57 protein-coding genes, 1 pseudogene and 1 riboswitch (2 of these 59 running past the window's edge) are annotated in these 55666 nt (G+C 71.1%); of the genes and pseudogenes, 30 read left to right on the top strand and 28 right to left on the bottom strand.

Annotation, left to right across the window (positions count from 1 at the left end; all coding sequences use genetic code 11):
• Positions 1-683, top strand: partial view of an LURP-one-related family protein gene (locus AC0NZQ_RS19835; RefSeq protein WP_474531809.1) — the 3' portion only. Its footprint begins 148 nt before the window's first position; 683 of the gene's 831 nt are visible here — the last part of the coding sequence; the start codon falls outside the window, past its left edge; the stop codon is at positions 681-683.
• 119 nt (positions 684-802) lie between these two features.
• On the top strand, positions 803-2893 hold the full coding sequence (locus AC0NZQ_RS19830; protein WP_474531808.1) for an acyltransferase family protein: 2091 nt from the start codon (positions 803-805) through the stop codon (positions 2891-2893).
• 9 nt (positions 2894-2902) lie between these two features.
• On the opposite strand, the gene AC0NZQ_RS19825 is transcribed toward AC0NZQ_RS19830, so the two are convergent.
• Complete coding sequence (locus tag AC0NZQ_RS19825) at positions 2903-3460, bottom strand: nucleotidyltransferase family protein (protein ID WP_474531807.1); 558 nt, start codon at positions 3458-3460, stop codon at positions 2903-2905.
• Between the two features lie 60 nt (positions 3461-3520).
• On the opposite strand from AC0NZQ_RS19825, the gene AC0NZQ_RS19820 reads away from it, so the two are divergent.
• The 7 genes from AC0NZQ_RS19820 (at position 3521) to AC0NZQ_RS19790 (ending at position 11453) form a co-directional block, all read left to right on the top strand.
• Complete coding sequence (locus AC0NZQ_RS19820; protein ID WP_474531806.1) at positions 3521-4384, top strand: AAA family ATPase; 864 nt, start codon at positions 3521-3523, stop codon at positions 4382-4384.
• Positions 4385-4404: 20 nt separating this feature from the next.
• Positions 4405-5493: a vWA domain-containing protein gene (locus tag AC0NZQ_RS19815; protein WP_474532037.1), complete on the top strand. Its 1089-nt coding sequence runs from the start codon at positions 4405-4407 to the stop codon at positions 5491-5493.
• Entirely contained in the window at positions 5486-6619 is a 1134-nt protein-coding gene (locus tag AC0NZQ_RS19810) for an XdhC family protein (RefSeq protein ID WP_474531805.1), read from the top strand. Before AC0NZQ_RS19815 ends, AC0NZQ_RS19810 begins: the two co-directional genes overlap by 8 nt.
• An 83-nt stretch (positions 6620-6702) precedes the next feature.
• Positions 6703-7176 (top strand): (2Fe-2S)-binding protein, encoded by a 474-nt coding sequence (locus tag AC0NZQ_RS19805; RefSeq protein ID WP_474531804.1) that lies wholly within the window; start codon positions 6703-6705, stop codon positions 7174-7176.
• A complete protein-coding gene (locus AC0NZQ_RS19800; protein ID WP_474531803.1) occupies positions 7173-9623 on the top strand; it encodes a xanthine dehydrogenase family protein molybdopterin-binding subunit in 2451 nt (816 codons plus the stop codon). Before AC0NZQ_RS19805 ends, AC0NZQ_RS19800 begins: the two co-directional genes overlap by 4 nt.
• Positions 9624-9786: 163 nt before the next feature.
• The gene (locus AC0NZQ_RS19795; RefSeq protein ID WP_474531802.1) at positions 9787-10647 is read left to right on the top strand and encodes an FAD binding domain-containing protein; all 861 of its coding nucleotides are present in this window, start codon (positions 9787-9789) and stop codon (positions 10645-10647) included.
• Positions 10644-11453: an SRPBCC family protein gene (locus tag AC0NZQ_RS19790; RefSeq protein WP_474531801.1), complete on the top strand. Its 810-nt coding sequence runs from the start codon at positions 10644-10646 to the stop codon at positions 11451-11453. Before AC0NZQ_RS19795 ends, AC0NZQ_RS19790 begins: the two co-directional genes overlap by 4 nt.
• A 171-nt stretch (positions 11454-11624) precedes the next feature.
• Here AC0NZQ_RS19790 and AC0NZQ_RS19785 read toward each other — a convergent pair whose 3' ends face one another.
• From AC0NZQ_RS19785 to AC0NZQ_RS19775, 3 genes are read right to left on the bottom strand one after another with little or no spacing between them, the layout of a single operon-like run.
• Complete coding sequence (locus tag AC0NZQ_RS19785; protein ID WP_474531800.1) at positions 11625-12452, bottom strand: HAD family hydrolase; 828 nt, start codon at positions 12450-12452, stop codon at positions 11625-11627.
• Positions 12449-14812 carry a phosphoribosyltransferase gene (locus AC0NZQ_RS19780; protein WP_474531799.1) on the bottom strand — a complete coding sequence of 788 codons (2364 nt, stop codon included), beginning with the start codon at positions 14810-14812 and terminating at the stop codon, positions 12449-12451. Before AC0NZQ_RS19780 ends, AC0NZQ_RS19785 begins: the two co-directional genes overlap by 4 nt.
• Before the next feature lie 15 nt (positions 14813-14827).
• Positions 14828-15985 (bottom strand): HpcH/HpaI aldolase/citrate lyase family protein, encoded by a 1158-nt coding sequence (locus AC0NZQ_RS19775; protein ID WP_474531798.1) that lies wholly within the window; start codon positions 15983-15985, stop codon positions 14828-14830.
• Positions 15986-16074: 89 nt separating this feature from the next.
• Between AC0NZQ_RS19775 and AC0NZQ_RS19770 the strand changes: the two genes are divergently transcribed.
• On the top strand, positions 16075-16848 hold the full coding sequence (locus tag AC0NZQ_RS19770; protein ID WP_474531797.1) for a TerD family protein: 774 nt from the start codon (positions 16075-16077) through the stop codon (positions 16846-16848).
• A gap of 58 nt (positions 16849-16906) precedes the next feature.
• Positions 16907-18208, top strand: coding sequence for a TerD family protein (locus AC0NZQ_RS19765; RefSeq protein WP_474532036.1), 1302 nt, complete (start codon positions 16907-16909; stop codon positions 18206-18208).
• Between the two features lie 268 nt (positions 18209-18476).
• Here the strand turns inward: AC0NZQ_RS19765 and AC0NZQ_RS19760 are convergent, their stop codons facing one another.
• From AC0NZQ_RS19760 to AC0NZQ_RS19720, 9 genes are all read right to left on the bottom strand, one after another.
• Positions 18477-19478 carry a TerD family protein gene (locus AC0NZQ_RS19760; protein ID WP_474531796.1) on the bottom strand — a complete coding sequence of 334 codons (1002 nt, stop codon included), beginning with the start codon at positions 19476-19478 and terminating at the stop codon, positions 18477-18479.
• 97 nt (positions 19479-19575) lie between these two features.
• Complete coding sequence (locus AC0NZQ_RS19755; protein WP_474531795.1) at positions 19576-20151, bottom strand: TerD family protein; 576 nt, start codon at positions 20149-20151, stop codon at positions 19576-19578.
• 12 nt (positions 20152-20163) lie between these two features.
• Positions 20164-20667 (bottom strand): hypothetical protein, encoded by a 504-nt coding sequence (locus tag AC0NZQ_RS19750; RefSeq protein WP_474531794.1) that lies wholly within the window; start codon positions 20665-20667, stop codon positions 20164-20166.
• 13 nt (positions 20668-20680) lie between these two features.
• Positions 20681-21952: a toxic anion resistance protein gene (locus AC0NZQ_RS19745; RefSeq protein WP_474531793.1), complete on the bottom strand. Its 1272-nt coding sequence runs from the start codon at positions 21950-21952 to the stop codon at positions 20681-20683.
• Positions 21953-22056: 104 nt separating this feature from the next.
• On the bottom strand, positions 22057-22947 hold the full coding sequence (locus tag AC0NZQ_RS19740) for a TerD family protein (RefSeq protein ID WP_474531792.1): 891 nt from the start codon (positions 22945-22947) through the stop codon (positions 22057-22059).
• Positions 22948-22989: 42 nt separating this feature from the next.
• Positions 22990-24126 carry a DUF475 domain-containing protein gene (locus AC0NZQ_RS19735; RefSeq protein ID WP_474531791.1) on the bottom strand — a complete coding sequence of 379 codons (1137 nt, stop codon included), beginning with the start codon at positions 24124-24126 and terminating at the stop codon, positions 22990-22992.
• Positions 24127-24209: 83 nt separating this feature from the next.
• Entirely contained in the window at positions 24210-24785 is a 576-nt protein-coding gene (locus AC0NZQ_RS19730; protein ID WP_474531790.1) for a TerD family protein, read from the bottom strand.
• 85 nt (positions 24786-24870) lie between these two features.
• Positions 24871-25446 carry a TerD family protein gene (locus tag AC0NZQ_RS19725; RefSeq protein ID WP_474531789.1) on the bottom strand — a complete coding sequence of 192 codons (576 nt, stop codon included), beginning with the start codon at positions 25444-25446 and terminating at the stop codon, positions 24871-24873.
• Positions 25447-25589: 143 nt separating this feature from the next.
• The gene (locus tag AC0NZQ_RS19720; RefSeq protein WP_474531788.1) at positions 25590-26240 is read right to left on the bottom strand and encodes a hypothetical protein; all 651 of its coding nucleotides are present in this window, start codon (positions 26238-26240) and stop codon (positions 25590-25592) included.
• A 261-nt stretch (positions 26241-26501) separates the two neighbouring features.
• Between AC0NZQ_RS19720 and AC0NZQ_RS19715 the strand changes: the two genes are divergently transcribed.
• The 9 genes from AC0NZQ_RS19715 to AC0NZQ_RS19675 all read left to right on the top strand — a co-directional run bounded on the left by AC0NZQ_RS19715 (position 26502) and on the right by AC0NZQ_RS19675 (position 33110).
• Positions 26502-26711: a (2Fe-2S)-binding protein gene (locus AC0NZQ_RS19715; RefSeq protein ID WP_474531787.1), complete on the top strand. Its 210-nt coding sequence runs from the start codon at positions 26502-26504 to the stop codon at positions 26709-26711.
• 11 nt (positions 26712-26722) lie between these two features.
• Entirely contained in the window at positions 26723-27202 is a 480-nt protein-coding gene (gene bfr, locus AC0NZQ_RS19710; protein WP_474531786.1) for a bacterioferritin, read from the top strand.
• Positions 27203-27231: 29 nt separating this feature from the next.
• Positions 27232-27819, top strand: a complete 588-nt coding sequence (locus AC0NZQ_RS19705) for a hypothetical protein (RefSeq protein ID WP_474531785.1) — start codon at positions 27232-27234, stop codon at positions 27817-27819.
• Positions 27820-28127: 308 nt separating this feature from the next.
• Entirely contained in the window at positions 28128-29144 is a 1017-nt protein-coding gene (locus AC0NZQ_RS19700) for an ABC transporter ATP-binding protein (RefSeq protein WP_474531784.1), read from the top strand.
• The gene (locus AC0NZQ_RS19695; RefSeq protein ID WP_474531783.1) at positions 29141-29914 is read left to right on the top strand and encodes an ABC transporter permease; all 774 of its coding nucleotides are present in this window, start codon (positions 29141-29143) and stop codon (positions 29912-29914) included. The genes AC0NZQ_RS19700 and AC0NZQ_RS19695 overlap by 4 nt, the downstream gene beginning before the upstream one ends.
• Positions 29915-29918: 4 nt before the next feature.
• On the top strand, positions 29919-30710 hold the full coding sequence (locus AC0NZQ_RS19690; protein WP_474531782.1) for an ABC transporter permease: 792 nt from the start codon (positions 29919-29921) through the stop codon (positions 30708-30710).
• 52 nt (positions 30711-30762) lie between these two features.
• The gene (locus AC0NZQ_RS19685) at positions 30763-31725 is read left to right on the top strand and encodes an ABC transporter substrate-binding protein (protein WP_474531781.1); all 963 of its coding nucleotides are present in this window, start codon (positions 30763-30765) and stop codon (positions 31723-31725) included.
• Between the two features lie 111 nt (positions 31726-31836).
• Complete coding sequence (locus AC0NZQ_RS19680; RefSeq protein ID WP_474531780.1) at positions 31837-32313, top strand: SRPBCC family protein; 477 nt, start codon at positions 31837-31839, stop codon at positions 32311-32313.
• Between the two features lie 197 nt (positions 32314-32510).
• Positions 32511-33110, top strand: coding sequence for a TMEM165/GDT1 family protein (locus AC0NZQ_RS19675; RefSeq protein ID WP_474531779.1), 600 nt, complete (start codon positions 32511-32513; stop codon positions 33108-33110).
• A gap of 200 nt (positions 33111-33310) precedes the next feature.
• Here AC0NZQ_RS19675 and AC0NZQ_RS19670 read toward each other — a convergent pair whose 3' ends face one another.
• The 7 genes from AC0NZQ_RS19670 to AC0NZQ_RS19640 form a co-directional block, all read right to left on the bottom strand.
• Positions 33311-34339: a hypothetical protein gene (locus tag AC0NZQ_RS19670; RefSeq protein WP_474531778.1), complete on the bottom strand. Its 1029-nt coding sequence runs from the start codon at positions 34337-34339 to the stop codon at positions 33311-33313.
• Positions 34340-34404: 65 nt separating this feature from the next.
• Positions 34405-35346, bottom strand: a complete 942-nt coding sequence (locus AC0NZQ_RS19665) for an AraC family transcriptional regulator (protein WP_474531777.1) — start codon at positions 35344-35346, stop codon at positions 34405-34407.
• 78 nt (positions 35347-35424) lie between these two features.
• Complete coding sequence (locus AC0NZQ_RS19660; RefSeq protein WP_474531776.1) at positions 35425-36234, bottom strand: DUF1684 domain-containing protein; 810 nt, start codon at positions 36232-36234, stop codon at positions 35425-35427.
• 102 nt (positions 36235-36336) lie between these two features.
• Positions 36337-37464, bottom strand: coding sequence for an LLM class flavin-dependent oxidoreductase (locus tag AC0NZQ_RS19655; protein ID WP_474531775.1), 1128 nt, complete (start codon positions 37462-37464; stop codon positions 36337-36339).
• Positions 37461-38534 (bottom strand): LLM class flavin-dependent oxidoreductase, encoded by a 1074-nt coding sequence (locus AC0NZQ_RS19650; RefSeq protein WP_474531774.1) that lies wholly within the window; start codon positions 38532-38534, stop codon positions 37461-37463. The genes AC0NZQ_RS19655 and AC0NZQ_RS19650 overlap by 4 nt, the downstream gene beginning before the upstream one ends.
• Positions 38531-39907 (bottom strand): NtaA/DmoA family FMN-dependent monooxygenase, encoded by a 1377-nt coding sequence (locus AC0NZQ_RS19645; RefSeq protein ID WP_474531773.1) that lies wholly within the window; start codon positions 39905-39907, stop codon positions 38531-38533. The genes AC0NZQ_RS19650 and AC0NZQ_RS19645 overlap by 4 nt, the downstream gene beginning before the upstream one ends.
• Positions 39908-39917: 10 nt before the next feature.
• Positions 39918-41117 (bottom strand): LLM class flavin-dependent oxidoreductase, encoded by a 1200-nt coding sequence (locus AC0NZQ_RS19640; protein WP_474531772.1) that lies wholly within the window; start codon positions 41115-41117, stop codon positions 39918-39920.
• A 100-nt stretch (positions 41118-41217) separates the two neighbouring features.
• Between AC0NZQ_RS19640 and AC0NZQ_RS19635 the strand changes: the two genes are divergently transcribed.
• From AC0NZQ_RS19635 to AC0NZQ_RS19625, 3 genes are read left to right on the top strand one after another with little or no spacing between them, the layout of a single operon-like run.
• Positions 41218-42180, top strand: coding sequence for an amino acid ABC transporter permease (locus AC0NZQ_RS19635; protein ID WP_474531771.1), 963 nt, complete (start codon positions 41218-41220; stop codon positions 42178-42180).
• Positions 42177-42950: an amino acid ABC transporter ATP-binding protein gene (locus tag AC0NZQ_RS19630; RefSeq protein WP_474531770.1), complete on the top strand. Its 774-nt coding sequence runs from the start codon at positions 42177-42179 to the stop codon at positions 42948-42950. Before AC0NZQ_RS19635 ends, AC0NZQ_RS19630 begins: the two co-directional genes overlap by 4 nt.
• The gene (locus AC0NZQ_RS19625; protein ID WP_474531767.1) at positions 42947-43852 is read left to right on the top strand and encodes a transporter substrate-binding domain-containing protein; all 906 of its coding nucleotides are present in this window, start codon (positions 42947-42949) and stop codon (positions 43850-43852) included. The genes AC0NZQ_RS19630 and AC0NZQ_RS19625 overlap by 4 nt, the downstream gene beginning before the upstream one ends.
• Here the strand turns inward: AC0NZQ_RS19625 and AC0NZQ_RS19620 are convergent.
• Positions 43852-44043, bottom strand: a pseudogene (locus tag AC0NZQ_RS19620) (SDR family oxidoreductase); the annotation flags it as partial. The gene AC0NZQ_RS19625 and the pseudogene AC0NZQ_RS19620 sit on opposite strands and share 1 nt — an antisense overlap.
• Before the next feature lie 180 nt (positions 44044-44223).
• Between AC0NZQ_RS19620 and AC0NZQ_RS19615 the strand changes: the two are divergent.
• Positions 44224-44418: a DUF2795 domain-containing protein gene (locus AC0NZQ_RS19615; protein WP_474531766.1), complete on the top strand. Its 195-nt coding sequence runs from the start codon at positions 44224-44226 to the stop codon at positions 44416-44418.
• Positions 44419-44558: 140 nt separating this feature from the next.
• The gene (locus AC0NZQ_RS19610; protein WP_474531765.1) at positions 44559-45299 is read left to right on the top strand and encodes a GAF and ANTAR domain-containing protein; all 741 of its coding nucleotides are present in this window, start codon (positions 44559-44561) and stop codon (positions 45297-45299) included.
• A gap of 17 nt (positions 45300-45316) precedes the next feature.
• On the opposite strand, the gene AC0NZQ_RS19605 is transcribed toward AC0NZQ_RS19610, so the two are convergent.
• The 5 genes from AC0NZQ_RS19605 to AC0NZQ_RS19585 form a co-directional block, all read right to left on the bottom strand.
• Complete coding sequence (locus AC0NZQ_RS19605) at positions 45317-46207, bottom strand: Rieske (2Fe-2S) protein (protein ID WP_474531763.1); 891 nt, start codon at positions 46205-46207, stop codon at positions 45317-45319.
• Between the two features lie 98 nt (positions 46208-46305).
• Complete coding sequence (locus AC0NZQ_RS19600) at positions 46306-47637, bottom strand: aminotransferase class V-fold PLP-dependent enzyme (protein WP_474531762.1); 1332 nt, start codon at positions 47635-47637, stop codon at positions 46306-46308.
• A 70-nt stretch (positions 47638-47707) separates the two neighbouring features.
• Positions 47708-48727: an ABC transporter substrate-binding protein gene (locus AC0NZQ_RS19595; protein WP_474531761.1), complete on the bottom strand. Its 1020-nt coding sequence runs from the start codon at positions 48725-48727 to the stop codon at positions 47708-47710.
• A 46-nt stretch (positions 48728-48773) separates the two neighbouring features.
• Positions 48774-49547: an amino acid ABC transporter ATP-binding protein gene (locus AC0NZQ_RS19590; protein WP_474531760.1), complete on the bottom strand. Its 774-nt coding sequence runs from the start codon at positions 49545-49547 to the stop codon at positions 48774-48776.
• On the bottom strand, positions 49544-50500 hold the full coding sequence (locus AC0NZQ_RS19585; RefSeq protein WP_474531759.1) for an amino acid ABC transporter permease: 957 nt from the start codon (positions 50498-50500) through the stop codon (positions 49544-49546). The genes AC0NZQ_RS19590 and AC0NZQ_RS19585 overlap by 4 nt, the downstream gene beginning before the upstream one ends.
• A 251-nt stretch (positions 50501-50751) precedes the next feature.
• A riboswitch (SAM riboswitch) is annotated at positions 50752-50869 on the bottom strand.
• Positions 50870-50965: 96 nt separating this feature from the next.
• Here AC0NZQ_RS19585 and AC0NZQ_RS19580 point away from each other — a divergent pair.
• Positions 50966-51685 (top strand): GNAT family N-acetyltransferase, encoded by a 720-nt coding sequence (locus AC0NZQ_RS19580; RefSeq protein WP_474531758.1) that lies wholly within the window; start codon positions 50966-50968, stop codon positions 51683-51685.
• Positions 51686-51802: 117 nt separating this feature from the next.
• On the top strand, positions 51803-52393 hold the full coding sequence (locus tag AC0NZQ_RS19575) for a hemerythrin domain-containing protein (protein WP_474531757.1): 591 nt from the start codon (positions 51803-51805) through the stop codon (positions 52391-52393).
• A 70-nt stretch (positions 52394-52463) separates the two neighbouring features.
• Here AC0NZQ_RS19575 and AC0NZQ_RS19570 read toward each other — a convergent pair whose 3' ends face one another.
• Both AC0NZQ_RS19570 and AC0NZQ_RS19565 read right to left on the bottom strand, forming a co-directional pair.
• Positions 52464-52802, bottom strand: coding sequence for a DUF3618 domain-containing protein (locus AC0NZQ_RS19570; RefSeq protein ID WP_474531756.1), 339 nt, complete (start codon positions 52800-52802; stop codon positions 52464-52466).
• On the bottom strand, positions 52799-53218 hold the full coding sequence (locus AC0NZQ_RS19565) for a phage holin family protein (protein WP_474531755.1): 420 nt from the start codon (positions 53216-53218) through the stop codon (positions 52799-52801). Before AC0NZQ_RS19565 ends, AC0NZQ_RS19570 begins: the two co-directional genes overlap by 4 nt.
• Positions 53219-53459: 241 nt before the next feature.
• Between AC0NZQ_RS19565 and AC0NZQ_RS19560 the strand changes: the two genes are divergently transcribed.
• The 3 genes in view from AC0NZQ_RS19560 to AC0NZQ_RS19550 are tightly spaced (at most 1 nt apart) and all read left to right on the top strand, a layout consistent with a single transcriptional unit that may run on beyond the window.
• A complete protein-coding gene (locus tag AC0NZQ_RS19560; protein WP_474531754.1) occupies positions 53460-54377 on the top strand; it encodes an ABC transporter substrate-binding protein in 918 nt (305 codons plus the stop codon).
• A 1-nt stretch (position 54378) separates the two neighbouring features.
• Entirely contained in the window at positions 54379-55263 is an 885-nt protein-coding gene (locus tag AC0NZQ_RS19555) for an amino acid ABC transporter permease (protein ID WP_474531753.1), read from the top strand.
• Positions 55260-55666, top strand: partial view of an amino acid ABC transporter ATP-binding protein gene (locus tag AC0NZQ_RS19550; RefSeq protein ID WP_474531752.1) — the 5' portion only. Its footprint extends 376 nt past the window's final position; 407 of the gene's 783 nt are visible here — the first part of the coding sequence; the start codon lies at positions 55260-55262; its stop codon lies beyond the right edge, outside the window. Before AC0NZQ_RS19555 ends, AC0NZQ_RS19550 begins: the two co-directional genes overlap by 4 nt.

The raw sequence follows: 55666 nt of genomic DNA, 5'->3' as shown, positions 1-55666 counted from the left end.
CGACCGTGCAGCGCGACCCGGCAAAAGTCCAGCACGACGTGCAGCGCGCCGGTCAGGCCGGACAGGCAGGCTGGCAGGGCGGCGGGTCGCTGTTCACCGAGCCGGTCCTGGTCATCAACCAGAAGGCCAAGCTCATCGAGATCAACAACGAGTACGCCATCTACGACCAGCACGCCCGTCAGATCGGCGCCGTGCGCCAGGTCGGCCAGAGCACCCTGAAGAAGGCGGCGCGGCTGCTGACGTCCTACGACCAGTTCATGACGCACAAGCTGCAGATCGTCGACATGACCGGCACGCCGGTGCTCGCCATCACCCGACCGGCGAAGTTCGTGAAGTCCAAGGTGATCGTCGAGGACGCCGCCGGTCGCGAGATCGGTCAGATCGTCCAGCAGAACGCCTTCGGCAAGATCCGCTTCGGCCTCGAGTCCGGCGGCCACACCTACGGCCTCATCCAGGGCGAGAACTGGCGGGCCTGGAACTTCGCCATCAAGGACCACACCGACACCGAGGTCGCCCGCGTCACCAAGACCTGGGAGGGCTTCGCCAAGACCATGTTCACCACGGCCGACAACTACGTGGTGCAGATCCACCGGCCGCTGGAGGAGCCGCTGCGCTCCCTCGTCGTCGCCGCCGGCCTGGCCATCGACACCGCCCTGAAGCAGGACTCCCGCGGCTTCGGCTGAGCCGTCCGGCGACGGATCGGCGGCGATCGGGCAGCCGACGGGCGACCGTTCGGTGAACGGTCGCCGACGCTGCGGGTGTCGGTTTGCCCCGGACGAGGCGGGCTTGGCAGCGTCTCGGCGTGCCTGCCTCCGTCACCATCGACCGGGTCGACGACGGTTCCGCCGCCGCCACCCGGCACACCGCACGTCACCGCCGGCCAGAGACGCCCGCCTCCCCGCGGGACTACCGGGTCCGGCGTGATCTGGAGGGCATGCGCGCGATCGCCGTGCTCGGGGTGGTCGTCTACCACCTGCGGCCCGCCTGGCTGCCCGGTGGCTTCGCCGGCGTCGACGTCTTCTTCGTGCTGAGCGGCTTCTTCATCACCGGGCTGCTGCTGCGCGAAGGCCGGCGGACGGGACGGATCGACCTGCTCGCCTTCTGGGGCCGGCGGGCGCGGCGGCTGCTGCCGGCGGCAGGCCTGGTGCTGGTCCTCACCGTGGTGGCCTCCTGGCTGTTCACCATCGCGCTGGACTCCCGGCGGTTCGCCATCGACGCGGCCTACGCCACCGTCTTCAGCGTCAACTGGCGCTTCGCCGCGCAGGGCGACAGCTACCTCAGCGACCCCGACCCCAGTCCCATCACCCACTTCTGGTCCCTGGGGGTGGAGGAGCAGTTCTACGTCGTCTGGCCGCTGCTGCTGCTGGCACTCGCCCTCGTCTCGCGGCGCCGGTTGTCGCGCAGCGTGCTCGGGCTGGCCGTGGTCGCCGGGGTGGTGTCCTTTGCCCTGGCGCTGCACCTCACCACCGCCGACCAGCCTTATGCCTACTTCGCGACCTACTCCCGCGTCTGGCAGCTCGCGCTGGGCGCGGCGCTGGCCGCGGCCGCGGTACCGCTGGGACGGCTGCCCGGAGCGGCACGGGTCCTGCTGCGGTGGGCCGGCGTGGCGGCGATCGTCGGCTTCTACGCCTCGGCACCGCTGGACATTCTCTATCCGGGCTGGGCCGCGCTCGTCCCCACCCTCGGCGCCGCGGCCGTCATCGCGGCCGGCTTCGGCGGCGTCGGCGCACGGGAGCCGGTGGCGCGGCTGCTCTCCTGCCCGCCGGCGCAGCTGCTCGGCCGCTACTCCTACAGCTGGTACCTGTGGCACTGGCCGCCGCTGGTGCTGCTGCCGCTGGCACTCGACCACGCGTTGCGCCCGTTGCAGCTGATCGGGGTCGCCGGACTGACGCTGGTCGCCGCGATCGCCTGCTATCACCTCGTCGAGCATCCGCTGCGGTCCAGTCGGCTGCTGGCACGGCGGCACGGCCTGCCGTCGCTCGCCCTCGGCGTCGCGGTCGTCCTCATCGGCGGCGGGACCGCCGTGGCGGCGACGAGCGCGGCGAACGACAACCTGTCGCACACCTCGGTGGCCTCCGCCTCGGGAACCCTCCGGCCGCAGCCCGGCGCCGCAGCCACCGAGCAGCCGCAGCCGGTACGCGACGGCTGCCAGATCCCGCGCGAGAGCACCTCGATGGCCCTCGGCTGCCGCTACCTGCCGGATCGGGGCGAGGGCGACATCGTCACGCTCGGCGACTCGCACTCGGCGCAGTGGTTCCCGGTCATCCACGAGCTGGCCGCCGAACACCGGTGGGGGCTGCGGGTCTGGGCGCGGGAGTCCTGCCCGCTGGCCCGCGTCACCAAGATGGGAGACGGGCCGCAGCGCCGCTACGTCGTCTGCGACCGCTGGCGGGAGGCGGCGGTGCGCAAGCTGATCGCCGACCCACCCAGTCTGGTCGTCACCAGCGGCTTCGCCAGCCGTCCCACCAACATCTGGGATCCGGCGACCGGCGCCTTCACCGACGGTCCCACCTCGCTGCGGCTGGAGCAGGCGGGCCTGGCCTCCGAGCTGCGACGGCTGCGGGCCGCGGGGGTGCCCGTCCTGGTCATCGGCGACAACCCCAGCTTCGATCAGGCCGCGCCGAAGTGCGTGCTGGAGCACCCGAAGGACCTGGCCGCCTGCTCCTCGTCGCAGCAGGCGGGGCTGCACGGCTCGGTCGACCTGCGCGCGGCGCGATCGGTGCCGGGCGTCCACGTCCTCGATCTGACGAGCCGGTTCTGCCCGGACGGGCGCTGCCGGCAGGTGTTGGGCGACGTCCTCGTCTACCGGGACGATAACCATCTCACCGCCGACGGCACGCGGCTGTTCCGCCGCGAGCTGGAGCGGGCAATCACCACGGCCCTGCGCGCCTGAGGGACGCTCTCACCCCCGGCCACCCCAGCGCGCGACGTCCGCGGGGGTGTCGAGGTCGGCCGGGTCCCCGGCGACCGGGACCTCGTCGACGAGCTCGGGCCGGGAGACCAGCAGCGCCCGCGCCCCCTCGTCCGGACCGGCGAGAGCGACGGCCTCGCGCCAGCGATCGAGGTCCATGACGGTCGGGTGGCCACGCCGGCCGGCGTAGCTACCGAGGGTGATCCGGCCGGGGCGCCACGCGGCGACGACCTCGGCGACCGCGCGGGCACCGATGCCGGGGGTGTCGACGAGCATGACAGCGAGAGCCTCGGCCCCCTGCGCTGCGGCCAGCGCGAGCTCCAGCGACGACCGCATGCCACGCGACGGATCGGGGTTGACGACCCGACGCGCGCCGACGACCTCGACCCCGTCGCGGACCACCGCCACCACCGGGTCGCAGCCTGCGTCGGAGAGGGCCGCGACGGATCGGTCCAGCAGCCGAACGCCGTCGACGACGAGCTCGGCCTTGGGGGCTCCCATCCGGCTGCCCGACCCGGCGGCGAGGACGGCGCCCGCGACCCTCGGCATGGACGCAGACTATGACGCAGACCTATGCGGCACCCGGCCGGACGGTGTTTGCTCGTCTGCATGTCGACCGAGTTCAGCAGCCCGTCCGAGCTCGCGACCGCGCTGGACGGTGCCGGCTACCTGCCGGACCGGGGCCTGGCCACGGCCGCCTTCCTGGCGCTGCGGATGGGACGGCCGCTCTTCCTCGAGGGCGATCCCGGCGTCGGCAAGACCGCCCTGGCCCGCGCGCTGGCGACGGTGACCGCCTCCCCTCTGATCCGGCTGCAGTGCTACGAGGGCATCGACGCCGGGCAGGCGCTCTACGACTGGGACTTCCCCCGCCAGGTGCTGCACCTGCGCGCGGCCGGCGACGGTGCCGCGCAGGCCGAGGCGGATCTCTACGACCGCCGTTTCCTCGTGCCTCGGCCGGTGTTGCGGGCGCTGGAGACCTCGCCGTCGACCCTGCTCGTCGACGAGATCGACCGCGCCGACGACGAGTTCGAGGCATTCCTGCTCGAGGTGCTCGCCGAGAACTCGGTGACGATCCCGGAGCTGGGCACTATCACCGCCGAGACGCCTCCGCTGGTGGTGATCACCTCCAACCGGACCCGCGAGGTCCATGACGCGCTGAAGCGGCGCTGCCTGTACCACTGGGTCGCGCATCCGGACTTCACCCGCGAGGTCGCCATCGTCCGGCGGCGGGTGCCCGAGGTGGACGCCGAGCTCGCCCGGCAGGTCGCCACCGCCGTCGCGCGGCTGCGCGAGGCCACCCTGCTCAAGCCACCCGGCGTCGCCGAGACCATCGACTGGACCCTGGCCCTGCACACGCTCGGCGCCACCTCCCTCGACCGGGAGACCGCCGAGGAGACCCTGGGCGCGGTGCTGAAGTACCACGAGGACATGGCGCGGATCCGCGCAAACCTGGATGCGGTGCTCGGCGGGTGAATGTCGATCCGACCGTGGCGATGGCCGGCTTCGCGCGCGTGCTGCGGGCCAACGGGGTGGCGGCGGACGCCACCCGGCTCACCACCGCCCTGGCGGCCCTCACCTACGTCGACCCGCTCGACGCCGAGCAGGTGTACTGGACCGGCCGGGTCACGCTCTGCGCCGAGCCGGACGACCTGCCGGTGTACGACGCCGTCTTCGACGCCTGGTTCCGCGGTCGCCCTCCCCCGCTGCCCGGACCGCGACCCGCCGGCCCGCCCACCCGGACGCTGCAGCTGCGCCCGGTCAGCGGGGACGGCGCCGGCGAGGAGGACGCCGAGACCGACGACGACGAGCTGCGAGCGGCGGCCGCCGACACCGAGGTGCTCCGGCATCGGGACATCGCCACGCTGACCGACGCCGAGCGCGACGAGATCAACCGGCTGGTCGCCCTGCTCACCCCCCGAGTGGGCACCCGCCGCACCCGACGCACCCGGCCCCGCGGCCGCCACGCCGTGGACGTCCGCCGCACCGTGCGCAGCATGGTGCGCGACGGCGGGGAACTGCGCGCCCTGTCCCGGCTGCGTCCGCGCACCAAGCCCCGGCGGCTGGTGCTGCTGCTCGACGTCAGCGGTTCGATGTCGCCCTACGCCGACGTGCTGCTGCGCTTCGCCCATGCGGCGGTCCGCGTGGCGCCGGCACACACCGAGGTCTTCACCGTCGGCACCCGGCTCACCCGCATCACCCGCCAGCTGCGGCTGCGCGACCCGGACCAGGCGCTCGGCGCCGCGGGGCGGGCGGTACCGGACTGGAGCGGCGGCACCCGGCTGGGCGAGTCGCTCCGCGCCTTCCTCGACCTCTGGGGCCAGCGCGGCACCGCCCGGGGCGCGGTCGTGGTCCTCGCCTCCGACGGCTGGGAGCGCGGCGACGCCTCCCTGCTCGGCGAGCAGACGGCACGGCTGCAGCGCCTCGCCCACCGCGTCGTCTGGGTCAATCCGCATCGCGGCAAGGAGGGCTTCGCCCCCGTCACCGCCGGCATGAGCGCCGCCCTGCCGCATCTGGACGAGCTCGTCGCCGGCCACACCCTGGACGCGCTGCATACCCTGGCCGACGTGATCGCCGATGCGTGACGTCCTGCCCGAGCTGGTCGCGTGGTGGCGCTCCGGCGAGACGGTCGGCCTCGGCACCGTCGTCGGCACTTGGCGCTCGGCCCCGCGACAGCCGGGGGCCGCGATGCTCGTCGGGCCGGACGGGACGGCGGTGGGCAGTGTCAGCGGCGGCTGCGTGGAGGGCGCCGTCTACGAGCTCGCCGGCGAGGTCCGCGCCGAGCGGCAGCCCGTGCTGCAGCGCTACGGCGTCAGCGACGACGACGCCTTCACCGTCGGTCTCACCTGCGGCGGCATCATCGACATCTTCGTCGAGGCGATCGATCAGCGCAGCTTCCCCGAGCTCGGCGATATCGCCGCTGACATCGCTGCCGGCCGGCCCGTCGCCGTCGCCACCGTCATCGGCGGTCCGGTTCCCGAGCGCGTGGGCCGGCGGCTGATCGTCCGTCCCGATGCGACCACCGGCAGCCTCGGCAGCGTCCGGCTCGACGCCGCCGTCGGCGACGACGTCCTCGGCCTGCTGGAACAGGGCAGCACCGGCATCGTCCGGTACGGACCGGACGGCGAGCGCCGCGGCGACGAGACGGCAGTCTTCGTGGCCTCCTACGCGCCGAAGCCGCGGATGATCGTCTTCGGCGCCATCGACTTCGCCGCCGCGGTCGCGAGGCAGGGCGCCTTCCTGGGCTACCGGGTCACCGTCTGCGATGCCCGCCCCACCTTCGCCACCGCCAAGCGCTTCCCGGACGCCGACGAAGTGGTGGTGGCCTGGCCGCACCGCTACCTGGCCGAGACCGAGACGGACAACCGGACGGTCGTCTGCGTCCTGACCCACGATCCCAAGTTCGATGTGCCGCTGCTGGAGGTCGCGCTGCGCATGCCGCTGGCCTATTTGGGAGCGATGGGTTCGCGTCGCACCAACGACGACCGCAACACCCGGCTCCGAGAGCTCGGCTTCACCGACGACGACCTCGCCCGGCTGCACGCCCCGATCGGGCTCGACGTGGGTGGACGCACCCCGGAGGAGACCGCCGTGTCGGTCGCCGCCGAGATCGTCGCCGCCCGCTGGGGTGGGACGGGGGCGCAGCTGCGGACGGTATCCGGACCTATCCACCGCAGCTTCGGGGCGGAGCTGGAATCCTCAGCAACTTAGTCAGTGACGCCTGTGTCCCAGCTCTCGTAATCCAGGTCACACGACGCTAGCGTTCGCAGCACGCACTGTTCTGTGGAGGCTCGATGACCAAGATCAACGTGACCGTCGACGGCGTGAGGTTCGCCGACGAGGTCGAACCCCGGACGCTGCTGGTCCACTACCTGCGCGAGACGCTCGGCAAGGTCGGGACGGTGGTCGGTTGTGACACCAGCAACTGCGGGGCCTGCACCGTCGACCTGGACGGTCAGAGCGTGAAGAGCTGCACCGTGCTGGCGGTCCAGGCCGACGGCAGCGAGGTCACCACCATCGAGGGACTGCAGGCCGAGGACGGCACGCTGCACCCGATGCAGCAGGCCTTCCACGACAACCACGGCCTGCAGTGCGGGTACTGCACGCCGGGGATGATCATGGCCTGTCGCGACCTGCTCAAGAACAATCCGAACCCGTCCGAGACCGAGATCCGTGAGGGCATCGAGGGCAACCTCTGCCGCTGCACCGGCTACCAGAACATCGTCAAGGCCGTGCAGGCCGCGGCGGCGCAGGGGGCCTCGGCATGACCGCCGTCGAGGAGCGCACCGAGCAGATCGGCGCCGCCCGCAAGCGCAAGGAGGACCGGCACCTCATCACCGGCCGGACCACCTGGGTCGACAACATGACGGTGCCGGGCATGGTGCACCTGGCCATCCTGCGCAGCCCGATGGCGCACGCCACCATCAGCTCCATCGACGTCAGCGAGGCCAAGGGCCGCCCCGGCGTACTGGCCGTCTTCACCGGTCAGGACTTCGCCCAGACGCAGGGCAACCTGCCCTGCGCCTGGCCGGTCACCCCGGACATGGTGAACCCCGGCGCGCCGTCGCTGGCCGTCACACAGGTCAACCACGTCGGCGAGGCCGTCGCCGTCGTCGCCGCCCGCAGCAAGGCCGCCGCGCAGGACGCACTCGAAGGCATCGACGTCGAGTACGAGCCGCTGCCGGCGATCGTGGACATGGAGGAGGCGATCAAGGACGGATCGCCGCTCGTCCACCCGAACACGACGTCGAACAAGTCCTACACCTGGGCCTTCGAGTCCGGCGAGGCCGGCACCGGGCAGCCCATCCAGGCCGCGCTGGACAACGCCGAGGTCACCGTGAGCCGCCGCTTCGTTCAGCAGCGCCTCATCCCGGCGTTCATGGAGCCGCGCTCGACGCTGGTGCAGCCGGTCGGCGACGGCGTCCTCATCCACTCCTCCACGCAGATCCCGCACATCCTGCGGACGATGATCGCGCTGACCCTCGGCATCGAGGAGCAGAAGGTCCGTGTCGTGGCCCCGGACGTCGGTGGCGGCTTCGGCGGCAAGATCCCGGTGACGCCCGAGGAGGTCATCACGACCCTGGTGGCGCGCAGGCTCGGCAAGCCGGCGAAGTACACCGAGTCCCGGTCGGAATCGCTGATGAGCGCGCACCACGGCCGCGACCAGATCCAGGACATCACGATCACGGCCAAGCGCGACGGCACCGTCACCGGCCTGGACGTCCACCTGCTCGCCGACATGGGGGCCTACCTGCGCCTCGTCGGGCCGGGCGTGCCCGTGCTCGGCGCCTTCATGTTCAACTCGATCTACAAGTTCAACGCCTACCGCTTCGTCTGCGAGGGCATCTTCACCACCAAGACGGCCACCGACGCCTATCGCGGTGCCGGCCGACCCGAGGCGACCTACGCCATCGAACGGATCATGGACGAGCTCGCCGCCGAGCTCGGCATGGACCCGATGGAGCTGCGGCGCAAGAACTGGATCACCCACGACGAGTTCCCGTTCGACACCGTCTGCGGCCTCACCTACGACACCGGCAACTACGAGGCCGCCACCGACAAGGCGCTGGAGCTGATCGGCTGGGACGAACTGCGCCGCGAGCAGCAGGAACGCCGTGACCGCAAGGACCCGGTGCAGCTGGGGCTGGGCATCTCGACCTTCACCGAGATGTGCGGCCTCGCGCCGTCGCGCGTGCTCGGATCGCTGTCCTACGGGGCCGGCGGCTGGGAGTCGGCCTCCATCCGGATGCTCGCCACCGGCAAGGTCGAGGTCGTCACCGGCGCCAGCGCCCACGGCCAGGGCCACGAGACGGCCTTCAGCCAGATCGTCGCCGACAAGCTCGGTGTCGCCTTCGAGGACGTCGAGGTCATCCACGGCGACACCCAGTCCTCCCCCAAGGGCCTGGACACCTACGGCTCGCGCTCGCTGGCCGTCGGCGGCATCGCCATCGTCAAGGCCGGCGACAAGGTGATCGCGAAGGCCAAGCGCATCGCGGCCCACCTGCTGGAGGCGGACGAGAACGACCTGGAGTTCGAGAAGGGCTCCTTCACGGTGAAGGGCTCGCCGGGCTCGTCAGTCTCGATCCAGGAGATCGCCTTCGCGACCTTCACGGCCCACAACCTCCCCGACGGTGTCGAACCGTCACTGGACAGTGACGCCGTCTACGACCCGGAGAACTTCTCTTTCCCGCACGGCACGCACCTCTGCGCCATCGAGGTCGACACCGACACCGGTGAGAGCACGATCCGCAAGTACGTCTGCGTGGACGACATCGGCACCCCGATCAACCCGTTGATCATCGAGGGCCAGGTCCACGGCGGGTTGGCCCAAGGCATCGCCCAGGCACTCTTCGAGGAGGCCGTCTTCGATGCCGACGGCAACCTGACGACGGGCACCTTCGTCGACTACACGCTGCCGTCCGCGGCTGACCTGCCGCACTTCACCACCGACCGCACCGAGACCGCGGCGACCTCGAACCCGCTCGGCGTCAAGGGCGTCGGCGAGGCCGGCACCATCGCCTCCACGCCGGCGGTGATCAACGCGATCGTCGACGCGCTGCGACCGTTCGGCGTGAACGACATCCGCATGCCCGCCACTCCGGAGCGGGTGTGGCGCGCCATTCAGGACGGCGGTTCCGGTGGCGCCCACCGTGCCGCCGAGGGCACCAATGCCTACGGCGGGGCTTCGACGACGACGTCCGACGGAGGAAACTAGTGGCCGTCCCTCCGAGGTCCATGCTCTGCTGCGCGGCGCTTGAGCACGCGACCTGCGGCGTTGTCTTCGTCGTCCATGGCTTCGCCATGACCTCCTCATCCGCCTTGCATTTCACGCACTCAACCACCGCTCGCGACGAGCGGAACCTTGGAGGCACGACCAGATGATCCCGGTCGAGTTCGAGTACGTCCGTCCCACCTCGGTCGGTGAGGCGGTGTCTGCGCTCGGTGAGGCGGGCGAGGACGCCAAGATCATGGGCGGCGGCCAGTCGCTCATCCCGATCCTGCGACTGCGCCTGGCCTACCCGAGCCACGTCATCGACGTCAGCAGGGTCGACGAGATGCGCGGGGTCCGTGATGACGGCGACGCCATCGTCATCGGCGCCATGACCACGCACCACCAGGTCATGCACGACGCGCTGGTCGCCGAGCACGCCCCGCTGATCGCGCAGGCGACCGAGACCGTGGCCGACCCGCAGGTGCGCCACCGCGGCACCTTCGGCGGCGCCTTGGCGCACGCAGACCCTGCCGGCGACCTCGGCGCAGTGGCGCTGGCGCTCGGCTGCCAGTTCACCGCCCACGGCCCCGGCGGTGAGCGCTCCATCGACGCCTCGGACTTCTTCGTCGACTACCTCACCACCGCGCTGTCGCCGGACGAGGTGCTCACCTCCATCCGGGTGCCGAAGCTCGGCGCAGGGTGGTCGTCGCACTACGAGAAGTTCAACCGGGTCGCGCAGGCGTGGTCCATCGTGGCGGTGGCCGCGCTGGTGAAGCGGGAGAACGGCTCGATCAGCGAGGCCCGCATCGGGCTCACCAACATGGGGTCCACGCCGCTGCGCGCCGGCGCCGTCGAGCAGGCACTCGCCGGGGCGGACGCCTCAGCCGAGGCGATCGGATCGGCCGCCGAGCACGCGGCCGAGGGGACGAACGCCCCCGCGGACCTCAACGGCCAGTCGGACTACCGCGAGCACCTGGCGCGGGTGCTCACCAAGCGCGCCGTCCGCCACGCGGCAGGCGTCTCGTGAGGCTGGAGCACTCCTTCACCGTCCCGGTCGGGATCGACGAGGCCTGGCAGATCCTGCTGGACATCGAGCGCATCGGTCCCTGCATGCCCGGCGCGGCGATCGACAGCGTCGACGGCGACGACTTCACCGGCACGGTGAAGGTCAAGCTCGGTCCCATCGGACTCACCTACAAGGGCAAGGCCAGCTTCGTCGAGAAGGACGCCGCCGCGCACCGCGCCGTCATCGACGCCCGCGGCAAGGACGCCCGCGGCAACGGCACGGCGCGGGCCATGGTGACGGCGACGCTGTCGGAGGCGGGCGGTGAGACGACGGTCCGGGTCGACACCGACCTCGACATCACCGGCAAGCCCGCCCAGTTCGGACGCGGGGTGATGGTCGATGTCGGCAACAAGCTCATCGGCCAGTTCGCGGACAACCTGGCCACGACCATCGGGCCGGAGGCCGAACCCGAGCCGGCCCCGGCGGCCACCGGGTCGGCCGCGGCGGGCGCCGTCGCCGGGCCGGGTGGTGGGCCGGCTGCCGAACCGGCTAGCGAGTCTGGCGGCGAGTCGGGCAAGGCCCGGGGCGCCGAGCCCGGTGCGGACGCCGGTGCCGACGCCATGCCGCCCGCGGCGGAGCGGATCGCGGCGACCGGTGGTCCGGTGAACGGGACCCCGTCCCGCCCGCGTCCGTCGCCGGCACCGGCGGATGTCGAGCCGATCAACCTCATCGAATCGGCCGGTCCGGCCGTGGCGAAGCGACTCGCTCCGGTGGCGGTCGCCGTAGTGGTGGTGCTGCTCGCCGTCCGTCGGCGCCGCAAGCACTGACCCCGCGGGGGTCGCCGCGCCGGTCGCCACTCACCGCCCGCTCCCGCTCCCGATGAGTGTGCCGAAATCCGTCGAGTGGGCCGATATTTTCGGCCCACTCGATGTCTATTGGCCCACTGAACGGAAGCGGGGCATGCACTCAACGGACGGGGAACTCAACGAACGGGGCACTCAACGGACGGGGGTGGACGCGTTCCGCACGGGGTCGACGACCTGCGCGGCGAACCAGTCGACGATCTCCGCGCCGGCCCGGATGCCCAGCTGCTCGGTGACGGCGACGTGCGGGGCCGACCACCCCGACTCGACCAGCTCACCGTGCCGGGCGGCGATGCCGGCGTCGGCCGCGAGCAGCAGGTCAGCGTCGAGCAGTGAGTCACCGGCGGCCAGAACGCGCCCGGCCCCGCAGCGCCGCCGGACCTCGGCCACCGCCGCGCTCTTGGTGAGCAGGGCCGGCACCCAGTAGATCTTGCGACCCTGCAGCGACACCTGCCAACCGAGATCCCTGGCCCGGGCAGTCTCGTCGGCGACGAAGCCGGCCGGGACGAGGTCGCGCTCCAGCACGGCATAGCAGAAGAGGCCGCTCGCGATCCGGACGAGTTTCGTCCACTCGGGACGGCAGGCGGCGAGCGCGTGCTCGTACATGGACTCGACCGGACCGGCGGGGATCACCCGGCGCCGGACTTCGGCGTCCCAGTCGGTGTCGGGACTGCCGTCCACCAGCAGCACACCGCCGTTGGCGGCGATCGCAAAGGCCGGCGGCGGGCCCGGCACCTGCACCCGAGCAAGCTGCTCGATGGTGCGGGTCGTGGTGGGGACCACGACGGCCCGCTCGTGCAATCCCGCCATCGCGGCGGCGGCACCGGCGGTCATGAAGGAGGAGTCGACGCCCTGGTAGCGCTCCACGGCAGCCAGGGCTTCTGCCGCACCACCCCAGCGGGCGATCGCGCGCCGGGAGTAGATGAGCGTCTGGTCCAGGTCGGTGGCCAGCACCGTCGTCATCGGGCCGCCGTCCCGTCCGCCCCGGTCGCGCCCCGGGTGTAGCGCGGGTGGATGAGCCCGACGCAGCGGTAGGTGAGGTCCGGGACCTCGACGACGGGGACGCCGCGCTGCTCGGCCAGCAGCCGGACATGGTCCAGGCCGTCCGCCCCCGCCCGGACGAGCACCTGCCACGGCACCCGGCGCAGCAGCACTCGTGTCGTCTCCCCCACGCCCGGCTTCACCAGGGTGACGTCGTCGATGCCGTAGGTCGCGCTGATCTGCTCGATTTCCTGCCAGCCGGCCCAGGTCGGGGTCCGGTCCGCCTTCTGCAGCACCGGCCAGTCCTGCTCGACCTCGGCTGCCACCGCGTCGAAGTGGTCGGCGACGACGTCGAGGAAGCGCCGGGAGACGTCCGCGGCGGCCAGCTCCCGGTAGAACTTGGCGCCGTGGAACTGCCCCGGCGCGAGGATGCGCGGGTGGAGCACCGTCCGGGACACCAGTCCCGAGACGGTGGAGTTGAGGCAGGCCGACGGGATGAGGAAGTCCTCGCGCGTCCCGTAGGTCTCGACGCAGGCGCCGGGGTCGGCGAGGACGGTCAATGCGGGGTCGAAGGCCGTCCCGAGCTCGAGATTCGCCTGCTCGACGGCTGCGGTGAGCTCCCGGGTGATGGCGCCCTTGCCCGTCCACCCGTCCACGAAGACGACAGCGGCGGGATCGTGATGCGCGGCGAGGTAGCGCAGCGCCACCGTGTCGATGCCGCGGCCGCGGACGATGCTCACCGCGTAGTGCGGCAGCTCGACGCCGTGGCGCGCCGCCGCCCAGCGCCGGATGAGGATGCCGACCGGCGTCCCCGCCCGTGCCAGTGACGCCAGGACCGGACGCGGTCCGCGCTCGGCGAGCAGGATCTCGGTCACCACCCCGACCGCGTGGGCGAGCCGCCGCGCCCCGTCGGTCAGCGCGGCGTCGAAGAGGCGCAGGTAGGCGGCGTCAGGTTGGTACTCCACCGGCAGCGACTCGGCGTAGTGCGCGCCGCCGGACTGGATCGCCTCCTCCCGCTCCTCGGTCGGCGCCTCCAGCGTCACCTCCGACAGGTCGGTCAGCAGCCAGCCCACCTCGGCGGCGTCGTAGCTGCCGAACTCCGGACCCCGCAGCGGGGCCGGCAGCGGACGGCGGGTCGGAAGCGTCACGACGTGGACCCGGCTCGCACAGGACGACAGCAGCGGCAGCAGGCCGTCCCGCAGCGCGGTGGTGTCGGCGTCGGTGTCGACCGCCACGACGATGTCGCTCCACGGCTCGGCGCGGGCGACGTTGTAGGCGAAGCGAGGGCCGGGGCCGTCCTGCGGGGTGTCGTGGCTCGGGAAGCTGAGCACGCTGCGGATCGGGTAGCCGGCCTCGTCGCGCGCCACCACGGGCGAGCGCGTCGTGGACGACACCCGCACCGCGACGCCCCGCTCGGCGAGCTCGACGCCGAGCAGGACCGGGGCGTACATCAGCTCCTCGGTGCCGAGGACGAGGACGTCGCCGCCGAGGACCGGCGCGAGCTCGCCGGCGAGGTCTCGGGCGGCGTCCCGCATCGCCACCGTCTGCGCGGGGGTGACCCCGTGCCTACCGCCGTCCGGGGCGGGCCAGTTCGGCCGCCACCAGCGCGATTCGGGAGCGCTGGTCCCGCTGAGCGGCACCGGCGCTCCCGAATCGGTGGTGACCTCGGCGGCGCGGGCCGGGAAGTCGTCCGGCCAGGACACGTCACCCTGCGCCAACGACACCACCTCGACCGGCACGCCGAGCTCGCCCGCGAAGGTCTCGAAGGCGGCACGGTCCGCCTCGCCGCGCAGATCGAGCAGCGTGGCCACCACGTAGCGCCGGTGCGGGGACTGCGCCTGCAGCGCGGCGATGGTGTTGCGCGCCGTCCGCCCGGTGGAGAGCTCGTCGTCGACTAGGACGACGACGTCGGCATCGTCGAACAGGCCGGGGTCCTCGGGCAGCAGCCGGTGACTCGTCGCGTGGCTGTGCTCCTCCTCGAAGGCGGCCAGACCCTGCGCCGTGGCCACCACCCGACGGGTGGAGTGCAGATAGCCAGCCTCGAGCGCCTCGGCCACGCAGTGCCCCAGCCCGGTCGCGGTCTCGGCGAAGCCCAGCACCACCGCGTCGGCGTCGCCGATCACCTGCCGGACGGCGTGGCCCAGCTCGAGTCCGGTGCCGTGGACGAGCCGTGGGTCGGCGGGGACGTGCTTGCCCAGCACTGTCGAGACGAGCAGGTGCGCGCGCTTGGGGTTACGGCGCAGCGCCAGCCCCACGAGCGGCTCCACCGGGCGGGGTCCGCGGGCGTGCAGGCTGACCCCGAACTGCTCGGTCACCCACTCGCCGGTCCATCGGTCGTCCACGCCCGACAGCCTGGCCTACGGGTGCAGCCCGGCCGCGAGCAGGTCGACGAACGAGGTCTCCTCCCGGGCGACTCCGAAGGCGCGGGCCCGCAGCATGGTGCGCTGCGCCCAGGCGGTGTGGGGCTTGCTCTCGTTCATCTTGTTGCCGAAGGCCGACGCCGTCGCGCCGCCGCCGTACTCGGTGGCCAGCACCGCGCAGGCGTCGCTGTACTCCTCGTGCGCCACCACCGACAGGGCGTGGACGGCCGGGACGTGGCTGGGGTGGATGACGGTCTTGCCGAGCAGGCCGTTGGTGCGATCCAGCGACACCTCCCGGATGAGGCCGTCCAGGTCGGCGGCGATGATCTCTGCCCGCAGCGCACGGTCGTGCGCCTCGGCGAAGGGCGACTCGCGCAGCAGCGGCTTGAACATGCGCTCGGTAGCCGAGAAGTACTCCCACACCGGACCGGTGACGACGACACCACCGTCACGGCGGCCGAAGACGTTGATCACCGCGGCGATGACGTCGGCGACGACCCGGACGTCCCAGACGGTGAAGTCCCGGCCCCGGCGCAGGCCCCAGGCAGCGGAGAGATCGGTGGCGCCGATACGGACAGCGGGCACCAGGTCGCGGTACTTGTCGACGAGGCGGCGCGCGCCGAGCAGGCTGTCCACCCTCGTCTCCAGATGGGCCATCCCGGCGGCCTCGATCACCGGCATCGCGAGCAGCGGCCGTCCCAGCGAGGTCGACGCGGCGGTGACGGCCTCCAGGAAGGGTGCGCCGTGCTCCTCGTCGAACTTGGGCAGCACGAAGCCGGCGAGGACGTCGACGGCGTCGCCGAGGGCGCTGACGATCATGGGGATCTGCGCCTCGTCCCGCACCCGGACGAAGACCAGCGGGCGTGCCCGTCCCGACCGATGCAGCTCCCGCAGCTGGGCAACGGCGTTGCCCTCGGCGAAGGGCAGGTCGTCGTCGGCGACGGCGTCCTCGAGACAGACGACCATGCTGGTGACACCCTCGGCCGCGCGGCGCGTGATGTCGTCGGCGAGCCGGGGTCGGGTGCCGGGACAGTAGAGGGTGGCGCCGAGGCCGACCCCGATCATGTCGAGGCCGTCGGCGGGCGAGAACGACTCCGGCGGACGCAGGAAGAGCCGGTCCCGATCCTCGTCGGTGAGGTAGTCGAAGTGCCGCATCCGCGGATGATGCCACGCGGATGTGTCCGCCAGGTTTTCGTCGCGTTCGGCACGGACGTCGGCCGCGCTGTCTGGCACGATCGGGATTCATGACCCAGATGCAGATGGGCGGCAACATCCCGCTGCCCGGCACCCCGGTCCGCGCGTCACTGCGATGGGACGGCGGTGCGGGTGTCCCGGATGTCGACGTCTCGGCGCTGCTGGTGGCGGCCTCGGGCCGGGTCGCCGGGGACGAGGACTTCGTCTTCTACAACCAGCCGCGACACCCGTCCGGAGCGGTCTCGCTCGCCGGGAAGACCGCCGGGCCGCCGGCTGTCGACGTCATCGACATCGACCCTGCCCGGCTGCCGGCCGGAGTCGAGCGGGTGGTGCTCGCGGCGTCGGCCACCGGCGGCAGTTTCGGACAGGTGCCGGGCCTGCAGCTGGTGCTCACCGACCCTGCCGGGGCCGCACTGGCCGTCTTCGCCATGACCGCCACCGACGAGACCGCCTTCCTCTGCGGCGAGCTGTACCGGCGCAACGGGCAGTGGAAGTTCCGCGCCGTCGGGCAGGGCTATGCCTCCGGCCTCGCCGGGCTGGCGCAGGACTTCGGCATCCAGACCGGGGACGAGCCGGCGCCGGCAGCGGTCCCACCGTCTTCCACTCCCCCGCGGCCTTCCACTCTCCCGCCGCCGCCTGCACCGCATCCGTCGACCACGCCGCCACCCTCGCCTGCACCGACACCGCCCGCACCGCCACCCACTCCGGCGGCCGCGGTCTCCGCCCCGCCGGCGCCCGCCCCACCTCCCCCGCCGCCTCCCGCAGCGGCGCCCTCGGGGTCCGGGTCACCGCTGGACCTCGACGCACCATGGCCCCCGCGCTGAGGCTCGCCGGTCACGGCCTGCCCACAGCTCACTCACCGAGGATGCGCAGATGACCACGATCTCCAAGGGCGGCAACGTCCCGGTGCCCGCGGCGTCGGTGCGGGTGACGCTGTCGTGGCAGGGCGGGCCCGGCGTCCCCGATGTCGACGCCTCCGCGCTGCTGCTCCAGACCACCGGAAAGGTTGCGAGCGACGACGACTTCGTCTTCTTCAACCAGCCGCGGCATCCGGGCGGTGGCGTCCGGCACGCCGGCAAGCAGGGCAGCAACGACACCGTCGAGGTCGATCTGGCCGCGTTGCCGAACGACGTCGACCGGGTGGTCCTCGCCGCCTCCGCCGACGGCGGCACCTTCGGCCAGGTGCCGGGCCTGCAGCTGGTCGTCACCGACGCGGGATCGGGCAGCCGGGTCGTCGACTTCGCCCTGGACGCCACCACCGAGACGGCGATGGTGAGCGGCGAGTTCTACCGCCGCAACGGAGAGTGGAAGTTCCGCGCCGTCGGGCAGGGCTACGACAGCGGGCTCGCCGGCATCGCCACCGACTTCGGCATCAGTGTCGACGACGCGCCCGAGCCGGCGACGCCGCCGTCCGTGACACCGCCACCGCCACAGGGCTTCCCGCCACCGCCACCGCCACAGGGCTTCCCGCCACCGCCACCGCCACAGGGCTTCCCGCCACCGCCACCGCCACAGGGCTTCCCGCCACCCCCACCGCCGCAGGGCTTCCCGCCACCGCCGCAGCAGGCCTGGTCGCCGCCGGCGGGTCCGCCGCCCGCGCCGGTCAACCTGGACAAGGGGCGGGTCAACCTGGTGAAGGGACAGCGGGTCAGCCTCACCAAGACCGGCGCTCCGCCGCTGAGCCGCGTGACCATGGGCCTCGGTTGGGATCCGGCCGCCCGCGGCAAGAAGATCGATCTCGACGCCTCCGTCGTCGCCTACGACCACACCGGCAAGAAGCTCGAGATCGTCTGGTTCATGAACCTGAAGGAGTTCAACCGGGCGATCGTGCACACCGGGGACAACCTCACCGGCAAGGGCGACGGTGACGACGAGCAGATCAAGGTCGACCTGCAGGCACTGCCGCCGCAGGTCACCGCCCTCGTCTTCACCATCAACTCGTTCACCGGACAGAAGTTCACCGACGTCGCCAACGCGTTCTGCCGGCTCGTCGACGACGCCTCCGGCGCCGAGCTCGTCCGCTTCGACCTCAGCGAGGCGGAGCCGTCGAGCGCGGTGATCATGGCCGCGCTGCGGCGGCAGCCCGACAGTTCCTGGGAGATGCGGGCCATCGGTGAGTTCCACAAGGCGCGGACGGTGAAGAAGCTGGTCGAGCCGGGTTCGGTCCACGCCACGGCGCCCTGACGTTCCACCCGAACCCAGCCTCGTCTGACCAGTGTGGGGTTTTGGCCCGCTCCAGCATGCCGCAGGGGCACACGACCCACCGCCCCGTCCGGGTTGGCCCCACCCACGCGCGGTGCGAACCGCGATGCAGGCGCGCTGGCATGGGGCCAACCGCGCCGGCATGGGGCCAACCGCGCCGGACGGCGGGCGACCGCGCGTGGACGGCGGGCGGCCGGACGGGCGCGGCGACCAACCGGGCTGGGCCGCCAGCTCGGCCGGGTGACTCGGGTCAGTCGACGGGATGGCGGTCGTCGCGCCAGGTGATGCGGTCGTAGCCGTAGGCGCGCGCGGCCTCCCGGACGTCGCCGACGATGGTCTCCATCTCTGCCCGCACGACGAGCTCGCCGTGCAGGTTGTAGAGCGTCATCAGCATCGCGATGCGGCCGGGATAGAGCCGCTCCAGCGGGATCTCCAGCCGCGCGCCGCCTTCGAGCTGGGCGACCAGGGTGCCGCCCCAGGTCAACTCGGTACGCGACTCGGAGAAGGCGAAGACCGCGATGCGTTCGATGTCGGTGGTCTGCCGCAGGTCGATGCCGAGACGTTCGTACTCCTCGCGGGAGCCGACGATGACCGGCCGCCGAGAGGACGACGGCCCGAACCGGTTGCCGTCGGCCTGCGCGACGATGCCGCTGATGCCGGAGCGCAGCTGGAAGGCCGCACCGAGCCGCAGGTCGCCGACAGCCGGCGAGCAGACGGCCTCGACGACGAGCTGCCCGATCCCGGACTGCACCCTGGTGAGCGTCACCGTGGGGTCCTGCACCCGCAGGATCTGCTGCACCGGGCCGGTCACCCGCGTGACGTGACGCTCCATCCAGGCCGGCAGCGGGGGCGGCGGCTCCGGCGTACGCCGTACCGGCGGGGCGGGCGGCGCCGCGTTCACGGGTGCGCCGGCCCGCGGCGAAGCAGGACGAGTGGACGGTGCGGCGGGGACGGAGAGGTCGAGCGAGGCCGACGTCTCCCCTGGCGACGTGGCCGGCGACGTGCCCGGCGACGTGGCCGCCGGCGGGGTCGCCGGGCTGGCGCGCGTCGGGTGAGGGGGCGGCGGCTGCGGGGAGGCCCCGGCAGCAGGTGGTGAGGTCGAGGGGGCCGGTCCCGGAGCGGCCTGCTCCCGGTCGTGGCGGGTGTAGTCGATCGTCGGTCCGGAGGCGGCGGGAGCCGCTGCGGAGGTCCGGCTCGGCGTCTCGCTCCGCCGTAGCGAGACGGCGGCGGCCGGGTCGGCAGCCGGGGGCACGGCCGGCTGCTTGGGCCGGACGCGCTTACGCAGGAACGGCAGGTCTGTACGGTTCGGCGCGAAGCGCGGATCGGTGATCATGCCGGCCCGAGGGCGATCACAGCGGCAGGCCGTAGTCGGCCGCGATCCCGGTGATGCCCTTGGAGTAGCCCTGCCCGAGGACCTTGAACTTCCACTCGTGCTGGCCGTTGGCCTCGTGCCGGTAGACCTCGCCGAGAGCCACCGCGGTCTCGAGGTCGAAGCCGTCGGCGAGCTGCTCGGAGCGCACCAGCTCGGCGTTGCCGGCGACGTTCAGCACGCGGATCTGGCAGGACCGCAGCTGTCCCAGCGTCCGTCGTTGCGCCGGCCCCTCGTTGATGTACAGGACGCAGACGATCCGTTCGATGTCGGCGGGGACGGCCGCGAGATCCACCTCGATCTGCACTTGGTCCTCACCCAGTGCCTGCTCCAGCTGCTGCACCGACAGCTCGGCCGACGCGAGCTGGTTGAAGAAGACGAAATCCCTGTCGGATCTGACCCGTCCGTGGGCGTCGCAGAGCAGGGCTGCGAAGACGAGGTTGTCATCGAGGACGCGCTCGTGACCGGCGTTCCACGTCACCCCGAGCACGAGACCGCGCAGGTCGGGGATCTCGCGGCTCAGCGACACGTTCGCACCGCGCTTCATCTCAGCCATGACACTCCAACCCTAGAGATCGAGGTCGGACCGGGAGAACTTGGTGCGCAGGAAGTTGCCCTGCGTGAAGATGGCGTCGACGTCGTGCGACTGCGTCGCCTGCAGCAGATCGTCGGCAGCGCTGGAGAGCGCCTCCAGCTGCTCGCGCAGTGCGGCTCGCGGCGTGCGTCCCGACGGGCCTTCTCGCTCGGTGAGCGACGGGTCCAGGTTGAGGTACGTCCGCAGCGTGGTCGGCAGGTAGTCGTTGACGATGCCGTTGATCGAGACGACCGCGTAGATGTCGAGGTCACGGTCGGACGCGGTGTCGATCACGTCGCGGATGGTGTCGGTGATCCCCCGCGCGAAGACCACGGCCTCGACCGGCAGCGAGCCGGCGTTGGCGTTGATGAAGCGCACCAGCTGCCACTGCCGCTCGAGCAGCTTCTCCGGCGAGTCGTCGGGGTCGGTGCCGTCGGCGGGCGGCGGTTCGGGCGGCGGTGGATCGTCGCGACGGCTACGCCGAAACCACGAAGTCATGCCTCCGCAACCGTCAGCCGCGCGGCAGCTGCTGGGGGTTGGCCGCGCCGAACTCGGCGGTGTTGCCCTCCTGCTGCCGGGTCCGCTCGAGGTACGGGCGGGCCCGCTGGATCTGCCCCTCGAGCGCGGTCACGGTCTGCGCCATGCTGTCCACCGACTGCGCCCGGAACGTGTCCAGGGCGTCCATGGTCTGGAAGACGTTGTCGAAGGCGGCCTGCAACTTCTGGATGTCGATCGTGCTGGCCGCGGCCTGCTCGTTGATCTGGGCACCCTGCACCCGAAGCTGCTGCGACGTCGACTCTATGAGGTTCGAGGTCGTGGTGTTCAGCGCCGTGATCTGATCCAGCACCAGCTTCTGCCGCGCCAAGGCCTGCGACACGATGACCGCGGTCCGCAGGGCTGAGACCGTCGTCGTCTGCGCCCGGTCGACGCCCTTGATCAGCTCGATGTTGTTCTTCCGGACCAGGTCGAGGGCCATGTAGCCCTGCACCGACACCGCCATCTGGGTCATGATGTCCTGCCGCCGCTGCCGCACCGCGAAGAGCGCGTCGGACTTCAGCGTGGTGGCGGCCTCGGTGTTGCCCGCGGCCTCGAGCTCGGCGACCTTCTGCGTCAGTGCCTCGTCCAGGGCACCGGCCAGCTCGTTGTACTCGCTGAGCTTGCCCATGGTCGTCCACATGTTCTGCTTCTCGGTCTCGATCGCCGCGTTGTCCTTACGGAGGTCGTCCTGGCCCGACTCGAGCGACTTGATGATCGCGTTGAGCTGCGTCTGCGCCGACTCGTACTTCTGGAAGTACTTGCGGATCCTGTCACCGCCAGGGATCCACTTGAGGATGCGCTTGGCGCCGGTGAGATCGGCCCGGTTGGGGTCGAGGTCGGTGACGGTGTTGCGCAGCTCGTTGAGCGTCGCGGCCACCCGCGTCTGGGCATCGCCACCACCTCCGCCCTGCTGGCCTTTCACGACCGCCGCCGGACGGTCGAGCATCCGGTTCGAGACCGCCGCCGAGGCGCGCAGCTCCTTGTCGCCCATCGAGGTGATGGTGTCGATCTTCTGCGAGAACTGCGGCGTCCGGTGGTCCATGGCTGCGAGCTCGGTGGCGAAAGCCGCGGCGCGCTGCTGCAGCTCGGTCTGCTTCTCCGGCGCGACGGGGACGGCTCCGGCGACCTGCTCCTCCTTCACGACCTGGACCGGCGCGGGAGGTGTCAGCACCAGACCTCCCGCGGCGGGCTGGGCGCCCGGCGTCCCGGCCGGTGTCGCGGTGGCTCCCAAGTCCAGCTCGGACATCTCGCTGCTCCCTGTCGATCGTGCGGAGGACTGCATTCTTGCTAGTGGAGCAACGACCGCGGCGGCACCGGCGTTCCGGGCGGCCGCGGTCGTCGGACCGGGTGCTACTTGCGGCCGGCGGTCCAGTTCATGCCCCAACCGTAGGCCTGGTCCAGCGCGCGCTGCGCGCCGTTGAGGTAGTTGACCTCGCGCTGGATGACCAGCTCGCCGTTGTTGTTGACGAGCTGCGCGACGGCGCAGATCCGGGCACCGTCCCGCGGGTCGTCGAGGTGGATCTCGATCGGCGGCGCGTTGACCGGGAAGATGGTCAGCAGTCCCTGCGCGGCGGCCCAGTTGGCAGCGCCCTCGTAGATGAGGGCGAAGACGAGGATCCGGCGGATCTTGCTGATGTCCTGCAGGTTCACCGTCATGTTCTCGCCGGTGCTCACCCGCCCGGACCGGTCGTCACCGTCGAGACTGATGAGGACCTCGCGCGTGGTCTGCATGTCGCCCTGGAACGCATTGCCCAGTGCCTGCACCACCCCCTTGCTGCCGTCGGCGAACTCGTAGAGGCAGCCCAGGTCCAGGTCGAGCTGGGTGTTCTTGCGGAACAGGCCCTTCTGCTCCGGCCGTGCGTTCCAGTTCAGGTTCACGCGCAGCATGCCGCCCTGGCCGCCGTGCTTGCTCAGCGAGACCGTGGGGGCGGACTTGGTCAGCGTCACCTTGGACAGCGACACCCCGCCCTGCTGCCCCTGCTGGGGATGGCCCTGCTGCTGCGGCGGCGGGTAACCACCCTGCTGCGGGTAGCCGGGCGGCGGGTAACCGCCCTGCTGCGGATATCCCGGCGGCGGGGGCGGCGGATATCCACCCTGCTGCGGGTACCCCGGAGGCGGACCCTGCGGCGGATATCCCGGCGGCGGGGGCGGCGGGTAACCGCCCTGCTGCGGCGGCTGCTGCTGCGGGGGTGGCGGGGGCGTCGGCGGGGTGGCCGGACGCTTCGTGTAGTCGATGCCCACGAGTACTCCTTCTCGCGATCGGGTTCGTGAGGATGTTCTCGGTCAGACCGATGCCGCAGCTGTGCTCGTGCCGGAGCCGTCGCCCGAGCCTGCCGCCTCGCGGCGGTTGCGCACGATCGAGGAGAGCAGCGCCAACGCGATGAAGCCGACGCCGATGAGGCCGGTGACCAGCTCCGGCACCTCGTACTTGATGGAGACCAGCAGGATCGTCGCCAGAGCGCCGATCGCCCACAGGGCGCCGTGCTCGAGGTAGACGTACTCGCTCAACGTGCCCTTGCGGACGAGGAAGATCGTCGTCGAGCGGATGAACATCGCACCCACGCCGAGGCCGATCGCGATGATGATCGGGTCGGAGGTGATGGCGAAGGCGCCGATGACACCGTCGAAGCTGAACGACGCGTCGAGCACCTCGAGGTAGAGGAAGAGGAAGAAGGCCGCCTTGCCGACCGCCACCGTCGCGCTCTGGTTGCGCTGGATGCTGACGTGGCCGTCGGCTTCGTCCAGCTCGTCGTCGTCCTCGATGTTGAAGAGCTCGCCCAGACCGTTCACCAGCAGGTAGGTGGCGATGCCCAGCACGCCGCAGAACAGCACCGTCGCGCTCTTGTCGGCCGGCTCGGGGTGCTCGATGTGGGCGCCGATCGTGTAGGCCACCGACGCCAGCGCGACGAGGGCGATGACGACCGACAGCTGGTCGAGCCGTCCGATCTTCTGCAGCGGCTTCTCGACCCAGCTCAGCCAGGTGATCTCCCGCTCCTCGAAGACGAAGTTGAGGAAGAGCATCAGCAGGAACATGCCGCCGAAGGCCGCGATCGCCGGGTGGGCCTCACGCAGCAGGAAGCCGTAGGTGCCGGGCTCGTCGGGGTTGCCCTTCTCCAGCGCCAGCTTCACCGCCTCGACCGGCGACTTCTGCGCGCTGAGGCTGACGATGATGAGCGGGAAGATCAGCCGCATGCCGAAGACGGCGATGATGACGCCGACGGAGAGGAAGATCTTCTGCCAGAACTCGCTCATCCGGACCAGCACCGTCGCGTTGACGACGGCGTTGTCGAACGACAGCGAGATCTCCAGGATGGCCAGGATCGCCACGAGGGCGAGGCCGGTCGTGCTGTCGTAGACGAAGCCGAGGACGAGGCCGAGGACGGCGACGCCGAGCGACCAGCCGAAGATGCGGAAGAACACGGGTGCTCCAGCGGGGTGAGGGGTGGCGGGCAACCGGCGCCCGGCGACGGCGGGAACCCGTCACCGGACGCGAGAGCGCAGGCTCAGACGTTGACGCCGAAGTCCAGGGCGATGCCGCGCAAGCCGTTGCTGTATCCCTGGCCGACGGCGCGGAACTTCCACTCGTTGCCGTTGCGGTACAGCTCGCCGAAGATCATCGCCGTCTCGGTCGAGGCGTCCTCGGAGAGGTCGTAGCGGGTGATCTCGTTGTTGTCGGCCTGGTTGACCACGCGGATGAAGGCGTTGCGGACCTGACCGAAGGACTGCTGCCGCTGCTCGGCCTCGTAGATCGACACCGTGATGACGATCTTGTCGCACTCGGCGGGGACGCCGGCGAGGTTCACCTTGATCGCCTCGTCGTCGCCCTCGCCCTCACCGGTGAGGTTGTCACCGGTGTGCTCGACCGAGCCCTCGGGGCTGACGAGGTTGTTGAAGAAGATGAAGTGCTGGTCGGAGAGGATCTTGCCCGACGAGCCGAGCATGAGCGCGGAGGCGTCGAGGTCGAAGTCCTGACCGGAAGTGGTGCGGGCGTCCCAGCCGAGACCGACGAGGACGGCGGTCAGGCCCGGCGCCTCCTTGGTGAGCGAGACGTTTCCACCCTTGCTGAGGCTGACACTCATGGGGTTCCTCCCGAGATTCGTAGGTGCTGCGCGGACGGTAGCTGCGGACGGTAGCTGCGAGGTCGGACAGTGTGCGGTAGCGGAGTCAGACGTTGACGCCGTAGTCGCCGGCGATGCCGGCGAGCCCCGCGCTGTAACCCTGCCCCACGGCGCGGAACTTCCACTCGTTGCCGTTCTTGTAGAGCTCGCCGAAGATCATCGCGGTCTCGGTCGAGGCGTCCTCGGAGAGGTCGTACCGGGCCAGCTCCGAGCCGTCGGCCTGGTTGACCACGCGGATGAAGGCGTTGCGGACCTGACCGAAGGTCTGGCCGTTGCTGCCGCCCTCGTAGATCGAGACCGGGAAGACGATCTTGGCGGCATCGGCCGGCAGGGCGGTGAGGTTGACCGTCACCTGCTCGTCGTCGCCGCCCCCCTCACCGGTGAGGTTGTCGCCCGAGTGCGACACCGCACCGTCGGGCGAGGTGAGGTTGTTGAAGAAGACGAAGTGCTTGTCCGACACCACGCGGTTGTCGGCGTTGCAGACAATGGCGCTCGCGTCGAGGTCGAACTGGGCGCCGTCGGTGGTGCGGGCGTCCCAGCCGAGGCCGACCACGACGGTCGACAGACCGGGCGCGGCCTTCGTCAGCGAGACATTGCCGCCCTTGGTGAGGCTCACGGTCACGGTGGGCTCCAGGAAAAGGTCACAGAAACACGGATGTCTGCGACCCTAGCCGCCCTGGCTACCGCAGTCGCCGGGGAGCGGTCCCCGCCTGCCACCGGCTTCGCTCGGCCGCACGGCGCAGCGTCCATGGCCGGCCCGGACGGTCACCCCTGGCGGATGACGGCGAAGTAGAACTGCTTCGAGCCGGGGTCGTAGGCCCACCCGACATCGATGGACTTCGTGTCGGCCAGCAGCTTGCCGAGCTGCTTGATCTTGTCGACGGCGAGCGTGCCGTCGGGCCCGCCGCCGTCACCGGCGGGCACCTGGGTCAGGGCCCACTTGCCGTCGCAGTCGTTGCCGTTGGAGAGCGCGCACGCGGTGGCCGCGGCCGAGACCTTGCCGGGCACCGCGGACTTGCCGTTCTCGGTGCGGTAGGCGTTGATGGCGGCAACCGCGTTGCCGACATCGGCGGTGAGGGCGCAGGGCTTGTCGTCGGGACACGAGACCGTGCCGGCGCCCGTCGAGCCAGTGGCTCCGGAGGGGCCGTCACTCCCGGGGGCACCGGTGCTGCCGTCGCTGCCCGACACCTCGGGCGCCGGTGAGGAGTTGTTCGCGCTCGACCCCGACGGGCTGGCAGGGGCGGTCGGTGCCTCCGTCGGCCCGGCGTAGTCCTGAGTGTCCGGGTTACCCCCGGAGGTGTTGAAGAAGGTCACCATCAGCACCACGAAGAGCGCCGCGACGAGCGCGAGCATGCCCAGCAGCCACGCCGCGCGCTTGCGGATCTCCGGGTCGCGATCCGGCGCGTCGTCGGCCATGCGGGTCCCCTCCCCGGTCGGGCATCGGCTGTGGCGCCGGTCGGCCCACCCGATCGGGGGACGATGTCGCGCCGCGCCGACCTCGCTTCGATCGGCGCTGTCCATTATGGCCACGCCACCGTTGCCGCGCCGCCCGCTCTCACCCGGCTGCGATCCCGGCCACCGAATGAGACAGAGACCCGGACCACCTTGCGGGTTATGTGAGGCTTACCTAATCTGAGACCACCGGACGAAGCGACCAGCGTGGACGGAGGCCAGGACGTGTACGTGTGCATCTGCCACGCCGTCACCGACGACGAGATCGAGTCGGCGATGGACGCCGGGGCGAACTGCCTCGGCTCGGTGACGGCGGCGACCCGGGCCGGCGGCACCTGCGGCACCTGCCACGACCACATCGACGAGCTGCTGGCCAGCCGCTGCGGTCCCTGCCCTGCCGCGGCCCTGACGCGGGTCGCCGCGCTCGTCCCCTAGGCTCTGCGGTCATGCGAGGCGACGAGCGGGTCATCGAGTTCCTGAACGAGCAGTTGAGCGCGGAGCTGACCGCGATCAACCAGTACTTCCTGCACGCGAAGATGCAGGAGAACTTCGGCTGGATCAAGCTCGCGCGCTACACGCGCTCGGAGTCCATCGACGAGATGCGCCACGCCGAGACGCTCACCGACCGCATCCTCTTCCTCGACGGGCTACCGAACTACCAGCGGCTCTTCCCGCTGCGCATCGGCCGCACCGTGCGGGAGATGTTCGTGGCGGACATGGCCATCGAGGCCGAGGCGATCGATCGGCTGCGCCGGGGCGCCGAGTACATGCGCAGCGTCGGCGACCTGACGAGCAAGAACATCTTCGAGGCGATCCTCGCCGACGAGGAGCACCACATCGACTACCTCGAGACGCAGCTGGCGCTGCTGGACTCGGTCGGTGAGCAGCTCTACCTCGCACAGCTGCTCGAGCAGCCCGAGAGCTGAGCCCGCCGGAACTCGGTAGGCTCGGCTCCGTGGTCGAGCAGCACGGACGATCGGTGCGGCCTCGCTGGCCCGCGGTGACGAGGACCTCGGTTCCCTCGTCACTGCTGCCGACCCTGCTGCCGGACGTCGGCCTCGCCGCCCCGGCGCCACCGGCCGCCCGCACCCGGCGCCAGCGCTCCCCCCGCCATCTGGAGCTGGTCGACGATCTCGTGCTCCGCGACGACTGGGCGGGCGCGGCGTTGCATGCCTGCCTCGCGCATCTGCTCGTCAGCACCGTCACCGAGGCCCGCCGGGTCTGGGTGGTCGACGCCTGGGCCGAGGCCGACGACAGCTTCTGCATCGTCTACCGGCCCCCGCTGGACGAGGGGCGCGTCGTCGGGTTGCGGCGCAGCCGCGCCGCCGCGGTGGAGCCCACCGGTTGGGCCCCCGGCGACATGACGACGTGGGGTTACGACATGGGACCGTCGGTGGACCCCGAGCCCTTCGGCTGGAACGTCGCGGACTTCGACGTGGGCGAGCCGCTGGGGTTCGTCACGACAGTGCTGCGGTACGACCCCGCGGACATCGGCTGGTGGGGCAATCTCGGCGCCGAGCTGCCCGAGGCTCCCCGGCGCTGACCTCGACGCCGGGGCGGCGCTCTTTCGCACACTTACGCCCTGAGCGTTATGCCCGCGCTCGATCGGGATAAGGCGCGGCACCGATCAAGTCCGGCGCCTCCGGCAAATCGGACGTGCCAGTCGTTGCCGAGGCGAGTTGTGCGTGATCTTTCGATAACGGACGTGTCACGGTCGTGATCCCTGCACGACTTCGTCCCCTCGCACCAAGAAGGCCTCTGTCTATAGTTGGCGAACTCCCGGGAGGGGAAGGTGGACCGAAACATGAGTCAAGCACCGCTTCACACGCACACCGAGCAGACGGGTATCTCGTGACGGAGTCGGCCGCGGCGAGCGCCGCGCCCCTGGAGTTCCGCAACGTCACCAAGCGCTATGCGGGCGCCCCGTCGGCAGCCATCGAGGACCTCTCCTTCACGGTCCCCGCCGGCGAGGTCTGCGTCCTGGTCGGCCCGTCCGGCTGCGGCAAGACGACCGCGATGCGCATGGTCAACCGGATGATCGACATCACCGGCGGCGACATCCTCATCGACGGCAAGGGCGTGAAGAACCGTCAGCCCGCCGAGTTGCGACGCGAGATCGGCTACGTGATCCAGAACGTGGGGCTCTTCCCCCATCTGACGATCACGAACAACATCGGCACCGTGCCGCGCCTGCTGGGCTGGGACAAGAAGCGCATCGCCGCACGCAGCGCGGAGCTGCTGGAGCTGATCGGCCTGCCGGCCGAGATGGGCAAGCGCTACCCGAGCCAGCTCTCGGGTGGTCAGCGCCAGCGCGTCGGCGTGGCCCGTGCCCTCGCCGCGGACCCGCCGCTGATGCTGATGGACGAGCCGTTCGGCGCGATCGACCCGATCAACCGCGAGAACCTGCAGAACCAGTTCCTGCGGCTGCAGCAGGAGATCCGCAAGACCATCGTCTTCGTCACGCACGACATCGACGAGGCGATCAAGATGGGCGACCGGATCGCGATCTTGCGCGAGGGCGGCGAGCTGGTGCAGTACGACACCCCGGACGCCATCCTCGCCAACCCCGCCAACGACTTCGTCGCGCAGTTCGTCGGTGCCGACCGTGGTCTCAAGCGGCTCGCACTGAGCACGCTCGAGGGCCTCGATCTCGAGCGCTCACGCAAACCGGAGGACGGCGCGCCCTCGGTCGCGATCACCTCGACGCTGCGTGACGCCCTGTCGACGCTCATGACCGAGCGGGTGCATGCCCTCACGGTGCTCGACCGGGATGGTTCGGTCGCAGGAACCGTCGGCGTGGAAGACATCAACCGCGCATTGCAGCGAACGCCCGATGGCCACGTGACCGCCGCGGACTCGCCCGCGTGAGCGCATTGTTGCTGCTCGCCGTCGCGCCCTCCCCCGCCCCCACGGGTGGCGGTCCCGCCATTCCTGATTACGGCGGGGGCAGCGACGGTGGGGCCGGCACGAGCTGCGTGGCTCGCGGCGGCACGTTCTGCTGGGACTGGGTCGACCAGAATCGCGATGCCATTTTCAGCGCGCTGGGCAAGCACATCCAGCTCAGCGTCATCTCCCTGGTGGTCGGCTTCGCGATCGCCTTCGTGCTCGCCCTGCTTGCCTTTCGGCTCCGATGGCTGGCGGTGCCGATCACGTTCCTGACCAGCGTGCTGTTCACCATCCCGTCGATTGCCGCGTTCTACATCCTCATCCAGTACACGGGCCTCACGGATCTGACGGCGGAGATCGCCTTGGTCTCCTACACGCTGTTGATCTTGTTCACGAATACCTTGGCCGGGCTCACCGGCGTCTCCCCTGACGTCAGGGATGCCGCCGAGGGTCTGGGCATGACGCGCATACAGCTGCTGCTCAAAGTCGAGCTCCCGCTCGCGGTGCCGACGATCGTCGCAGGCATCCGGGTTGCGGCCGTGACCATCATCTCGTTGGTGACGGTGGCCGGGCTGATCGGACTCGGCGGACTGGGCGACGTCATCTACACCCTCGGCGTGAAGCGCAACATCAACACGGCACTCGTCGTCGGCGGCCTGCTCTGCATCGCGCTCGCCCTCGTCGCCGACGCAATCCTCGTCCTCGCGCAGAGGCTGGCCACCCCGTGGGCCTCGGCCCGCCGAAACCGGTGATGACATGAGCAATCAGTTCACGGACGGCTTCAATTTCATCGGTGACTTCTGGTTCTCGAACCTGCAAGGCCGCGACCTGACTCTTGCCGACCTCACCCTCGACCACTTGGCGCTCTCAGCGAAGGCCGTGCTGATCTCGGTTCTGATCGGTGTGCCGCTGGGCGCAACCCTCGGCCACCTGCACCGCTTCTCGTTCCTCGCGATCAACACCTCTAACGTGGCACGGGCGCTACCCACCACCGCAGTGCTCGCGATCTTGTTTCCCTACACCGGCATCGGCGACACCACGGCAATCATCGCTCTGGTCATCCTCGGCGCACCACCGATCCTGACCAACACCTATGTGGCCATCGACGGCGTTGACGTCGACACCGTCGACGCGGCGCGGGGCATCGGACTCACGCCACGGCAAGTGCTGACCAAGGTGGAACTCCCCCTGGCCCTTCCCTTGATCTTCGCCGGCGTGCGCACGGCAGCAGTGTTCATCGTCGCCACCGCGACGCTCAAGGGCTTCTTCGGTGGTGGTGGGCTCGGCGACGTCATCGCCAACGTCGCGTCGTACGGCATCGCGGGCGTCATCGGCGCATCGCTGGTGCTGATCGGATTGGCCATCGTCGCCCAGATCTTGTTCCTCGTCCTGGAATACGTCGTCACGCCTCGAGGCCTTCGGCGTCAGCGCGCGGGTCGCTTCACCCGACGGCCGAGTTCCGGCGGGGACCTGCCCGCCGACCAGGCCGGCGGGACAGCGCCCGACATCGTCGCTCGCACCGTCGTCACAACCACCGGTTCTGCTTGACCGCTCGGCCACCAGAAGGCCGGGCATCCGACAACGAAGGAGCAGTACGCCCATGATGAAGACCATGCTCTCCCGAGCGTCTGTCGCCACGGCGTCCATCGCCGTGGTGACCTTGGCCCTGGCAGCCTGCGGATCCGACAGCGGTAGCGGCGGCGGCAGCACTGGTGGCAGCGGCAGCGGTTCGAGCGGGGATAAGGGCAGCGGCACCATCACGCTGGGCACCAAGGACTTCGACGAGCAGTTCCTGCTCGGCGAGCTGTACGCCCAGGCCCTGCGCGCCAAGGGATTCACGGTCAACCTGAAGAAGAACATCGGCTCGTCCGAGGTCATCGACAAGGCCATGACCAGCGGCCAGATCGACGGGTACCCCGAATACACCGGCGTCATCTACAGCAACAAGGACCTGGCTAACCTCGGCGACCACCCCGAGTCGGCCGAGGTCACGTACGAGGGTGCCAAGAAGTGGGAGGCCGCGCGCGGCTACACCATGTTCGACCGGACCCCGTTCCAGGACGCAGACGGTCTGGCCGTGACGAAGTCATACGCGGCCAAGAACAGCCTCAAGAACATCGAGGACATGAAGAAGATCAAGTCCTTCACCTACGCCGGTCCGCCGGAGAACGCGACCCGCTACCAGGGCGTCCTCGGCCTGAAGCAGGCGTACGGCCTGAACAACTTCACCTTCAAGCCGCTCGCCACGGGCAGCCAGTACTCCGCCCTCGACAACGGCAGCGTCACCAGCATCGCGATCTTCACCACTGACGGCCAGCTCGCCAGCGGCAAGTACACCGTCCTCAACGACACCAAGGGCATCTTCGGCTACCAGAACGTGGCGCCGGTGATCAAGACGTCCGTGGCCAAGAAGCTCGGAACCCCCTTCACCGAGACGCTCAACAAGGTCAGCTCGCTGCTCACGACGCAGGCCATCGTGGCCATGAACTCGGCTGTCCAGATCCAGAAGCAGGACCCGGGCGCCGTCGCCAAGAAGTTCCTGCAGGCGAACAAGCTCGTCTGACAGCCGAACTCGTCGGCGCCGCCGGTCACCCTCGGGTGGCCGGCGGCGCTGTCGTTTCCCGCCCTCTCCCCGTCCTCTCCCCGTCGCCTCCGCCGTGCGAGGGTGGGACGTATGAGCACCGAACGCTTCGAGGTGTCGCGCCACATCGCCGCCTCGGCCGCCGACATCTTCGCCGTCCTCACCGACCCGGCGGGTCACGTCCGGATCGACAGCTCGGGCATGCTGCAGTGGGCCGAGGGCGACCCGGTCCGCGCCGCCGGCGACAGCTTCGTGGTGCACATGGACCGCGAGTCCCTCGGCGACCTGCCGATGGGCAAGTACGACGTCACCGTCATCGTCACCGCCTTCGAACCCGAGGCACTCATCGAGTGGACGGTGTCAGGGACGATTCAGCCGCCCATCGAGCACCGCTACGGCTACCGGCTCAGTCCCGACGGCGACGGCACCCGGGTGACGTCCTTCTACGACTGGAGCCAGATCCTCCCCCGCTACCGTGGAGTGGTCGGCTTCCCGATCATCCCCGAGGCCGGGCTCAAGGCGACGCTGGGCATCCTGGCGCGAACGGTCGAGGCGCACCCGGTAGGGTGACCGGCGAACGGGAGTAGTCCCCTCACCTGTCGTCGACATACTGGCGGCCGCGGCGACGCGGTCACCCGGTGGCAGGGGTCGGTCCGCCGGCTGGACGAGACGTTCGGATCACCGACAGCCCACGGCTGCCGGCTCCGACGCGCTCCCCGATCCGGGTGTCGTCCGGCCGGCCGCCACGACACACAGGAGCCCAACCCGTGCTCGACATCGGAGTCATCCTCAGCGTCTTCGCGCTGGTCTTCGTCGCCGAACTTCCCGACAAGACCGCCGTGGCCGGTCTCGTCCTCGGCACCCGCTTCCCCTGGCGCTGGGTCTACACGGGGATCGCGGCTGCCTTCGCGGTCCACGTCATCGTCGCCGTCGCGGCCGGATCGCTGCTCACCCTCGCCCCCCGCCGAGCGGTGGAGGGCGTGGTGGCCGTCCTCTTCCTCCTCGGCGCCGTCCTCATCTGGCGCGAGGGGCGCCACCAGGACGAGGCTGACGAGGGCGGTGAGAGCACCACCGTCGCCGACGATGCCGGCTTCTTCAAGGTCGCCTCTCTCGGCTTCGGCGTCATCTTCGTGGCGGAGTGGGGTGACCTCACCCAGATCATGACCGCCAACCTCGCCGCCAAGTACCACGATCCGATCTCGGTCGGCATCGGAGCGGTTCTCGGCCTCTGGGCAGTGGGCCTCATCGCGATCCTCGGTGGCAAGACCCTGCTGAAGTTCCTGCCTATCGTCTGGATCACGCGGGTGGCTGCAGTAGTGATGGTCGGCTTGGGTATCTACTCCGCAGCCGAGGCCATCACCGGCTAGCTCAAGACCGGTGACGCTCAGTGTCGACCCGGTGTGCCCGCGTCACGCACCGCGACCGAAAATGCCCGTCATTCGGGCATTCGGCGCGGTGAATCGGGCAGTGTGTGCCGGGCGTGCGCAGCATGCTCATGAGACGGGCACAGTGACGGCGAGCGAGGCGGTGCCCACCCCCCACGGCCATCCCCAGCTCGTTCTGGCGATCAGCGGTCCGGTGTTCGACCTTCCCCCGGCGAACACCGGACTGCTGACCGCTCCCCGTCCCGGTGGTCGAGACTTCGGCCCCACCGCGCCGGCCAGTCCCAGCGCACGCCGATGCGGCCCCCGGTCGGATCGCTGACGGCGTGATGCACGCTACTGATGCCGGTCATGTCCACCAGCCGACCGGTGCGTTCCCCGCCCACCTCCCGGTAGAGCTCGACCTCGGTCGGGACCCGGTCGGGATGGAAGCGCACCCACAGCATGGCGTGCCGCAGTCGCCGGACCACGTACAGCTCGTAGCAGTGCTCGGCCACCGGTCCGAGCTCGATCTCGTACTCGATGACGACGGTGTCGCCACGGTGCAGCGGCCGGTCGAAGACGAACTCTGCCGCGTACAACCCCGTCTCGGCGTCACCGGTCGTGGCGCTGACGCGGCCACCCGCGCGGGCGACGAAGTCACCGGGCGGACCATCACCCGCTCCGGTGACGAAGAAGATCACCCGCCGGTCAACGCCGCTCCTCGTCGCGCGGTGCAGGCACCGGACGCGGAGCCGGTCCGGGCGGCCGTCCCGGTCGACGTCCAGCACATGCTGGACCGAGTCGTCTCGCAGCCCCACCGCCAGGGGCGGCCGGGTCGAACCGTAGAGCAGTCGGCGAGCACGGACATCCGGGCCCTCCCCCTCAGCATCGGAACTCGTGGCGCGGCGGGCGCCGTCGAGAGGGCGGCCCGCGCCCCTGCCCGTGCCCCTGCCGGTGCCGGCAGCGGGGACCACCAGCTCCCGCAGCTCCCCCGCCACCAGGCCCAGCTCGCTCTCGAGGCTTGCCAGCGCAGGATGGGACGAACCGTCCGGGCGCCGCTGACCCGAACGCCAGTAGCTCAAGGTCGTCAGGCTCACCGGCGTGCCTCGCTCGGCGAGACGGCGTTGCAGGTGCGCGAGGGTGGTGCCACGTGACGTAACGGCGGCAGCGAGGGCGCGGGCGAAGTCCGACCTGCTCCCGGAGCCGGCCGGGCCGGACCCCGGCGAGGACATGGGTCCAGTCTCGCCGGTGCCGACGGCAGCCGTCGAGGTCAGCGGCCCGGCTGGACAGAGAGGCGTCAGTCGCGACGACGCATCGTGGCCGACGGCGGCTCACCGAACCGTCGCCGGTAGGCCGCGGCGAAGCGACCGAGATGGGTGAATCCCCAGCGGTAGGCGATGGACGAGACGCTCGCCTCCTCGCTGGCGCTGAGCAGGTTGTCCCGCACCGAGTCCAGCCGGATCTGCTGCAGGTAGTTCATGGGCGAGGTCCCCGTCACCGCACGGAAGCCGTCGTAGAGGGTGCGCGCGCTGACACCGCAGGCCGCGGCCAGCTCACCCACCGACCAGGCCCGCTCCGGTGAGCCGTGCAGCAGCTCCACCGCCCGGCGAGCGAGGCGCTCGGACATCCGGGACGTCTCCCGGATCAGCTCGTCGCTGAAGTTGTGCCGATGCGCCAGCAGCAGCGTGGTGACGGCCGTCTGCTCGAGCCGGCGGGACATGAGGGGGTTAGCGGCGAGGACCTGGTCGTCGGCGGTGGTCTCGAGCAGTTTGAGGGTGTCGGTGAGCGCGCTGCCCGAGGTCTCCAACGACAGCGTCGGGTCGAACTCGAGGGGGCGGTTCGGCTCCCGCCCCAGCAGGTTGACCAGCTCCTCGCGCATGACGTCGGCACCGAACATGGCGCACCACGCGACCGTGCCGGTCGCCCACCGCTGGTCGGAGGTCTCGCCGGGTGAGTAGACACCGGCGACGCGGGTGTTGATCTCGATCTCGCGCCCCCGACCGATCCGCGTGTGCGTCACGCCGGCCAGCGGGATGTCGAGGTGATAGCTGTGCAGCTCGGCGGTGCGGACGCGCACCTCGCTGCCGAAGGCCAGCCGACCGATGGCGATCCTGCCGACTTTGCGCAGCTCCAGATCCGCGGCGAACGCCTCCGGGTCGGACGGTTCGAGCCGAAGCGGCACGAATGTCCGCGAGAGGATGTCGGTCACCTCGCCGACCGGATCGCTGCTGGTACGCACTGATCTATCTTGCAAATTTTGCACGGTCACTGCGCGACAAACACGTTCAGCTTTCGGCTGGGCACACGCGTCTTTCGGCTAATGACTCGCCGGCCTCGGGGCCAGCTCCCCTGCCTCCACCGCGACGGCGAGGCGGTTCTCCGGCGGCGGCAGCGGGCAGGTGGCGTAGGGGGTGTAGGCGCACGGCAGGTTGACGGCGCGGTTGAAGTCCAGCGTCACCGTCGCGTCCGGGCCGGGCTCGCCGACGGCGACGACGCGGTTGGCGGCGTAGGTGGTGACCCCTGAGGTGGCGTCGGTGAAGAGCACCATGAGGCTCCCCGGAGCCGAGCCGGGGAAGGCCACGAGCCGCTGCTCGGCGCCGCCGAGTGCGAAGCGCAGCTCGCCCGGGGCGTCGTAGACATGGTGCAGCTCGTCGACCACCGCGCCGACCGTCGTCGGCCTCGGCTGCGGGTAACGCTCGAAGTGCGCCGTGACGGCCAGGGACGGATCCGGCGGGTAGGCAGCCGTCCCCGGATAGGCCGCCAGCACGGGGGCATCGGGATGCCGTGGCCGGACGATGTCGCGGCCGCCGCGCCGCGCCACCTCGATGACGGCGTCCCCCCAGTGGACGTCGATGCCGCCGCGCTCGGCGATGACGCCGAACTCATGACGGCCGGTGATCTCGACACCGTCGACGATGACGCGCTCCTCGCCGAGTTCCACGACGACACCCTCGGGACCGGTGGTCCAGCTGCCGGGCGCATCCGGGAAGGTCTGCGGCTCGTCACCGAGCCAGTGCAGACCGGTGATGGCCAGGAAGCCGTGCGGGTCGGCGCGCCGACGTTCGTGCTCGTCGTGCCAGCTGCGCCACTCGGCGGCGAACTCGGTCGTGGTCGTGGTCGTGGACATGCAGGCTCCCTCAGCTCGTGTGCCGCGCCAGCTGCGCGGCGCGGGTCTCGTCCGGTCGGCCGGCGGTGAGGACGTAGCCGGCCCACCATCGACGCAGCAGTCTCATCGCCGGTTCCATTCCTCGGCGAGCAGCGCGTAGGACCGCACCCGATCGGCGTGGTCGTGAGTGATGGTGGTGATGAGCACCTCGTCAGCGCCGGTGGCGTCACGCAGCCGTTCCAGCTGGTCGGCCACCTGCCCCGGTGACCCGACGAACTGCGTCTCGAGCCTGTCGGCGACCAGGGCGCGGTCCGCCTCGGACCAGACGTGCCGCCGCGCCTGCTCCGGCGTGGGGAACGGGATGGCTCCCTCGCCGGAACGGATGCTGCGCACCCACAGCGGATAGCCGGTGGCGAGCTCACGGGCGGTGGCCTCGTCCTCGGCCACCACGACGTCGGCCGAGACCGTGACGTAGGGCTCGGCGAGGTCGGCCGACGGCCGGAAGGCGGCACGGTAGCCGTCGACCGCCTCGAGGACGCTGCCGGGGCTGACGTGGTAGTTGGCGCCGAACCGCAGACCGCGCTCCCCGGCGACGATGGCGCTCTCGCCACCGCTGCTGCCCAGGATCCAGACCTGCAGGGCCGCATGCTCACCGGGGACGACGTGCGCCTCCTGGCCGTCCTTGACGTAGGTCCCGGCCAGCAGGTCCAGGATGTCGCCGACCTGTTCGGTGTAGTTCTGCGGCCGGGCCTCGGGCTGGGTGAGCAGCGTCTTCTGCAGCGCGAAGCGGGGCGAGCGCAGCAGCGCCGCCGGCGAGAACTTCGCCGGGATCCGCACCCCGTTGGCCGTGAAGCCGTCGACGACAGCCGTACCGCCCCCGACCAGCGCGGGCTCCTTGACCGGGGTGGGCTTGCCGCCGGAGCGGCCGAGGCCGAGATCGATGCGACCGGGATGCAGCGCGTCGAGCAGACCGAACTCCTCCACGGTGGACAGTGCCGTGCGGTGGCCGAGCTGGACGGCACCGGCGCCCAACCGGATGCGGCTCGTCGCCGCCGCCGTGAGCGCGAGCGCGACGGCCGGCGAGGTACCCGCAACACCGGGGTTGAGGTGGTGCTCGGCGAACCAGAAGCGGCCGTAGCCGAGACGCTCGGCCTGCTGCGCCAGGTCGATGCTGTTGCGGATCGCCGCGGGTGCCGACGAGCCGGCAGAGATCGGGATCAGGTCCAGGACACCGAGGGGGGTGGTGCTCATGCGAGGGCTCCAGTCAGCTCGGCGGCCGCGGCCGGCCAGGGCGGGTCGGGGATGGATCGGTTCAGCACCGGGGCGATCGCCTCGACGAAGAGGGTGAGCGAGTCACGGTGCTGCACCTCGCTCAGCCCCGGACCGTCGGCCGAGATGTGCTGCACGGTGTGTCCGAAACGCTGGTGGTAGCGGTGGACCTTGTCGATGACCTGCTCGGGACTGCCGACGAGCGCGGACGAGCGTGCGAGGAAGTCGGCGTAGTCGGCCCAGGGGTGGGGCAGTCCGGCCCGCTGCGCCGCGGCACGCTGGAACTCGTAGACCGGCCGGTACGCGGCGATCGCGTCCTGCGAGCGGGGCGTGGCGTAGTACCCGGCGCTGCCGGCGCCAACGACGGCGTCCGCCGGATCGTGCCCGTGGGCGGCCCACCGCTCGCGGTAGAAGTCGATCAGCTCGGCGTAGGGCTCGATGTCGTTCGTGACATTGGCGGAGAAGAGCGGGTCGCCGTGGGCGGCCGCGACCTCGACGGACTCCCGGCTGGTCGCCGAACCGTGCCAGATGCGGATCGCCGGCTGCAGCGGGCGCGGCCACACCTCCGCGTCGCGCAGCGGCGGCCGGAACCTCGGCTCGGCCGTGATCCGCCCGTCACGCCAGATAGCGCGGAAGAGCGCAAAGCTCTCGGCGTTGCGTTCCCACTGGTCCTCCGGCGTCACGCCGAAGAGATCGCGCTGCGCCGACCCGTTGCCCTTGCCGATGATGAGCTCCAGCCGACCGTCGGCGAGGTTGTCCAGGGTCGCGTAGTCCTCGGCCGCACGTACCGGGTCGAGCAGGCTGAGGGTGGTGACGGCGGTGAAGAGCCGGATCCGGGAGATGCGCGCAGCGAGGTGGGACAGGACGACGGTCGGGGCGGACGAGATGAACGGCCGCTCGTGCCGCTCCCCCACCCCGAAGCCGTCGAAACCCAGCTCCTCGGCCAGCACCGCGTTCGTCACGACCTCGCGGAAACGCTCGTGCGTCGTCTTCTGCACGCCGGTGACGGGGTCGGGCGCGTGGACGATGAGGGTGATGGCGAGGAACTTCACGACGCCTCCCGCGCCGCGGCCCGCTCGGACCCCGCCGCCGGCGTGGCCAGCCCGAGGTGGTCGCGCAGCGTCGTCCCCTCGTAGTCGTGGCGGAAGGCGCCGCGCTCCTGCAGCAGCGGGACGACGGTGTCGGCGAACTCGTCCAGGCCGCCCGGCGTCAGGTGCGGGACGAGGATGAAGCCGTCGCTGGCGTCGGCCTGCACGAAGTGGTCGATGGTGTCGGCGACGGTCGCCGGTGAGCCGATGAAGGACTGCCGCCCCGTCACCTCCACGATGAGCTCGCGGGTGGACAGACCCTCGGCCTGCGCCTTGGCCCGCCACTCGTTGGCGACCTCGACCGGGTCGTCGTGCCGCCGCACGCTGGCCCGCCCCCGGGCGATGGTGTTCTCGCCGCGGACCGGGTCGACGGTCGGCAGCGGACCGTCCGGGTCGTGGTCGGAGAGATCGCGGTTCCAGAGCTGCTCCAGGAACTTGATCGCGGTGGCGCCGCTGACCTGCTGCAGCCGCACCTCGCGCGCCCGCTCGTGGGCCTCGGCGTCGGTGTCGCCCAGCACGAAGGTGGCGGCGGGCAGGATCTTGAGCTGCTCGGGCCGTCGGCCGAATGTCGCCAGGCGACCCTTCACGTCGCGGTAGAACGCCTGCCCCGCCTCGAGGGTGGAGTGCCGGCTGAAGATGGCGTCGGCGCGCGAGGCGGCGAAGTCTCGTCCCTCGTCGGAGTCGCCGGCCTGGAAGATCACCGGCCGTCCCTGCGGGCTGCGCGGCACCGAGAACTGGCCCTGGATGTCGAAGTGACGGTCGTGGTGCTCGAAGGTGCCGGCCAGCCCGTCGGAGAGGAAGCGTCCGGACTGCTTGTCGGCGACGATCTCGTCGCCCTGCCACGAGTCCCAGAGCTCGATCGCGGTGTCGAGGAAGGTCCGCGCCCGGTCGTAACGGTCCTCCTGCGCCAGGTAGCCACCGCGGCGGAAGTTCTCGCCGGTGAAGGCGTCCCAGGAGGTCACCACGTTCCAGGCCGCGCGGCCGGCCGAGACGTGATCGAGCGTGGCGAACTGCCGCGCCACCTCGAAGGGCTCGTTGAAGGTGGAGTTGATCGTGCCGGCCAGCCCGAGACGCTCGGTCACCGCGGCGATCGCGGCGAGGATGGCGAAGGTGTCCGGCCGGCCGACGACGTCCAGGTCGTAGATGCGGCCGTTCTGCTCTCGCAGCCGCAGTCCCTCGGCGAGGAAGAGGAAGTCGAACTTCGCCCGCTCCGCCGTTCGCGCGAAGTGCACGAAGGAGGAGAAGTCGATGTGGCTGCCCGCAGCGGGGTCGCTCCAGACCGTGGTGTTGTTGACGCCCGGGAAGTGCGCGGCGAGGTGGATCTGCTTGCGGGGCATGCGGGGCTCCTCAGGCGGCGTAGCGGTTGGCGGGGCGGGTGAGCCCGAGTCGTCGGCGCAGCGTGGTCTCGGCGTACTCGGTGCGGAACGCGCCGCGGCGCTGCAGCGCCGGGACCAGGTCGCGGGTGATCCGTTCGAGGTCGTCGGGCAGGACGGCCGGCCGGAGCCGGAAGCCGCTCAAGCCCTGCGCGGCCCGCTGCTGCAGCAGGTCGGCGAGCTCGTTGGAGGTACCGGCGAAGATCTGCGCGTCGCTGCGCAATTCCTCCCCTGCGATCTCGTCGAGGCGCTCCAGCCGCGAGCGGGCAGCCTGCGCCGACTCCGCCAGCACGACCACCAGCTCGCCCCAGACGTGCAGCGGTGCCGACGCCCGGCCGGCAGCCTGCTCCTCGCTGCGCACCTGCGCGACGATGGCGCGCGCGTCGGCGTCGTCCTGCGGGGTGACGAAGACGACGTCGGCCGAGGTGGCGGCGAGACGGTAGGGCACCGTGCCGTGCGCGAGCAGCGTCACGACGGGCTGTCCCTGGGGTGGCCGCGGCGTGATCGACGGACCCCGGACGCTGAAGTGCTCCCCCGCGAAGTCGATGTAGTGCAGCTTGTCCACGTCGACGAAGCGGCCGGTGGCGACGTCGCGGATCTCCGCGTCGTCCTCCCAGCTGTCCCAGAGCCGCCGGATCACCTCGACCCAGTCCCGCGCCTCGTCGAAGAGGCCGCCGACGAGATCGCGCACCGCCGGTGTCTCCCGCTCGGCGTAGCCGAAGCGCGGGATCTCGCGCCGACCCAGCAACGCGGCCTCGTGGGCGCGCGCCGAGATCTGCACCCGGACGCCGGCGCGGCCGGTGCTGACGTAGTCCAGCGTCGCGATGGACTTCGAGACGTGGAAGGGCTCGGTGTGCGTCACCACCGCGGTCGGCACCACGCCGACGTGCGTCGTGGTCGGCGCGATGCGGGCGGCCAGGACCTGTGCCTCCAGCCGACCCCGGACGCGGTCGGTGCGCGGGTCGGGTCCGGACCAGTGCCCGGTCTGCAGCCCGAAGGAGTCCTCGATCGTCACGAGGTCGAGCAGGCCTCGCTCCGCCTCGGCCAGCAGGTCGACCCAGTAGCGCGCGTCGAAGAGTTCGGCGGGGCGTGCGGTGGGCTCGCGCCATGCCGCCGGGTGCCACCCGGCACCGTCGAGGGCGACGGCGAGGTGCAGTGGTGGAGCGTCGGACATGGCAGGAACCTCCAGAGGGCGAGACGGTCACCCGTGGCAACGCGCGAGCTTCGTCCATCATTCCACTAGACAAACTATGCATGAGGTACGGTCCGTCGTCATGACCGTTTCGCCCGAGCTGCGGCACCGGGAAGCAGCCCGGCCACCGCAGCGCACCAGCGACGACCTGCTCCTGCTGGACGCCGGCCTGGTGCCGCGCCGACGTACCGGCCGCGTGGTCGGCGGTGTGATCGCTGTCGGGGTGCTCGCCTTCGCCGTCCAGTCGGCCGCCCGCAACCCTCGCTTCGAGTGGGGGCTGGTCTGGGAATACCTGCGAGCCCCCGACGTCGCCCGCGGTCTCTGGCTGACCGTCTGGCTCACCGCCGCGGTCATGGTCTGTGGCTACGCCCTCGGCGTCGGCATCGCCGCGATGCGGCTGTCGGGCAATCCGGTGCTGCGCTCGGTCGCCTTCGGCTACGTCTGGCTCTTCCGGTCGGTGCCACCGCTGGTCCAGCTGCTCTTCTGGTACGAGCTCGCCTCGCTCTACCCGACGATCTCCCTCGGCATCCCCTTCGGCCCCAGCTTCTTCGGCATCGACACCGCCCAGCTGTTCACCGCACTGCTGGCCGCCTTCGTGGCACTGACCCTCGACGTCGCTGCCTTCGCCTCGGAGATCGTCCGCGGCGGGCTGCTCTCGGTCGACCACGGCCAGGTCGAGGCGGCGCAGTCGCTCGGGCTGCGCGGGCGCCGGATCTTCCGGCGCATCGTGCTGCCGCAGGCGATGCCGGCGATCGTCCCGGCCTCGGGCAACCTGCTCATCGGCATGTTGAAGGCCACCTCGATCGTCAGCGTGATCGCGGTGTCGGACCTGCTCTACTCGGTGCAGCTGATCTACGGCCAGAACTACCGGATCATGCCGCTGCTGATCGTCGCCTCGATCTGGTACATCGTGCTGACGACGCTGCTCTCCGTCGGCCAGTACTACGTTGAGCGCCACTATGCGCGGGGCACCAAGCGGGACGACCCGCGCTCCTTCCGCACGGTCGTGCGGTCCAACCTGCCGCTCTTCGGGCGGACGGTGTGAGTGCCCCGGCCGAGCCCCTGCTGCGGATCCGGGGACTGCGCAAGTCCTTCGGCTCGACGACCGTCCTGGACGATGTCGATCTCGACGTCCGCCGCGGCGAGGTCACCGTCGTGCTCGGGCCGTCCGGCTCGGGCAAGTCCACGCTGCTGCGCTGTGTGAACCATCTCGAACGCCCCGACGCGGGCTTCGTCGAGCTCGCCGGCGAGGTGATCGGCTACCGCGAACGGGGCGGTCGGCTGCACGAGCGCTCGGCCGCCGAGATCACCCGACAGCGCTCCGGCATCGGCATGGTGTTCCAGCAGTTCAACCTCTTCGGGCACCTGACGGTGCTGGAGAACCTGGTCGAGGGTCCGGTGGCGGTACGGGGTCTGTCCCGCCGCGAGGCCGAGACCCGCGCGTCGGAGCTGCTCGACCGGGTGGGGCTCGCCGGCCGGGAGAATGAGTACCCGCGACGCCTCTCCGGCGGCCAGCAGCAGCGGGTGGCCATCGCCCGGGCGCTGGCCATGGACCCCGAGCTGATGCTCTTCGACGAGCCGACCTCGGCGCTGGACCCCGAGCTGGTCGGCGAGGTCCTCGCCACGATCCGCGATGTCGCCGCGACGGGGATGACCATGGTCGTCGTCACCCACGAGATCGGCTTCGCCCGGGAGCTCGCCGACCAGGTCGTCTTCCTCGACCACGGCCGCGTCGTCGAGGCGGGACGGCCGGCCGAGGTCCTGGACGCTCCGCGCACCGAGCGCGCCCGCGCCTTCCTCGGGGCGGTGCTGTGAGGCGAGCCCTCGCCGCCGCCGGGATCGCGCTGCTCACGGCGGCCGGCTGCAGCTCCCCCACCGAGGGCGACGGGGCCGAGATCCCCACGGCCGACGTGGTCGCCGCGGTCCGCACCGACACGCCGCTGGCCGCCGAGGTCCGGGCGCGGCTGCCGAAGCTCGACCGCGACCTCGTCTTCGGCACCACCGAACAGCCCGGCACCTCGGGCCTGCCCTACGTCGGAACCCGCGACGGGAGGGCTGTCGGACTGCACGTCGACCTCGCCGACGCGGTGGCCCGCGTCCTCGGCCTGCGGGCCGTGCGATCGATCGGGACCTTCCCCACCATCGTGCCCGGTGTCCAGAACGGCAAGTACGACGTCGGGCTGGCCAACCTGGGGGTGACGGCCGAGCGGCTGCAGGTCGTCGACTACGCGACCTACCTCAACGACGGGCAGTCCTTCCTGGGGTCGCGTTCCTCGGGTCTGCAACGGGTCCGGAGCCTCACGGACCTCTGCGGGCACAGCATCGCCACCTCGCCCGGGTCGACCTTCCAGCAGCTGCTGGAGGCGGGCAAGGACGACTGCGCCAAGGCCGGACGCCCGTCGTACACCGTGCAGTACTTCGCCACCAGCGCGCCGATCGTGCTCGGCCTGGCCAGCGGCCGGATCGACGCCGAGTTCGGTCCGACCCTGAGCCTGCGCTACGACGCGAGCCACATCCCGGGGACCCGGTATCTGGGCCAGGTCGCGACCACGCCGGTGGGCTTCGTCACCGCGAAGCGATCGGCACTCGCGCCGCTGCTGCGCGACGCCGTCAACGTCCTGATCCGCACCGGTGCTTATGCGCGCATCCTCGCCAAATGGGGGGTCACCAGCAGCGGTGTCGGCCAATCGCAGCTGAACCCGCGGCCGACCTTCTGAGACAGCGGCGCCGTCACACGGGCCTGTCGTGGCGGCGTGTCGGTGTCGAAGTTCGCGACCTTCTCCGCCGGCATGGTGGCCGGGATCAGCGGGGTCCAGATCGGCCCCGGCGCGACGCTGTTGACCCGAATCCCCCGCTCCCCCAGCAGCTGCGCGAGGCTGGCGCAGAAGTTGGCGATGGCTGCCTGCGTCCTTCGCCGGTGACCGCCGCGGGTTGGACGTCGTCTGCGCACCTACCCGGCGCACCGATCGGAGTAGCGGTCATCGGACAGCGGCGGGACGGCGCGGCCGCCGCTGGGTACCCCGTCCAGCGACGCGGCGGCCGGGCCGAAGAGCGGTGACGTCGGCGGCCACGGAGAAGGACGATCGTCATGGACGTCTCCCCCGTCGACCTGCAGCGGGCCCTGCGCGACGCCGACTACCCCGCTTACCGCGACGACCTGCTCGACCTTGCGCTGCGCAACGGCGCGGACGACGAGATCCTCGACGCGCTGCGCCAGCTCGATCCCGACACCGAGTTCGACGGCCCGACCGAGGTGAGCACGGCGGTCGCCGATCTGCCCTGACCACCGCGGCGGCGGCACCTCGTCCGGAGCCGTACACCCACTTCGCATCGGGTGGGTACGGTGAGGATTCCGGTTGCTGAACCACAGCCCGCCGGTGTGGCGCCGGCGAAGAACGCCGTCGCCGCCGTTGAGGTGACGACATGACCGACAACGATTCAGCACAGGACATCCACGAGACCGGCAACGCCGAGCTGGACGCCGCGCTGCAGCACCTGGCCGAGGTCATGGCAATCGAGCCCGCCGCGGCACCCGATCCCGACCGCGTCGTCCACGTGGTCATGAAGGTGCTGCCCAACTCGGACTTCGCGTCGCTGACACTGGTGACACCGCGGGCCCGGCCCCGCACGCTCGCCGCCAGCGACGCGCTGCCGACTCGCATCGACAAGCTGCAGTACGAGCTCCGGGAGGGACCCTGCCTCGAGGCCCTCGACAGCGACGACTACGTCCGCACCGCCGATCTCACCAACGAACCGCGGTGGCCCCGCTTCGGCCCACGTGCGGCGGAGGCGGCCGGCGTGCACAGCATGCTCAGCGTGCGGCTGGCCATGGCCGGCGACAGCCGGGCGTCGATGAACCTCTACGCCCGCGACCGCGACGTCTTCGACGACCACGACGTCGCGGTGAGCGCGCTGCTCTCCGGGTACGCCGGCACCTCGGTGGCGCTGGCCGTCGAACAGGAACGGGCCGAGAACCTGGAGATCGCGCTGGCCAGCAGCCGGCAGATCGGCATGGCGATGGGGATCCTGATGTCGAGTCGGCTGCTCACGCCCGACCAGGCCTTCGACGAGCTGCGGCAGGCCAGCCAGTACCTGCACCGCAAGGTCCGCGACATCGCCGGCGAGGTGATGGAGACCGGCACGCTGCCGGATCTGGAACGGTGACCGCGCGGTAGCGGGGGTCAGGCTCCGGTCGGGTTGGTCCGCAGCGTGCGGGGCTCGGCCCGCCGTACCCGCACCCGGCCTTCGGTCACGTCGATGTCGAAGGCCGGTTGCGGACGGGTCGCCGGACCCTGCGTCACGGCGCCGTCGGCGAGGGCGAAGACGCTGTCGTGCCAGGGGCAGACCACGCAGTCGCCCCGCATGGTGCCCTCGTGCAGCGGCGCGCCGCGATGCGTGCAGCGATCAGCCAGAGCGACGATCCGGCCTTCCAGGCGGGCGAAGAGCACCGGGACGCCGGCCACCTCGGCCGAGGCCAGCCCCACCTCCGGGACGTCCAGCTCGTCGATCGCGTCCATCCAGTCGGTCGGCAGCTGCTGGAAGGCAGTGGTGTCGACGCCGACGCCCATGGCGTAGGCGAGGTGGCCGCCCAGCCAGGCCGTGGCACCGGAGAGCAGGTTGGCCACGAGGGTCAGCACCGCCCCCTGCGTCCGCTGCCCGCGGCGTCGGGCCGCCCAGCTGGTGACCTGCAAGCCGAGCGCCATGTAGTTGCCGGCGGCGTGCACCAACCCCACCCGCCGCTCGGCGCCCTCGGTGTCGACCCAGTCCGAGGCCCCGGTGAGCGAGGCCGGCAGCGCCGACAGGATGCCGAGCCCGACTGCCCGCCGGGCGGCGTCGGCGTCGGCGCCGGTGAGGTCCAGAACGGAGGCGGTCAGCCACGAGCCGATCGGCACGACGACCACGGCGGGGTGCGCAGCGTGTCCCAGCGGCGTGCCGCTGAGCAGGTCCTTCACCGTGCCGGGGCGCAGCACCTTCGACAGCAGCGATGCCCCTGCCGCGGCGGGGGCGTCGAGCCGCTCTTCGGACTCGATACGCGACAGCAGGGTCTCGGTCTTGCTTGAACCGGACGGCACGATGCACCTCGCGGCGGGTGGTCGGCGGCCCTCGGTTCGACCGCACCCCGCGCTCTGCAGGCGCCTACCCTGCCGCCGGACCCGGCAAACCGGCCGAGCTACCGGGACGGCTCGCAGCCGGGCGTCGAGACCGGCGCTCCCGCGAAGGCCGGTCGCGGGCGGGGATCGTCCACCGGCAGGACACCGGCCGCAGTGCGCTCGTACCGCCACCGCGGACCCTCGGCGAGCAGCTCGTCCAGGCCGGCGACGAGGGCGTCGACGTCGCCGCTGCTGCTGCCCAACCCCAGGCTCGCCCGCAGCAGTGGCGCCCCGCCGGTCGTCCGCTGCAGCAGCGGATGGGCGCAGAACCGGCCGTCGCGCAGCCCGATGCCGTACTCCGCCGAGAGCCAGGCGGCGACCTCGGCGGGGTCGTGTTCGGCAACGGCGAAGGCAGTGACCCCGACGCTGTCTAGCCCGTCGCCCGGCCAGAGCCGCAGCGGCGGCAGGCCGAGGCCGCTCAGACCACCGCGCAACCGCTCCAGCAGCGATCGCTCGTGCGCGATCCGGGTCGTTTCGGGGATGGCCGCGACGGCGCGGCAGGCGGCCGCGAGCGCCACGGCACCGAGGACGTTGGGGGTGCCGCCCTCGTGCCGGGCCGGCGAGGCCAACCACTCGACGTCGGTCACCCCGACCCGGGCCACCGCGCCCCCGCCGGGCTGGTGCGCGGGGGCGGCGTCGAGCCAGTCACGGCGGCCGACGAGAGCCCCGGTGCCGTATGGCGCGTAGAGCTTGTGACCGGAGAAGGCCAGGTAGTCGACGTCGAGCGCGGCGAGGTCGACGTTGCGGTGCGGGACCAGTTGCGCGCCGTCGACGGCGACGCGGGCGCCGTGACGACGGGCCAGTGCGACGACGTCGGCCAGCGGCGGGCACTCCCCGGTGACGTTGGAGGCGCCGGTGATCGAGACGAGGGCGATGTCGCGGTCGCGCAGGGCCGCCCCGAGGTCGGCGAGCGTGCCGGACCACGTCGGCCCGGCGGGCACGACGGTGCACCGCCCGCTGCGCCACGGCAGCTGGTTGGCGTGGTGCTCCAGGTCCAGGTGCAACACCGGGCCGGGCACCGCACGTGCCAGCAGGGTCAGCGCATCGGTGGTGTTGCGGGTGAAGATCACCACGTCGTCGTCTCGCGCGCCGACGAAGGCGCCCACGACGGCGCGCGACCGCTCGTAGGCGGCGGTGGAGAGCTGGCTGGACCAGCCGGCACCGCGGTGGACGCTCGCGTAGTAGGGCGTCGCCTCGGCCAGTGCCTCCTGCACGGCACGCAGCGGCGGGGTGCTGGCAGCGCTGTCGAGGTCGACGTAGCGGGTCCACTCCCCCGTCACCAGCGGGACGAGGGTGTCGGCATTGGCCAGCTCGGCCAGCGGCGCGACGGTGTCGGGGACAAGGGCGGTCATGTCTGCTCCCGGGTGGAGTTCGTGGGACGGGTCCGCGCGGCGACGGCCGCGCGGACCCGGTGCCGGATGGTCAGGAGTCGGACAGCGGAAGCCCCGGCGGATTGATCTGCGACGTCGGGACGGCCTCGTTGGAGAGGTGGTAGGCCTTGAGCCACCGGGCATAGGCGCCTGTGGCAATCAGCTTGTTGATCGCGCGCTGCAACGGCTCGACCAGCCCGTTCCCCTTCTTGGTGGTGGCCCCGATGAGTCCCTGCAGCGTGGCGCCGGCACCGGAGTAGCGCCCGGCGGACCTGGTCGGCGAGGGGCCGTTCTTGTTCTGGGCGATGTGGTACTGGATGCCGGGGTTCGGCCCGAAGTAGGCGTCGATCCGGCCGGACGCCAGCGCCAGGTTCACCGAGTTGTTGTCCGGGAAGTACTTGATCTGGAAGGACTTGCCCTTGGCCGCGAGCTCCTTGCGCCACTTCAGCAGGATGCGTTCCTGGTTGGTGCCCGATCCGACGGAGATGGTGAGTCCGGCGAGCACCGACGGGTCCCCGGTGAACTTCAGCTTGCTCTTCGCCGGGACCTCGAAGGCGAGGTCGTCGTGCCGGTAGGTGGCGAAGTCGTACTTCTGCTTGCGCTCCTCGGTGTCGGTGATGTTGGAGATGCCGACATCGCTGCGGCCACCGGTGATGCCGATGAAGAGGTTCTCCCAGGTGGAGTTGTTGATCACCGGCTTGAGGCCCAGGACGGCGGCGACGAGGCGGCCGAGGTCGGGCTCGGAGCCGGTCAGCGTCTTCTGGTCGGTGCCGGTGATGACCAGGGGCGGGAACACCGACGGCAGCGCGCCGACGCCGATGGTCAGCTCGCCGGAGTCCAGGACGGCCTTGGGGACCAGCTTGCGGATCTGCTCGTCGCGGCGGACGGCGATGGTGACCGGCGAGAAGGCGGGTCCGGCGAGCGTGGCGACGCCGACGGAGGTGACGCCGTCCTTGCTCGTGGTGGCAGTGTCGCCACTGGCACCGCTGGCGCAGGCGGTGAGCCCGCCGGCGAGCACGGCAGCCACGGCTGCGGTGAGGGCACGTCGGACGGTCGGTCGTGGGCGTTGCACGGGCGTTCTCCTCTGATGGGGTGGTGCGTCGATGCGGGAAGCCGGGTCAGCGGACACGGCTGACGAACGCGCGGGTGCGTTCGTGGCTCGGGTTGTCGATCACCTGAGACGGCGGTCCGCTCTCGACCACGAGGCCGCGGTCGAGGAAGTGGACGGTGTCGGCGATCTCTCGGGCGAAGCGCAGCTCGTGGGTGACAATCACCAGCGTCCGGCCGCTGTCGGCAAGCTCGCGGATCACCGACAGCACCTCCCCGACGAGCTCGGGGTCCAACGCGGAGGTGGGCTCGTCGAAGAGCAGCAGCTGCGGGTCCAGCGCCAGGGCGCGGGCGATCGCCGCGCGCTGCTGCTGGCCGCCGGAGAGCTGACGAGGGTAGGCATCGGCCTTCTCGCCGATGCCGACGCGGGTGAGCAGCTCACCGGCGCGACGGCGCGCGGTCGCCCGATCGGCGGCGCGGTGTGCCAGCAGCGGCTCGGCGACGTTGTCGACGACGGTGAGGTGGCCGAAGAGGTTGAAGCTCTGAAAGACGAAGCCGATGGCGGATCGCTGCGCCCGGACGGCCCGGTCTGGCAGCCGACGCAGCCTGCCGCCCTGCTCCCGGACCCCGACCAGCTCGCCGGCGGCCCGGACATAGCCGAGGTCCAGCGGCTCCAGCTGCGGGATGGCGCGCAGCAGCGTCGACTTTCCCGAGCCGGACGGTCCGATGATCGCGACCACCTCGCCGGCGGCGACGTCGAGGTCGATGCCACGCAGCACCTCGTGACCGCCGAAGGCCTTGCGGGCGTTGCGGATCTGCAGCGCAGGCACCGTTGCGGCCGTCACCGGACACCCGCCGTGACCCGCGTCGCGCCCCGGCCGAAGTAGCGCTCGACGTAGTACTGCACGACCGACAGCACGCTCGTCATGAGGATGTACCAGGCGCTGGCCACCAGCAGCAGCGGCACGATGTCGCTGGTGAAGGTGTTCTGCAGCGACTGGACGGTGCCGAACAGGTCGAGCATCGACACGTAGTAGACGAGGGAGCTGGCCTTGATGAGCTGGATCAGCTGGTTGACGTAGGACGGCACGATCGAGCGCAACGCCTGCGGCAGCACCACGCGCCGGAACTGCCGGCTCCGGCTCAGCCCGATGGCGGCGGCCGCCTCGTACTGCCCCTGGTCCACGGCGAGCAGTCCGCCGCGGACGACCTCGGCGGCGTAGGCGGCCTCGTTCAGGGCCAGCCCCAGCACGGCGATGGCGAGGTAGCTCAGCACGTCCTTCGTCGCGAAGGTGGCGAACTGCGGGCCGAAAGGAAGGCCGAGGCCGAGCTGCGGGTAGATCAGCGAGAAGTTGAAGAGGATGACCAGCAGCACGATGAGCGGTATCGAGCGGAACAGCCAGATGTAGAGCCAGGCCGCGCCCCGCAGCACCGGGTTCGCCGACATCCGCATGACGGCGAGCAGGATGCCGCCGACCAGGCCGAGCACCGCACTCCAGGCCGTCACCTCGAGCGTGACGAGGACGCCGTCCACGATGGCCGGGCGGGCGAACCAGTACCCGAAGCGATCCCACTCGAAGAACGGGTTGGTGACGAGCCCGTGGGCCACCTGGACTGCGACGACGAGCACCGCCGCCACCGCCACCCAGCGCCACGGGTGCCGCTGCGCCAGCACCTGCTCGCGGGCCAGCGGGTCGGGATGGTCGCCGCCGGGAGCGCCGGTCGCCGCCTCCGCACGGGGGTCGGCGCCGGCGGGCTCACGGGTGGCGGACGGGGCCGCGGCGGCAAATCTGGTCATGGCTACTCCGGGGAGCGTGGGTGAGAGAGCCGACACCACAGGGACGTGGGTCGGTGAGATCGAACGTCTGCGCAGCCGTCAGCAGATGTGCGCGGCTTTGCGCAAACTCGTCAGTCGCGCTTCGGACGCGGTGTGCGTCAGCGACAGAGCGCGCTGCCGACCCGATGCAGGTCGACGTGGCGGCGGCAGCAGAACCCTGCAGCCGGTGGGGTGAATGAGCTGATCATCGATCCGTCCTCGCCCGGGCGGGGCTGTCGCGCTTACCGTGGATCCCGGCGGGATCACGGTCCGGTCGTCACCTGGAGCACCCCACCGCGACGCGAGGGTTGCCGGCCAGCGAGCCAGGGCTTGTCGCTGACACTCATGACCTTCGATACGAGAACCTAGAGCGACCCTCGCTGCGTTGTCAATTCCTACAGGCATGCTAGACATTGCACACACGCCTCGACCCGCATTGGACTTCGCATGGCCCTTCCCGCAGCCGCCGTCCATGACCACCGACCCGACGAGACGGTGCTGGACAACGCCGCCTGGCACTCCCTGACCGGACCGCACGCCACCTTCGCCGAGGTGGTCGGCCGGGCGCGCCGCTACCCCGTGGACGTCAGCCCCTTCACCGCCCTGCCGGCGGATGCCGACGCCGACGCCTGGGGCGACCTGGCGCGGCTGGTCGGCCCCGGCGAGACGGTGACGGTCACCGGACAGGCCGCCGCGCCGCCGCCGCAGTGGGAGCGCGTCGCCACTGTCGCGGGCGTCCAGCTGGTCGACGACGGTGTCGACGACGCCCCCGACGCCGAGGCGACGGTCCTCACCGCCGCTGACGTCCCCGCCATGCTCGACCTCGTCGCACGGACCAAGCCCGGCCCGTTCCTCCCCCGCACCATCGAGCTGGGGACATACCTCGGCGTCAAGCGGGACGGGCGCCTGCTCGCCATGGCCGGGCAGCGGCTGCGTCCGCCCGGCTGGATCGAGATCAGCGCCGTCTGCACCGATCCCGAGGCCCGGCGGCAGGGGTTGGGGGCGCGCCTGGTGCGCGCCGTCGCCCACGAGATCCGTCGCGAAGGCGCGACGCCGCTGCTGCACACGGGCGCGGCGAACACCACCGCGATCCGGCTCTACGAATCGTTGGGCTTCCGGCTGCGACGCCGCACCACCTTCGCCGCCTACCGATCGCCCGTGGGGTGACCCGCTGCGCCGTCGTGCCGGGCGGCGGCATGCTCAGCGTGCGGTTCGGGTACCTGAGCCTGGAGGGCCGCGATCGAAACCGGGTCGCGCGGTCCTCCTGAGGCGAGGAGACCCGCCATGACCAGTCCGTCAGACACCCGCTCCGACGCCGCCGCCCGGGCCGACGTCGTCGACATCCTCACCGCCGACCATCACGAGGTCCTGGATCTCATCGAGATGATCGGCACCCAGCAGGACCCGGACGACCGTCGCGACAGCGCCGATACCGTCATCGCCGAGCTCGTCCGCCACAGCGTGGCCGAGGAGATGTACGTCTATCCGGCGATCAAGAAGCACTTGGACGACGGCGACGAGGTCGCCGACCACGACACCCGCGAGCACAAGGACCTGGAGAAGACGATGCTCGCCCTCGAGCACGCCGACCCGTCCTCCGACGAGTTCGGCGAGCTGGTCACGAGGATGCGCGACCAGCTCGTCCACCACGCCACCGACGAGGAGCAGGAGCAGTTCCCACGCCTGCGCCAGGCCATCCCGGCCGAGGACCTGGTCGAGCTGGGGGCCAAGGTGCAGACGGCCAAGGCCGCGGCGCCCACCCGGCCGCACCCCGCCTCCCCCAACGCGGAGCTGTTCCACAAGACGCTCGGCCCCGGTGTCGGGTTGATCGACAAGATGCGTGACGCGCTCACCGGCCGCGCCCACAACACCTGAGTCACGCCGGAAGCACGAGGGGTGATTGCGCGACATCGCGCAATCACCCCTCGGTGTCCCGGTTGGCGGATCAGCGGCGCCGGCGCCGCCTGACGATGACGGCGACGACGGCCAGCACGGCGACGCCGAGGGCGATCTGCGTGCGGTACGGCGACGCGGCCTCGACGGCGTGCTGGACCGGCTCGGGCGTCTTCTCCTTCGCCTGGCCGGCCACGTCGGCGACCCGCTCCTTGGCCGCCTCCACCTTCTTGCCGGCCTGCGCCTTGACGTCCAGCTTGGCCGAGAGCGCGTCGACGGTGTCCTGCAGCTCGGCCCGGGTGGCGGCGATGTCGGCCTTCACCTCGTCGATGGCGGCGTCCCCGCTGGGCTCGGGAGCGTCAGGGACGTGGTGGTGCGTCGGATCGGTCATGACCGGCCTCCCGGCTTGAGTGCCTGTGCGTCCTGCTTGAGACCGGCGATGGCCTCCTCCGGCAGCGGCGGGGTGCCGGCCGAGACCTCCTTCTTGCCGATGAGCGCGGCGATGCCGGCGACGAGGAAGAGTGCCGCCGCCACGATGAGGGCCGAGGCCCAGACCGAGAGCGTCGTGGCGAGGCCCGCGATCGCCGCGGTCACCAGCGCGCCCAGCCCGTAGAGCGCGAAGACCCCGGCTCCGCCGAAGAGTCCGGCGCCGAGGCCGACCTCCTTGCCCTTCTTGCCCATCTCCAGCTGCGCCAACCGCAGCTCGTCGCGCACCAGACGCGAGGTCTGCTCGCTGACCCTGGTCACCAGCTGCCCGACCGACTCGTCGGCGGCGGCTGACGACCCGGCCGCATTCCCTGCCGTCATCCTTCGTTCCTCTCCGTTGCCCGGCATGGGAGCCGGTCCGTTGTCCACGGCGTACCCCGCATCAGCTGTGGCTACCGGGCGACGTCCGCTTTGGGCGGCGTGCCGCGGTATGTCGCGCCCACCGCGGGGACCCTGTGGCGCCGCGCCCGGGGAACCTCCGGTGCGCTCGCGTCGCCGGCCGCGCGGCCAGCTACCTTTTCGGCAGACAAGCTCTCTATCGCGTGCCCGAAGGAACCATCCGATGCGCCGTACCCCGACCCGTTCCGCCCGTTTCGCTCCCGCCCTCCTGGCCGCCGGTGTCCTGGCCGCCGGGCTGCTCACGGCCTGTTCCGCCGAGAGTGACGGGAACACCGGCTCCTCGCCGACCGGTGGTGCCGCGTCGACGAGCGGCAGCCCGGGGGCGCTGCCGGCCGCCTGCACCGGCGGCAAGCTGCGGACCTACCGCTCCGGCACGCTCACCGTCGCCACCGACTCCCCCGCCTACCCGCCGTGGTTCAGCGACAACACGCCGTCCAACGGCAAGGGCTTCGAGTCGGCCGTCTCCTACGCGGTCGCCGCCAAGCTCGGCTACGCCAAGAGCAAGGTGAGCTGGAAGGTGGCCACCTTCAACAGTGTCATCGCCCCGACGCCGAAGCAGTGGGACTTCGACGCCAACCAGTTCTCCATCACCGCGCAGCGCCGGCAGGCCGTCGACTTCTCCTCCCCCTACTACGACGTCACCCAGGCCGTGGTCGCGCTGAAGTCGAGCCCGCTGGCCAAGGCCACCTCCGTCGCCGCACTGAAGGACGCGAAGCTCGGCGCGCAGCGCGACACCACCAGTTACGACGCGATCACCGACCAGATCAAGCCGTCCCGCACGCCGGCGCCGTACCCCTCCAACGACCTCGCCGTGCAGGCGCTCAAGAACGGCACCATCGCCGGCCTCGTCGTCGACCTGCCCACGGCCTTCTACATCACCTCCGCGCAGCTGGACAACGCCACCATCGTGGGACAGCTCCCGGCGTCCGGGAAGCCGGAGCAGTTCGGGCTGGTGCTGGCCAAGGGCAGCCCGCTCACCAGCTGCGTCTCCGCGGCGGTCGACGCGCTGCGCGCCGACGGCACGCTGCGTCGGCTGGAGGAGCAGTACCTCACCGGCGCCGGCGCGCCGAAGCTCTCCTGAGGTGGCCTCCCCGGACACCGGTCCCGAGTCGATCGGCACTGCCTGGCAGCCGTCGGAGCGCCAACTCGAGCGCGACCGCTACCGGCGGTCACGCACGGTGCGATCGGCGCTGATCGCGCTGGCGAGCACGGCGGTGCTGGTGGCCGTGATCGTGCTGGCGGTGCGCTCCAGCTCCGGCTGGCCGCGCTTCCGCGACAGCTTCCTGGACTTCGGCGCGGGCTGGCGTGATCTGCCCGCGTTGCTGCGGGCGCTGTGGATCAACGTCCAGATCATGGCCATCGCCGAGGTCTGCGTGCTGATCCTCGGTGCGCTCATCGCGGTGCTGCGGACGCTGCAGGGGCCGGTCTTTTTCCCGCTGCGCGCCGCCGCGGCGGTCTACGTCGACGTCTTCCGCGGCGTCCCGCTGCTGATCGTGCTGCTCTGCGTCGGCTACGGGCTGCCGTCGCTGCGCATCCAGCAGATCCCCGACAGCCCCTTCGTGCTCTGCATCATCGCGCTGGTGCTCGTCTACTCGGCCTACGTGGCCGAGGTGTTCCGGGCCGGCATCGAGTCGGTGCATCCCTCACAGCGCGCCGCCGCACGTTCGCTGGGACTCACCTCGGGGCAGGCGATGCGCTTCGTGATCTTCCCGCAGGCGGTGCGACGGGTGCTCCCGCCCCTGCTCAACGATTTCGTCTCGCTGCAGAAGGACACCTCCCTGGTCTCGCTGCTCGGCGTGCTGGAGGTCGTGCTGGTGGCCCAGGGGCAGGTGTCACGCGACACGAAGTTCGTCCACTACGTCATGGCCGGGTTGATCTTCGTGGCGCTGTCGGTGCCGCTGACCCGGCTGACCGAGTGGATCGCCCGGCGGCAGGGCTGGGTCGGCGGCGCGGCGGCGATCCGATGACCTCAAACGCCCCGGTCGCCCCGGTCGCCCCGGCCACCCCGGTCGTCCGGGTACGCGGGCTGCGCAAGTCCTACGGCGAGACGGTCGTGCTTCGCGACCTGGACCTCGACGTCGGCGACCACTCCTGCACGGTGCTCATCGGGGCGTCGGGCTCGGGCAAGTCGACGCTGCTGCGCTGTATCGATCTGCTCGAGGTGGTCGACGACGGCGTCGTCGAGCTCGACGGCCGCGACATCACCGATCCGCGCGTGGACGCCAACGAGGTGCGAACCTCGATCGGCATCGTCTTCCAGGCCTACAACCTCTTCCCGCATCTGCGCGTGATCGACAACGTCACCCTGGCGCTGCGCCGGGTGCACAAGGTGGGGCGCGACGAGGCCGAGCAGCGCGCGCTGGACATGCT

Source organism: Jatrophihabitans sp. sgz311053 (assembly GCF_056135305.1).
This window is presented reverse-complemented; position numbering and strand designations above follow the sequence as displayed.

Coding starts and splice junctions, on each gene's coding strand:
- AC0NZQ_RS19585 (WP_474531759.1), bottom strand. CDS start 50,500: ATGACCAGATTTGCCGCCGCGGCCCCGTCCGCCACCCGTGAGCCCGCC.
- AC0NZQ_RS19805 (WP_474531804.1), top strand. CDS start 6,703: ATGACCAAGATCAACGTGACCGTCGACGGCGTGAGGTTCGCCGACGAG.
- AC0NZQ_RS19660 (WP_474531776.1), bottom strand. CDS start 36,234: ATGTCCACGACCACGACCACGACCGAGTTCGCCGCCGAGTGGCGCAGC.
- AC0NZQ_RS19785 (WP_474531800.1), bottom strand. CDS start 12,452: ATGACGACGGTGCTGGCCACCGACCTGGACCAGACGCTCATCTACTCC.
- bfr (WP_474531786.1), top strand. CDS start 26,723: ATGCGAGGCGACGAGCGGGTCATCGAGTTCCTGAACGAGCAGTTGAGC.
- AC0NZQ_RS19640 (WP_474531772.1), bottom strand. CDS start 41,117: ATGTCCGACGCTCCACCACTGCACCTCGCCGTCGCCCTCGACGGTGCC.
- AC0NZQ_RS19670 (WP_474531778.1), bottom strand. CDS start 34,339: ATGTCCTCGCCGGGGTCCGGCCCGGCCGGCTCCGGGAGCAGGTCGGAC.
- AC0NZQ_RS19690 (WP_474531782.1), top strand. CDS start 29,919: ATGAGCAATCAGTTCACGGACGGCTTCAATTTCATCGGTGACTTCTGG.
- AC0NZQ_RS19730 (WP_474531790.1), bottom strand. CDS start 24,785: ATGAGTGTCAGCCTCAGCAAGGGTGGAAACGTCTCGCTCACCAAGGAG.
- AC0NZQ_RS19635 (WP_474531771.1), top strand. CDS start 41,218: ATGACCGTTTCGCCCGAGCTGCGGCACCGGGAAGCAGCCCGGCCACCG.
- AC0NZQ_RS19600 (WP_474531762.1), bottom strand. CDS start 47,637: ATGACCGCCCTTGTCCCCGACACCGTCGCGCCGCTGGCCGAGCTGGCC.
- AC0NZQ_RS19800 (WP_474531803.1), top strand. CDS start 7,173: ATGACCGCCGTCGAGGAGCGCACCGAGCAGATCGGCGCCGCCCGCAAG.
- AC0NZQ_RS19820 (WP_474531806.1), top strand. CDS start 3,521: ATGTCGACCGAGTTCAGCAGCCCGTCCGAGCTCGCGACCGCGCTGGAC.
- AC0NZQ_RS19815 (WP_474532037.1), top strand. CDS start 4,405: ATGGCCGGCTTCGCGCGCGTGCTGCGGGCCAACGGGGTGGCGGCGGAC.
- AC0NZQ_RS19610 (WP_474531765.1), top strand. CDS start 44,559: ATGACCGACAACGATTCAGCACAGGACATCCACGAGACCGGCAACGCC.
- AC0NZQ_RS19750 (WP_474531794.1), bottom strand. CDS start 20,667: ATGACTTCGTGGTTTCGGCGTAGCCGTCGCGACGATCCACCGCCGCCC.
- AC0NZQ_RS19560 (WP_474531754.1), top strand. CDS start 53,460: ATGCGCCGTACCCCGACCCGTTCCGCCCGTTTCGCTCCCGCCCTCCTG.
- AC0NZQ_RS19795 (WP_474531802.1), top strand. CDS start 9,787: ATGATCCCGGTCGAGTTCGAGTACGTCCGTCCCACCTCGGTCGGTGAG.
- AC0NZQ_RS19580 (WP_474531758.1), top strand. CDS start 50,966: ATGGCCCTTCCCGCAGCCGCCGTCCATGACCACCGACCCGACGAGACG.
- AC0NZQ_RS19570 (WP_474531756.1), bottom strand. CDS start 52,802: ATGACCGATCCGACGCACCACCACGTCCCTGACGCTCCCGAGCCCAGC.
- AC0NZQ_RS19775 (WP_474531798.1), bottom strand. CDS start 15,985: ATGCGGCACTTCGACTACCTCACCGACGAGGATCGGGACCGGCTCTTC.
- AC0NZQ_RS19615 (WP_474531766.1), top strand. CDS start 44,224: ATGGACGTCTCCCCCGTCGACCTGCAGCGGGCCCTGCGCGACGCCGAC.
- AC0NZQ_RS19745 (WP_474531793.1), bottom strand. CDS start 21,952: ATGTCCGAGCTGGACTTGGGAGCCACCGCGACACCGGCCGGGACGCCG.
- AC0NZQ_RS19825 (WP_474531807.1), bottom strand. CDS start 3,460: ATGCCGAGGGTCGCGGGCGCCGTCCTCGCCGCCGGGTCGGGCAGCCGG.
- AC0NZQ_RS19755 (WP_474531795.1), bottom strand. CDS start 20,151: ATGGCTGAGATGAAGCGCGGTGCGAACGTGTCGCTGAGCCGCGAGATC.
- AC0NZQ_RS19810 (WP_474531805.1), top strand. CDS start 5,486: ATGCGTGACGTCCTGCCCGAGCTGGTCGCGTGGTGGCGCTCCGGCGAG.
- AC0NZQ_RS19575 (WP_474531757.1), top strand. CDS start 51,803: ATGACCAGTCCGTCAGACACCCGCTCCGACGCCGCCGCCCGGGCCGAC.
- AC0NZQ_RS19565 (WP_474531755.1), bottom strand. CDS start 53,218: ATGACGGCAGGGAATGCGGCCGGGTCGTCAGCCGCCGCCGACGAGTCG.
- AC0NZQ_RS19720 (WP_474531788.1), bottom strand. CDS start 26,240: ATGGCCGACGACGCGCCGGATCGCGACCCGGAGATCCGCAAGCGCGCG.
- AC0NZQ_RS19680 (WP_474531780.1), top strand. CDS start 31,837: ATGAGCACCGAACGCTTCGAGGTGTCGCGCCACATCGCCGCCTCGGCC.
- AC0NZQ_RS19685 (WP_474531781.1), top strand. CDS start 30,763: ATGATGAAGACCATGCTCTCCCGAGCGTCTGTCGCCACGGCGTCCATC.
- AC0NZQ_RS19645 (WP_474531773.1), bottom strand. CDS start 39,907: ATGCCCCGCAAGCAGATCCACCTCGCCGCGCACTTCCCGGGCGTCAAC.
- AC0NZQ_RS19655 (WP_474531775.1), bottom strand. CDS start 37,464: ATGAGCACCACCCCCCTCGGTGTCCTGGACCTGATCCCGATCTCTGCC.
- AC0NZQ_RS19770 (WP_474531797.1), top strand. CDS start 16,075: ATGACCCAGATGCAGATGGGCGGCAACATCCCGCTGCCCGGCACCCCG.